Origin of the sequence: Hydrogenophaga sp. YM1 (genome assembly GCF_016903055.1) — a bacterium.
Taxonomy (GTDB): Bacteria; Pseudomonadota; Gammaproteobacteria; order Burkholderiales; family Burkholderiaceae_C; genus Hydrogenophaga; species Hydrogenophaga borbori.
Genome location: NZ_CP070223.1, coordinates 443,647 through 499,365 on the forward strand (window position 1 = coordinate 443,647; position 55,719 = coordinate 499,365).

The window sequence follows — 55,719 nt, forward strand, 5'->3', positions numbered from 1 at the left end:
GTAGCGGGCGTAATCACCGCCCTCGGGATTGACGTAGAGGTAAGGGCGTCCGGGAGCAGTGACCTCGACGCAGAGGTAGCCGTCACCAGTGCCGCCACCCTTGCCACGCAGCCAGTTGCGTGACATCAGCAGGCTGCGCCCAAAGGCGTCGAATTCGGCAGGGGTGAGCTCCTTGGTCTCGGTGACGTAGACCTTGTGCTGGTCGCTCCCGCCCAGTTCGCCGAGGTCGGCAGGTTTGCGTGCAAACGGTAGGCGGATACTCAACTCTTCGACCTGGAGGCTTTGGCCTGCGAACTGCAGAGTGCGTGGGGTGCGTTCGATGGTGATGGTCATGGTGCTCATGGCGGTTTTCCTGGTATGGCGTCGTCAATCACGACATCTGTATGAACGCGCTGGTGGGGAGAGAAGCCAAGCTATTCATGGCTCCTCTCGCCATCTTTTTGGCATCGCCGAAACTCGCTGTGCTCGTTTTCATGCGATGCGGTAGATCCGCTCGCCACCCTGCGGCTTGTCCGAGACGATGGTCAGGCCAAGTTTTTTCTTGAAGGCTCCGGCGAAGGTGCCGCGTACCGTGTGCGCCTGCCAGCCGGTGGCGCTGCAGATCTGGCCGATGGTTGCGCCCTCGGGGCGTTGCAGCATCCGGATCACTTCGGCCTGCTTGCTGCTCTCGCGGGTGCGTGGCTTGACCCACGTTGCTTCGGCGGCGGTTACGACGGCTTCCAGTTCGGGATCGCTCGCGGCCGCAGGCGCGCCTTCAGCGTTGGCGATGATCCGGTCGAGATTGGCTTCGAACTGACCGATGCCCTTCCTGTTCACGTCGGGACGCGGAATGCCCAGGGCGTCGTAGCCCTCCGCAGCGACAAGCCAGTCGGTGCCATCGGTGGTGATCAGTGCGCGGTTGAAAAGTCCGTCGAGCACCTTCTTGCGTGCGCCGCCTTTGATGTTGTCGGGGAACCAGTCGATCTTGCCGCTGCTGTGTTCAACCGCGTGGGCCAGGATCGCGTGCTGGGCAGGGGTCAGTTGGGTGGTGGTCATGTTTTGCTCCTTCGATGTGGTGGACGGTGATGTGATGAACGCGCTGTTCTCAAGTGAAGCCAAGCGCTTTCTGCTTGGCTTCTTCGCTTCGCAATCAGGTGTTGGCCTTGTCTGACGGGTTGGCATTGCGCCCCTGCTCGAGACCCGCGTTGAAGGCAGCTTCAAGCGCATCGCGTAGGCACCAGACCGCTACATCGTGGAAGTCGAGGCTGTCCGAGCGGCGGGTTTCCAGGGTTTCGATGCCCAGCTTGTTTTGCGCGATCTGGGTCAGGAGTTGTTCGAGCTTGCTCATGTCCGTGTCCTTTCATGGTGTTGATGACGAACGTATGAACGCGCTGTTCCAGATGGAAGCCAAGCTCAATCCGCAGGAATGACGAATAAATGATTGAAGGTGCCCCGAAGGGGAAATATGGGTATTTCGATTCGTGCCTACGCACGCCACCGAGGGGTGTCCGATGCAGCGGTGCGCAAGGCCATCGCTGCTGGGCGGATCACGCCAGAGGCAGACGGAACGATTGATGCCGAGCGCGTCGACCGCGAGTGGGCGCGCAATTCCGATGCACCGCGCAATGGCACGGCCACCCGCGCGGTCAAGGTCGCCGTCCCGGAACCCAGCGGTGCCGCAGGAGACGGCACCGCCGCATTACCAGCTGGTGGCACGTCCTTGCTCCAAGCGCGGACGGTCAACGAAGTGGTCAAGGCGCAAACCAACAAAGTGCGCCTGGCCCGCCTCAAGGGCGAGCTGGTAGATCGGCCGCAGGCCATCGCCCATGTTTTCAAGCTAGCGCGCTCCGAACGCGATGCCTGGCTCAACTGGCCCGCACGCATCTCGGCACAGATGGCAGCCAAGCTCGGCGTCGATCCCCACACGATGCACATCGCCTTGGAGGCGGCGGTGCGTGAGCACCTGCAGGAACTGGGCGAGATGCGCCCGAGGGTGGATTGATGGACATGGACTACGAAGGCGCTGCCGAGATCGAACGCGCGTGGCGCGAAGGACTGACACCAGACCCGCTGCTCACCGTGTCCGAATGGTCGGATCGCCACCGGATGCTCTCCAGCAAGGCGTCTGCCGAGCCCGGACGCTGGCGCACCAGCCGCACGCCGTACTTGAAAGCGATCATGGATTGCCTGTCGCCGACCTCGCCGGTCGAACGCGTGGTGTTCATGAAAGCGGCACAGCTTGGCGCGACCGAGATGGGATCGAACTGGATCGGCTATGTGATCCATCACGCACCCGGGCCAATGATGGCGGTGTGGCCGACAGTGGAGATGGCCAAGCGCAACTCCAAGCAGCGGATCGATCCGCTGATCGAGGAGTCGTCCGCACTGGCTGAACTGATTGCACCGGCGCGCAGCCGGGATTCCGGCAACACCATCCTGGCCAAGGAGTTCCGGGGTGGCGTGCTGGTGATGACCGGGGCCAACAGCGCGGTCGGGCTGCGCTCGATGCCGGTGCGGTATCTGTTCCTCGACGAGGTCGACGGCTATCCGTTGGACGTCGAGGGTGAAGGCGATGCGATCTCGCTGGCCGAAGCCCGTACACGCACGTTCGCGCGGCGCAAGATCTTCATCGTCTCGACGCCGACGATCTCAGGGGCATCGGCTATCGAGCGCGAGTACGAGGCCAGTGACCAACGTCGCTACTTTGTGCCGTGTCCGCATTGCTCCCACCGTCAGTGGCTGCGTTTCGAGCAGCTGCGTTGGGACAAAGGGCAACCGGAGACCGCCGCCTACATCTGCGAGTCATGTGACACCGCCATTGCCGAGCACCACAAGACGTGGATGCTGGAGCACGGCGAGTGGCGCGCGATGATCACCGATGGCGCGGGTAAGACGGCAGGCTTCCACCTGTCGTCTCTGTACAGCCCGGTGGGCTGGCGTTCGTGGCGGGAGATCGCCGCTGCGTGGGAAGCCGCCGTCAGTAAAGAGTCGGGATCGGCCGCCGCCATCAAGACCTTCAAGAACACCGAGCTAGGCGAAACCTGGGTCGAGGAAGGCGAAGCGCCGGACTGGCAACGACTGGTCGAACGCCGCGAGGACTACCGAGTCGGTACGGTGCCGCAAGGTGGTCTGCTCTTGGTCGGCGCGGCCGACGTGCAGAAAGATCGCATCGAGGCGTCGGTCTGGGCCTTTGGGCGCGGCAAGGAGTCCTGGCTGGTTGAGCACCGCGTGCTGATGGGTGACACCGCCCGCGACGCGGTGTGGAAGAGCCTCGCTGAAATGCTGGCCGAAACATGGACACATGCCTCGGGCGCGGCGATGCCGCTGGTGCGCTTTGCCTTGGATACCGGGTTTGCCACGCAGGAGGCCTACGCCTTTGTGAGGGCCTGCCGCGATTCGCGTGTGATGGCGGTCAAGGGGGTGCCTCGCGGTGCAGCCTTGATCGGCACGCCGACCGCCATCGATGTCTCGCAGGGTGGCAAGAAGCTGCGCCGGGGCATCAAGGTGTACACGGTGGCGGTCAGCATCGCCAAGCTCGAGTTCTACAACAACCTGCGCAAGAGCGCAGATGTTGGCGAGGACGGATTGACCACGGTGTTCCCGGCCGGGTTCGTCCATCTGCCCAAAATCGACGCTGAGTTCATCCAGCAACTCTGCGCTGAACAACTGATCACCCGCCGCGACCGCAACGGCTTCCCGGTGCGTGAGTGGCAAAAGATGCGTGAGCGCAATGAGGCGCTCGACTGCTACGTCTACGCCCGCGCGGCTGCATCGGCGGCGGGTCTGGATCGCTTCGAGGAACGTCACTGGCGGGAACTGGAGCGACAACTTGGGCTGGCCAGTCCGCCAGCCCTTGAAACACCTACTGAATCGATCAACGAGGCCACCCAACGCGGTGGCCTCGCTGTTTCTGGCAACCGTAACACCGGTCGGCGCGTGATCAAAAGCCGCTGGCTGTCCTGACACCTCAAGGAGAAAACATGAGTCTTGCTACCCGTATCGAAAGCCTGGTCATCCGCGTCGCGCAGGAATTCAACGACGTCCGCGCCAAGGCAGGCAACCTGGCCAACCTCACCACCACCGACAAGTCAAATCTGGTCGCGGCCATCAACGAACTGAAAGCCGTCGTGGTGTCGTCGGCGGTGATCGACGATGCGCACGTCGCGGCCACGACCACGTACTCGTCCAACAAGATCGTCTCGCTGCTCGATGCGCTCAAGACCGAAATCTTGGGCGGTGCCGATGCCGCCTACGACACGCTGGTGGAAATTCAGCAACTGCTGCAAAACGGCACCAGTGGTCTGGATGCGCTGCTCGCCGCCGTGAACAACCGCGTGCGCTTCGATGCGGCGCAGTCGCTGACCGTGGCCGAGCAACTTCAGGCACGCAGCAACATCGGTGCCGTCGCGGCCAGTGATGTCGGCAACACCGACACTGACTTCGTCGCGGTCTTTGTGGGTGCGCTGGTCTGATGAGCCTCGCATCGCGCATCAGTGCGCTGGCCAGTCGTGTCGGACTCGAGGTCAAGACCAAGATCGACGCCACCCACCCCGGCTTGGCCCGGGCGTGGGTGTGCTTCGGCTACGTCGGCACGCAAATCGTCGTGCGGTCGTCGCACAACGTGGCCAGCGTGACCCGGACGGTGGCGGGTCGCTACCGGGTGACCTTCGCCACTGCCATGCCGGATTCCAACTATTGCTGGACGGCGCTTGCCCGCAGCAGCACCAACAGCGGCACGCAGCGCATTGCCATCGTGCGATCCAGTACCGACCAGAAGACCGCTCAGTACGTCGACATCAGTTGCGCCACCACGTCTGCGTCGTTCGACGACTCCTCCGAAATCAACCTTACGGTGTTCCGCTGATGGCTTACACACAAGCACACCTCGACGCACTGGAAGCGGCGCTGGTCAAGGGCGAAAAGCGCGTGACCTTTGGCGACAAGACCGTCGAGTACCGCAGCGTCGATGAACTCCAGACTGCCATTGCGGCGGTCAAGCGCGATCTCTTCGAGCAGGCCGTGGACACCGGACTTTGGCCTGGCGCGCCACGCCAGATCCGGGTCACCACCGGCAAAGGGTTCTGAACATGCAATGGTTTGACCGAATGCGTAGACGCGTCGGCATGAGTCTGCTTGGCGGCACCCCGTTCTATGACGGTATCGGTGGCGGCCGTCGCGCGTTGGCGTGGCAGGTCGGCAATCCAGGCGCAGTCGCAGCACTGGCGTTCACCCAGAACGAATTGCGCGCCAAGAGCCGCGATCTGGTACGCCGCAATGCCTGGGCAGCGGCAGGCGTTGAAGCCTTTGTCTCGAACGCCATCGGCACCGGCATCAAGCCGCAGAGCATGCTGGCCGATCAGCCCCTGCGCGAAGCGATCCACAGCCTGTGGTGGGACTGGTGCGAGGAGGCCGATGCCGCTGGACTGACCGATTTCTACGGACTGCAGGCCTTGGCCTGTCGCGCCATGCTCGAAGGCGGGGAATGTCTTGTGCGGCTGCGCTTTCGCCGCCCGGAGGATGGCCTGCCGGTGGGCCTGCAATTGCAGTTGCTCGAACCCGAACACCTGCCAGCCACGCTGAATCAGGAATTGGCTTCGGGAAATGTGATCCGTGCGGGCATCGAATTCGACAAGCTCGGACGGCGGGTGGCTTACCACCTGTATCGCTCACACCCGGGTGATGGCTCACTGGCTCCGATGTCGGTCACCGGTGGCGTGGTGGGCGGTCTCGACACAGTGCGTGTCCCGGCCAGCGAAATCATTCACCTGTTTCGTCCCTTGCGGCCCGGACAGATCCGGGGCGAACCGTGGCTGGCGCGCGCACTGGTCAAGCTCAACGAACTCGACCAGTACGACGACGCCGAGCTCGTGCGCAAGAAAACCGCCGCGATGTTCGCGGGCTTCATCACGCGCCTGTCACCTGAGGACAACCTGATGGGTGAAGGCTTGCCGGATGCCAGTGGTGCAGCATTGGCCGGGCTGGAGCCGGGCACGATGCAGATCCTGGAGCCCGGCGAGGACGTGAAGTTCAGTCAGCCTGCCGACGTTGGCGCGAGCTACGCCGAATTCCTGCGCATGCAGTTCCGGGCGGTGGCAGCGGCGATGGGCATCACCTACGAGATGCTGACCGGAGACCTGACGCAAGTGAACTACTCGTCGATCCGGGCCGGGCTGCTGGAGTTTCGCCGCCGCTGTGAGGCCATCCAGCACGGCGTGATCGTCCACCAGTTGTGCCGCCCAATCTGGCGTGCCTGGATGGAGCAAGCGCTACTTGAAGGCGCGCTGGCGCTGCCGCAGTTCACCGAGAAGAAGCGCGACTACTTCGCGGCCAAATGGATTCCACAGGGTTGGCAGTGGGTCGATCCCAAGAAGGAATTCGACGCGATGCTGACCGCCATTCGCGCCGGGCTGCTGTCTCGCTCGGAAGCCATCTCGGCCTTCGGCTACGACGCCGAGGACATCGACCGCGAGATCGCCGCCGACAACCAGCGCGCCGATGCGCTCGGTCTGGTCTTTGACTCCGACCCGCGCCACGACAAAGCGCCTCAACCATCGACATTGGGCGCTCCCATGAATGCGGCCGCCACTATGACCGTGCCGCAAGACCAACAGGACAACTGACATGCAACTCGTTCATCTGGCGTCCCGCCTCTACGGGACGCCGCTCCTCATTGCGCGTCCCAAACTCGACGTGATCCTCTCCGTGTTGGGTTCCCGCATCGGCTTGCCCGATCTGGACATGGCAATGCCGCTGCCCATGCCGCGCCAAAGCGCCACATCGGGTCAGGCGGGCATTGCCGTCATCCCGGTGGTCGGCACGCTGGTCAGACGTTCGATGGGTATCGAAGCCGCCTCTGGCCTGATGTCCTACGGCGAGATCGAAGCCCGACTGGACGCCGCGCTGGCCGACCCACAGGTGGCGGGCATCCTGCTCGATCTGGACTCGCCCGGCGGCGAGGCCTCGGGTGTGTTTGAGTTGGCCGAGCGCATCCGCGCTGCCAGCACCATCAAGCCGATCTGGGCGCACGCCAACGATGCCGCGTACTCGGCGGCTTTTGCCATCGCGGCTGCCTGCCAGCGCCTGACGCTGTCGCAGACCGCTGGCGTCGGGTCGATTGGTGTGATCGCGCTGCACGTCGACCAGTCGGTGAAGGACGCCAAGGACGGCCTGAACTACACCGCTGTCTTCGCGGGCAGTCACAAGAACAATTTCTCCCCGCACGAGCCACTCACCCCCCAGGCCACCACCGCGTTGCAGACCGAGGTGGATCGCCTGTACGACATCTTCGTGAATCAGATCGGACAGATGCGCGGAATCGATCCGGATGCCGTGCGCGCCACCGAGGCGGGGCTGTTCTATGGCGAGCAGGCGGTGGCAGCAGGCCTCGCCGACGCGGTGATGCCGTTTGATGCGGTGATGACCGAGTTCACCGACGCGTTGGCTGCCAAGCAGCGGTTGGCGCAGCCTGGCGTGGCCCGCGCCTCGCCGCGAAGCCTGTCCACTCAATCCATTTCAAACCCGCCCCGAAGCAAACCTTTCACCTTGGAGAACACCATGACCGACCCCAAAGACGACCACGAAAACCCGAGCGATCCGGTCGACACCGCCCCACAGGGCGACCAGCCGCAGACCGACAGCGATTCGCAACCGACGCCTGCTGCCCAAGCCGCACTGGCGCAGTCCTTTGCCAGCGGGCGCGGCCAAGCACAGGCCATTGCAGAGATGTGCCTGATCGCGGGCCAGTCCCAACGCACGGCGGAATTCCTCGCAGCAGGCTTCTCGGAAGCGAAGGTGCGTCGCGCCTTGCTCGACGCCCGTGCCGACCAACCCGAAATCGCCTCGCGCATCACCGCCGAGGCAGGAACCAGCCAGCACCCGGAAAACAGTCCGGTGGTCGCTGCCGTCAAGAAACTCACCGCCAAGGAGTAAGCCATGCCCACTGTCTCTCAACCCAAGAATCTCGGCGACCTGTTGAAGTACGAAGCGCCGAATCTCTACTCGCGTGACCAGGACACCGTCGCGGCCGCGCAGAACCTGTCGCTGGGCACCGTGGTGGGCCGCGAAACGGCTACCGCCAAGCTCAAGGCCCTCGACCCGAGCGCCTCGGACGGCACGGAAACCGCCGTTGGCGTGCTCGGCAATGACGTCGATGCGACGCTGATCGACCGTGAGGACGCGATCCTGATCGCCCGTCACGCCATCGTCGCGCGCGGCGCATTGGTCTGGCCGACCGGTCTGACGGTTGCACAGAAGGCAACTGCCGTTGCCCAACTCACCGCCCTTGGGGTGCTGGTGCGCGACAGCGCCTGACTGCGTCCCGACGATCCATTTCACTCCCCCCAAAACCCGCCGCTGGCGGGTTTCGTCATTTCTGGAGATCCCAAATGCAGAACCCTTTTGAAAACCCCGGCTTCTCGATGGCCAGCCTGACGGCCGCCATCAACCTCCTGCCCAACCGCTATGGGCGGCTGGAGCAACTCAACCTGTTCCCGGCCAAGCCGGTGCGCACCCGGCAGATCATCGTCGAGGAGTACGCCGGTCGTCTGAACCTGCTGCCCACCCGCGCGCCCGGTTCGCCCGGCACGGTGGGTGAACGTGGCAAGCGCAACCTGCGCTCCTTCGTGATCCCGCACATCCCCCACGACGACGTGGTGCTGCCAGAGGAAGTGCAAGGACTGCGCGCCTTCGGTTCCGAAACCGAAATGGAAGCCATCGGCGGTGTCATGGCCCGCCATCTGGAGACCATGCGCAACAAGCACGCGATCACTCTGGAGCATCTGCGCATGGGGGCGCTCAAGGGCAAGATTCTCGACGCTGATGGCAGTGAGCTCGTCGATCTATTCGACGAGTTCGACATCACTGCGCAATCGGTGTCCTTCGAGTTTTCGACGGCGGCCGACAACGGGCAAATCAAGACTGCCTGCCTGGAACTGCTGGGGCTCATGGAAGATGGACTCACCGGCGAGTTCTCGACCGGTGTGCATGTGCTGTGCTCGACCGAGTTCTTCCGGGCGCTGACCACCCACAAGGAGGTCAAGACCGCCTACCAGAACTGGCAGCAGGGTGCAGTGCTGATCAACGACATGCGCTCGGGCTTCAGCTACAGCGGCATCACCTTCGAGGAATACCGTGGCCAGGCGTCCTTTGTGCAGGCCGACGGCACGCTGGGGTCGCGCCGCTTCATTGCCGCAGGGGAAGCCCATGCCTTCCCGGTCGGCACGGTGGATACCTTCGCCACGTACTTCGCGCCTGCGGACTTCAACGAGACCGTGAACACCATCGGCCAGCCGTTGTATGCCAAGCAGGAGCCGCGCAAGTTCGACCGGGGCACCGATCTGCACACGCAGTCGAACCCGCTGCCGATGTGCCACCGCCCGGGCGTGCTGATCAAGCTCGTTGCAGCCTGATGGATGTCGCGACGTTGTACGAGGCGGCCCGCAGCGCAGGACTGCTGACCGCCGTCACGGTGGCAGGCAGCACCGTGCACTGCGCCTTCCGTGCCCCGGACGAAACCGTGCTGGATGGTTTTGCGCTATCGCGGGACTACCAGATCGACTACCCGGCGTTCTGGCTGACGCTGGCTGCCGGGGACACGGTCGAGGTGGCAGGCAACACCTATCAGGTGCGCGACGTGCGCGCCATCGGCGACGGCACCGAGCGTCGCGCCTCGCTCTCCCAACTCTGAGGAACACCCCATGAACTCCGTCCGCGAGCGCGTCTTGCGGGAGATCGTCACGCGCCTGGCATCTGCGATTGCCCCGATACCGGTGCTGCGCATGCCTGCCGTGCCGGTCACCCGCGAGGCCAGTCCAGCGCTGCTGCTGTTCGTCGATGGCGACAGCATCACCGCCCACGCCAACCACCTGGTCGACCGATTGCTGATCGTCCGGCTTGCCGTGGTGGCACGCGGTGCGGATGCCTTCGACGTCGCCGACCAGGCGCTGGTCGCGGCCCACGCGGCAATGCTCGCCGACCCGAATCTGGGCGGTCTGGCCATCGCCGTGCGCGAGATCGACTGCGAATGGGAGTTCGACGACGCCGACGCCGGGGCCGTCGCGCTCCCCGCCCGCTACGAGATCCGCTACCGCACCCATGCCATCGACCTCACCCAAACAGGATGAACCCATGCACATCGAACTACTGAAACCCCATACCCACGCAGGCAAGCGCCTCGCCGTGGGTGATCGCCTTGATCTGAATGACGCCAGCGCCCGTTGGCTGATCACACAAGGCACGGCCAAAGCGGCCACCCCAGCCACCGATTCCAAACCCACCCGCCGTGATGCCACGTCTGGTGTTTCCACAACTGCAGCCACCCAAGGAGACTGAACATGGCTTATTTTTCCGGACAAGGCCGCGTCTACATCGGCGCACGCGATGACCTCGGCAATCCAGCAGGACTGACCTTCGTCGGCAACGTGCCCGAGCTGAAGGTGTCGCTGTCGGTGGACACCATCGAGCACCAGGAAGCGCAGTCGGGTCAGCGCCTGACTGACCTCCAGCTCATCAAGACCAAGAAAGGCGAGTTCGCCTGCACGTTGGAAGAGCTGATCGCTACCAACTTGGCGCTCGCGCTCTACGGCACCACAACCACGATCACCCCCGGCACGGTAACTGGCGAACTACTGCCCAACCCTGTCACCCCGGGCAGTCTGTATCCGTTGACCATGCAAAACGTGTCGGCGGTGCAGATCCAGGACTCAGATGCCACGCCAAAGACGCTCCCGGCCAGCCAGTACAGCGTCAATGCCAAGCACGGTTCACTGGTGGTGCTCGATGCCACGTCGGGCGGCCCGTACACCGAGCCGTTCACCGTCGATTACGCCTATGGCGCGGCGCAGAGCACGGCGATGTTCACCCAGCCCTTGCCCGAGCGATGGATTCGCTTCGAGGGGCTCAACACCGCCGACGGCAACCGCGAGGTGGTGATCGACCTCTACCGCGTGGCCATCAACCCGGCCAAGGAACTCTCGATCATCACGGACGAACTGCTGAAGTTCGAGCTTTCGGGCCAAGTGCTGGCGGATCTGACCAAGCCAGTCGGCGGTGATCTCGGTCAGTTCGGCCGTCTGGTGCTGCTGTGATGGACGGCTTCAAGACATTCCCCCCTGAGCCTGTGGTCGTGACGCTATCCGGCACCGCGCTGGAACTGACGCCGATCCGTCTGGGTGAGTTGCCACGGCTGCTGGCCGTGGTGCGCCCGTTGGCCGAGGAAATCACCAGCGATCCGGACTGGATGGCGCTGCTGGGACGGCACGGCGATGCCGTGCTGGATTTGCTGGCGATCACCACCCGGCGTGAACGCGCGTGGATCAACGACCTGTCGCTGGAGGACGCCGTGCAACTGGCCGCCGCCGTGTTCGAGGTGAACGCGGATTTTTTCGTGGCGCACGTCGTCCCGGCGATTCAGGGCGCGGCCCAGCGACTCGCGCCGACGCTGCGCTCACTGACGAACTCGGCTGGCAATGTGGGTGGGATGGTGCCGTCGCCCGCCTGATCCGCGCCGGGCACCGGCTTGGCGATGTGATGGCCTACACGCTCACGCAGGCGCAAGCCTTTCTGAATGCCGACGGACAGATCGAACGGCAGCAACTTGCCCAGCTGCTCGGCATTCATGCCGTGGCAGCACAGGGCGAGAAGCGAGGCATTGAACAACTGCAATGCGATCTGCTCAAGGACTGACCCATGCGTCTCTCACTCACTACCACCGGTCTGCTGGACCCGCGCCAGTTGGCGGCGTGGAGTACCGAGCGGCGTCGTGCCATCCACACCGCTGTCGCCAAGGGCATGCAATCGGGCGGGCGTGAAGTGCGTGAAGCGGCGCGATCTGAGATGCGCAGTGCCTTCACCGTCAAGCGCAACAGCTTCATCTCCTCGATGGGCGTGAAGGTGTTCGACAAGAAGCCCGAACTGCTGCCCGCCTTGCTGGTGGGCAGCAAGATTCCTTGGCTCGGTCTGCATGAGAAAGGCGGCACGGTGAGCGGCAATTTGCTGATACCTCTGCTGCCCGGGCGCATCGGCCCCAAGCGCTTCAAGGCGGTCATTGACGGCCTGATGCGCTCGGGCAATGCCTTCTTCATCGAGAAGAACGGTCGCGTGCTGCTCATGGCCGAGAACATCAAAGAGAGCGCCGGGCAGCTGGGCCGCTTCAAACGTGCCGAGCGTGGTCGTACCGGGGCCAAGCAGATCAAGTGTGGCCAGGAGATTCCCATCGCCGTGCTGGTCAAGCGCGTCGATCTCAAACGACGACTGAATCTGGCGGGTGGCGTGCAACGCGCACTGACTGCCTTGGCGCGGGCGATTCAACAAGAACTGGACAAAGTCTGATGGCAAGCAATCGTGCCCAAATCCTGATCAGTGCCGTCGACCAGACCAAGACCGCTTTCGACTCGATCAAGCGCGGGCTGGGCGGCCTCACCGACACCGCCAAGGGCGTCAACGGCGTGCTGGCCAACCTCGGGGTGGCTGTCTCCGTGGCCGGTCTGACCGCGATGGTCAAATCGGCCATCGACACTGGTGATGCGCTGGATGAGATGTCGCAACGTGTCGGTGTCAGCGTCGAGACCCTGTCGGTATGGAAACCGGCAGCCGAGCAGTCCGGTGTGTCCGGCGAATCGTTCGAGAAGGGGCTGCGCAAGCTGTCCACCACGATGCTGGAGGCCGCGACCGGATCGGAAGATGCCGCGCGCGGATTCTCCGCCGTAGGTGTCGAGTTCAAGAACCAGGACGGCACCCTGCGCGCCACCGATCAGGTGCTACTCGATCTGGCCGAGCGCTTCAAGGCCATGCCCGATGGCGCGGAAAAAACCGCGCTGGCAGTGCAACTGTTCGGCAAGTCGGGAGCCGAGCTGATCCCGTTCCTGAATCAGGGGCGCGACGGCATCAACGAGTTGGCTGCCGAGATGCACGCGCTCGGCGTGCAGATGAGCAGCGAAACGGCGGCGCAGGCGGGCAACTTCAACGATGCCCTCGACAAGCTGAAACTGGCCACCACCAGCATCGGCAACCAGATCATCGCGTCCTTGCTGCCCGCCCTGAACGATATGGCCGGTGGCATGGTCGAGTCGGCCAAGCAAGGCGGCACACTGCGCGCGATCCTGGACGGCGTGGTGCTGGTGCTCAAGACCCTGGCACTGGGTGCCGCCACCGTTGGCAAGGCCTTCGTCGCCTTGGGCGAGGCCATTGGTGCCGGTGTGGCGGCGGCGGTCGAGGCGCTCAAGGGCAACACCGATGGGGCCAAGGCCATCATTGCCGACCTCAAGGGCAATCTGGTCAAACGGCTGGATGAACTGGCGTCCTTTCGTGACAGCCTGTTCGACCCTAAGCCCATCGAGGTCAAGGCACCCGAGATCCAGGCCGATCCGGAACTGCTTCAGCGTCTGACCAAGCCCAAAGGCGTCAAGCCAGCGCAGGACACGACCGGCGCGCAGACCACGCTGATGAAAGCGCAGCTGGACGCCGAGTTCGCGCTGCTCAAGGACGGTCTGAACCGGCAACAAACTGCACTGGATGCTGCGCTCGAAGACCGTCTGGTATCGGTGCGCGATTACTACACGCAGAAAACTGCCCTCGAACAGCGCGAGGTCGATGCCGAGATTGCCCGCAAGCAGCAGGAGCTGGCCCGCAGTCAGCAAGTCGCCGCCACGGGCAAATCGGAAAACGACCGACTGAAAGCCAAGGCCGAGGTCGCCAAGGCGGAAGCCGACCTGATCACGCTCAACAACCGGCGCACGGACATCGAGCAGGCCAATGCGCGCAAGGCAGCGCAAGCCGAGCGTGAGCTGGCCGATGCCTTGGCGCAGGCACGTGAGGAACTGGCCCAGATCACCGGCACCGCCACGGATGCCGACCGGCAAGCAGCCATTGAGCGCAGCTACCGCGATCTACGGGCGCGACTGGCGGCAGAAAGCGATGCCGACGGCGTGTCGCTCGTTGATCGGCTGATCAATGTGAAGGCTGCACAGGCCAATCTGGCTGCGCTTGAAGCTCAGTGGCGGCAAGTCACTGAGCGTCTGCGTAATGCGCAGGAGGCCATTCAGACCCAGCAGCAGGCTGGGCTGCTAACCGAAGCACAGGCGCGTCAGCAGATCGTGGCCTTGCAACAGCAATCAGCCACCGAGATGGAGCGCCTGTTGCCGACCATGCAGCAAGCTGCGCAGGCCATCGGGCCGGATGCGGTGAATCGCGTGCAGGCGTGGCGCAACGAGCTGGATCGTACCAAGCTCACGGTCGATGAAATGGCCCCGCTGTGGAATCGCATCGGCGAGAGCTTTGGTGGTGCGCTCAACGGGATGATCACCGGCGCGCAGACCTGGCGCAGTGCCTTGGCGAGCATCTTTCAGCAGGTGGCCGATGCCTTCCTGCAGCAGATCGTGATCCAGCCGTTTCAGCAGTGGATCGCCATGCAGGCTCGGATGCTGGCGCTCAAGCTCGGTTTCATCCAGCAGGAGCAGACCGTCGATGCGGCGGCCAGCGCCGCCAAGGTCGCCCAAAAGACCACCGAAACCACCGCCGTGGTGTCGATGGATGCGGCCAAGGCGGGAGCTGGGGCGGCGGCGTCGCAGGCTTCCATTCCCTACGTTGGCCCGGCACTCGCGGTGGCCGCGATGGTAGCCATGGTCGCCGCTGTGATGGCGCTCTTGGGTGGAATCAAGAAGTTCGCGGGAGGCGGCCTGGTCTCCGGGCCGGGCAGCGCCACCTCGGATTCGATCCCGGCGCGTCTGTCCGCAGGCGAGTACGTGGTGCGGGCGGCCGCCGTGCGCCAAGTCGGCGTGGCCTTCCTCGACTCGCTCAACGGCTTGTCGGCCGGCCCACGTTTCAAGGGTGGCGAACTGGCCTTCGCAGCGGGCGGGCTGGTACCGGAGGTGAAAGTGCCGCCCGCGCAGCCGCAGATGAATCAGGCCGTGCGCATCGTCAACGCGGTCGATCCGGGTGTGACCCACGACCACCTGCAGTCGCCTGCCGGAGAGAAAGTCATCGTCAACATCATCGGGCGCAATGCACGGGCCATCCGTGCGGCGCTGCAAGGGTAAATCCAATGGCACTTCTGTTCATCGACGGTTTCGATCACTACGACCCGCAGGCCGTGGACAGCTTTGGCGATCCGTGGCTCGCACGTGGCAAGGCGGCGTATCTGTCACCGCAGGCCACCCGGATCAATGGCCGTCGTCCGTCCTCCTATGCCCTGCGTTTGCCGGAAGGTTCGGGTGGCGGCTATGTCAAGAACCTCGACGCCACCAAGACCAGCCTGATCGTCGGGGCAGCCGTTCGCGTGGTGCCGTACCAGAACACCTACACCGAGCCGCTGCTGCTGGGCGTGCGCGATGCCAACTCGCAGGTCGCGCATCTCGTGAAAATCGGCGAGGACGGTCGGCTCAAGCTCTACCGCTGGCAATACGGCTATGACCAGTTGATCTCTGTCTCAGTCGCCAGCGCTCCGGCGCGCGGCTGGCACTACATCGAGTTGCAGGTCACGCAGGGCACCAGCAACGGCATTCTGTCCGTGCGCATCAACGGCATCCTGGCCATCCAGATGACAGCGCAGAACACCATCCAGGGCGGTGGCCAACTGCTCACGGCATTCGTGGGTGCAGTGCCTGGCCAAAACTGCCCGCTCACCATCGACGTCGACGACTTCTACATCGCCGATACCAGCGGCACGATCAACAACACCTTTCTCGGTGATGTGCGCGTCGATGCCTTGCAGGCACAGGCCGATGGCAGCCTGAACCAGTGGACCGTCAGTCCGGTCGCGAATTTAGGTAACTTGGCCGCATGGGAAGCCGTGAGCGACGAGGACGAAGCTACGGCGATCAATGCGCCGAACGTGGGGTTGCGCCAGTCCTTCGATGTCGAGCCGCTGCCGGTGATGGCCACGCCCGCCATCTACGGCGTGCAATTGACCATGCTGGCGCGCAAGACCGATGCCGGTCTGGGCAAGCTCAAAGGCCTCGTGGTCAGTGGTGCGCAAAGCGCCGTCAGCACCGACATCATTCTGCAGGAGCAACTGGCCTGGCAGAGCACGCTGTTTGAGCGTAATCCGAACGGCAACGTGCAGTGGACGGAGGCCGCCTTCAATACCGCTGAGTTCGGCGTGGAGTCGGCATGACGGATCGCGTCGTCGTTCAAGACCTCGCGGAGGTTTCCAGCAAACCAACGCCGGGAAGCGAACTGCCCGCTTTCCAGAGTGAAGTGCTCTCGCGTGCCACTTTTGGGGCGACCGCAGCCAGCTTCACGCCGGAAACAGCTGTCGCTCCGCTGCCTCCCAATCTGGCGGCCAGCATGCTGGCGGAATCCTTGGCGGGCCCCTGGCCACCCATCGATGCACCGACCTTTCTGGTCGAAGTGTTGCGCCGTGATACGGCCTCAAGCGCCATCGTCGCCACCGGTATGGATGCCTTCGGCGACCAGCCTTGGCCGGATGCGCAACGCGGCGTGTTTGCCTTCCGTCATGATTGGATGGAGCCCCTTGTGGAACGGCTGGAGTGGCAGACCAGCGTCACACGGCTGGCCAGTGGCAACGAATCCCGTCAAGCACGCCGACGTGTTCCTCGGCGCTGGCTCACCTACAAGGTGGGCAGCGCCCGACAGACCGATGCCCTGGTGGCCGACTGGCTGGCCGATCATCTCGGTCAAATGGCGCTGTGGCCGCTGCCGCAGTACGCGGTGCACCTGACCGAGTCCTGCGAACGTGGCGCACTGGCACTCAATGTGACCGAAGCTGACGGGCGCCGGTTCGGGCCACTCTCGGCCAATGTGCATCTGACCTACGACGGGGTGCAGGGCTGGCAGGAAACTGAGAACAATGGCCGCTGGATTTTGATCATCGCCGCCGATGGCTGGCAGATCGCCCAACTCAGCGATGTGGAAAGCGATCTGCTGTGGCTGACGGAGCCCTTGGCACGCGCCGCAGCCGTGGGCAGCACCATCATGCCCTTGGTGTGGGGCAAGACCATCGATCCGGCGGATCTCACGCAGTGGGTACCCGGTATGGTCGGCGGCAACATTCCCACTCAGATCCAGCCTGCGCCATTGCCCGACCAGGATGTCCTCGATGACCCGTGGCTCGACGAGATCCCGGTCTGGCCAGATGGCAACTGGCGTGACGATCCGACGGCTGCCGCGCAAGCCACGATCACCCGCCAAGACTTCTCGCCTGCAGATCCATGGGTGCGCCGGGACGATCCGTGGGCGACGACAACTTTGCAGCGGCGCTATCTGGCCAGCTCACTCGATGAAATCGAGATCTGGCGGGCGCGGTTGTGGCGCACCCAAGGCCGTCTGGAAGCCTTCTGGCTGCCCGATGGCTTGGCTCCGATCCTGTGGGTGACCGTCGAAGCCGATCCCGAAGATGGCTTCCTGCGCGTGGATGGCAAAGACATCTCCGCGCGAGTTTCAGAATTTTGGCATCGCCCCGCCGCCTGCTTGATCGTGCACCCAGACGGCTATCGGCAGTACGCCCTGACGGCGACCTGCCATCTGGATCAAGGCGGTGTGCTGGTGCTGCGCTCGGGTCTCGACGACTGGGTGCCCGCAGGCAGCCGCGTCATTCGCCTCGTGCGCTGCCGCCTCGACCACGATGCCATCGATCTGTACTGGCACAGCCCGACGCTGCTGGAGATCACCTTGACCGCGCGCCAGTTGCCCGAACCACGCGGAAATGACCGTCAAACCTACGAGGGAGAGTAAGCACGATGAGCCAGAACCCATTGCTGGAAGTCGAGCTATACGCCTTCGCCAGCAACAGCGCGCAGTTCTATCTAACGCCGCACGAATTCGATGTTGATCTGGATGGCAACCTCTACAAGAGCCTGGCCTTGGAACGCAACGAACTGGCGCTGGGTGCTGAAGCTGCGAAGGCTGGCTTGGATCTGAAACTGCCGCCGAACTGTGATTTGGTGCGCCACCTGCTCGCCAACTCGCTGACCGGCGACACCACCTCGATCACCCTGCGCATCGGACGGCGCGATACCTGGGGCGACTACTGGTGGATCTCCGGCACGCGCTGGATGGGCCGGGTGCTGGGCGTCGAAGTCGCTGACGATGTGGCTCGCATTCGCTGCGAGTCCGCGCAGGTCAGTCTCAAGCGCATCGGGTTGCGGCGGCTCTACAGCCGCAAGTGTTCCCACGTGCTGTATTCGGCTGCCTGTGGTGCCTCACCGATTTCTGCCAGCGCCTTGGTGAGCAACAGCAATGGCCGTAACGTCGATCTCGACGGTGGCACGCCCGGCAGCGTCAGTGGTGGCTTGGCCGGTGGCTGGCTGCAAACCGCGGAAGGTGCGCGCCACATGATCGTCAATGACTACGGTGGTGGCGTCGAGTTGCTCTATCCGGTGGCCATTGAAGTCGGCACAGAGGTGCTGCTGACGGTCGGCTGCGATCACAGCACGGCCACGTGCGAGTCGCGCTTCGGCAACCTCGACAACTACGGCGGCTTTCCCGCCATCCCGAGCAAAAACCCGTTCTCGACGGGCGTGTTCTGAACCCCTGGAGAAATCGCCATGTGGTACCTCGTCGTCATCGTGGTGGCGGCGCTGGTTTCGGTCGCGCTCGCACCGAAACCGCCCGAACCCAAACCGGCATCCTTATCTGACGTCGATGCCCCCACCGCAGAAGAAGGCCGACCGATCCCGGTCGTGTTCGGCACAGTGCTGCTGCGCGGCTCCAACGTCGTCTGGTATGGCGATCTCGAAGCCGATCCGATCAAGAAGAAAGGTGGCAAGAAATGACCACGCAGACCGTCATCACCATCGATCACGTGCGCGCCGTGGGCCTGTGCGCGAACGGCACGCGTACGTGGTTTGCGCGTCACGACCTGGATTTCCGCGCTTTCCTGCGGGAAGGCTGTGACGCCGACACCTTGCTGGCCACCGGCGATGCAATGGCCCAACGTGTGGTCGAGCACGCCCGCAATCAATCCAGCCAGCGGGAGCAAGGCTGATGGGTGGCAGCAGCAAATCGCAAACCGTTGGCTACCGCTACCGGATGGGGCTGCATCTGGCCTTGTGCCAAGGTCCCGTCGATGCCGTGCAGGAAATCCAGATGGGAGACCGTACCGCGTGGGGGGATGCCGACCGTGCGCCGCTGTCCAGCGGGCATGGGCTGAGCAGCCTCTCGATCAACAAGCCCACTCTTTTTGGCGGCGACGAGCGCGAAGGCGGCGTGGTCGGCACCATCGATGTGCTTTCTGGTCATGCCGGACAAGGACGCAACGACTACCTGATGAGCCGCCTCGGCGGTTCCATTCCGGCATTTCGGGGCGTGCTGTCCTTGGTGGCACGCAAGATCCTGTTCGCGGCCAACAACCCCTACATCAAACCGTGGGCAGTGCGCGTCCGGCGCTTCACAGCGGGTTGGTTCGATGCGCCGTGGATGGAATGGAATGCCGAAGTCCGCACCTGGGATGAGGACGAAGGCCGGGAAATCAGCGTCGGCATGAACCCGGCGCACATCCTGGTGCAGTGCCTCACCGATCCGCATTGGGGTATGGGCTATCCGCAGAGCACCATCGGCTGGAGCTTCTGGAACGCGGCATGGGCTTTGTCGAGTGAGGGCTTCGGCCTCAATCTGATCTGGACACGGCAGCAGCCCATCGAGAGCTTCATCGGCCAGGTCATCGACCACATTGGCGGCATCCTCTACACCGACCCGGAGCAAGGCACGTTTGAGCTCAAGCTGCTGCGCGACGACTATTGGATCGACAGCCTGCCGCAGTTGGGGCCTGACGAAATCGTGCGGTTGGAACGCTTCGAGCGCGCCCAGTGGGGCGAGTTGCCCAACGAGTTAACGGTGGTCTACACCGACTGGCAGACCGGCGGTGATGCTGCCGTTACGGTCGAGAACCTGGCCGCCATCCAGTTGCAAGGCGGCGTGATCAATCAGCGCCGCGACTACCCTGGCGTCAACTACGGGCCGCTGGCTGCCCGGCTGGCCTTGCGTGACCTGCGCGCCTTGGGTTCGCCCTTGGCCCGGATGAGTCTGACGGTGGCACGCGACACGCTGGAGCGTGCGCCGCTGCCGGGTGATGTATTTCTGCTGAACTGGCCGCGCTTGGGTGTGGATCAGATGGTGGTGCGCGTCACCGGCATCGACACCGGCACCTTGGGCGCGGCCGAGTGGCGCATCGAAGCCATGGAGGATGTGTTCGGGATGAGCAACACCGTGCTGTCGCCCCCGCCACCGCACGTCGAGGAGCCGACCATCGAACCTTTGCCGCCCGCCTTGGCGCTGGCCGTCGAGGTGCCGTATTGGGAACTGGCCCGGCGCTTGTCGCGCGCAGATCTGGCCTACCTGACCGATACGGACACCTATCTCGGTGCGCTGGCTGCCGCCGGTGGCACTGGGCAACTGAATTGGCAACTGGCTACCGGCGCGTCGGGCGGAGACCTCACTGCCGTGGTGGGCGAAGACTACGCACCACTGCTGACGCTCGATGTGGCTTTGCCTGCCAGCGAGTTCGATGCCATCGGTGTGCCGGTGACGGCCATCAGCCAGCCGGAGAGACTGGCCGTGGGCGACTACGCCTATCTGGTGGCTGCCAATGGGGCAATTGCAGAGGCCCTTGCCGTCCTGGCCTTCGATGCTGCCAACGCGACCATCGATCTCGCACGCGGCGTGCTCGACACCACACCCCAAGCACATGCCTCGGGGACTCAACTGATCGGTGTTGGTGAATGGCTGGCCTCGGAAGGTGCCGAACGCGCCCCGGGCGAGTCGGTGTTCGTGGGCGCGATTCCTCGCACATCTACCGATCAGGGCGATCCTGTGCTGGCCGCCAATGGGCAGCCGATGGTGCTGACCGGTCGGCAGGCTTTGCCGTATCCACCCGGTCGTATCCGCCTCAATGGCCAGACTGAGCCTGCCGTTGTGGCCGGTGATCTCAACGTCGCGTGGGCACATCGCGACCGCACTCAGCAGACAGCCTACCTCGTGCAGCAAGACGAAGGCGATATCGGGCCAGAACTGGGCGTGACCTACACGGTGCAAATCCGCAATCGCAACAACGTGCTGGTTCGCACTGAGACGGGGCTGCTCGGCTCCGCCTACATCTGGACGGCAGCAGTGGCCGCGCTGGATGCCGGTGCGCTGGGCGACCGCATCACAGTCGAAATCAGTGCCGAACGCGATGGTTTGAGCAGCTGGCAGCCGCAGGTGCGAGTCCTGGATCGCGCGGGCTACGGCCTGCGCTGGGGAAAGTATTGGGGAGGTGTGTGATGGAAGCACGCATTGATGTTCATCTGCTCACCCTGAACGAGCCTGCGGAATGGCGGGATGCCTGCATCGCCAGCCTCGAGGACGCACCGATCCAGTTGCACGTTTTGCCCGGCATTCCGGGCCGTATTGGTGAGGCACGCGCGGCAGGCTACGCACAAGGCACGCTGCCGCTGGTGTCCTTTGTCGATCCCGACGACTTGTACGAAGCCAGTGCCTTCACACAACTGGCTGATGCGCTGGATGCCTGCCCGCAGGCCGTGATGGCCTACACCGACGAAGCGCTGACCGACGAAGACGGCCAGGACATCGCGGTACGGCGTCTGGCCTACAGCCGTTGGCAACACGCCAACAGCGCCAGCCACGTGCACGGCCTGATCGTGATGCGACGCTCCGTCGTCGAAGCCGTGCTCAAGGAAACCACCGACCTCAACAACTTCGCCGACTGGCTGCTGACCCTGCTCGTAGCCAAGCGCGGCGGCGTGCTCTACCTGCCCATCGTTGGGCGTCATTGGCGACAGCACCCGCAGCAAAGCCACCGAACCGGCGATCCGGAAGCTGTCCGGCGTATTCGCCAAGCATCGAATCTCTGGAGATAAACCATGTCATCGACCGACCCGAACCTTGGACTCAACTACGGCTGGACGCTCGGCGAAAGCGGCTGGGACACCGGCATGGACGCCAACCTCAAGCGCCTCGGCGCGGTGGTCGGCCTGTCCGTGAAAGACCGCGACCTGACCACACCACCGGCCAGCCCCGCCAACGGCGACCGCTACCTCATTCCTGCCGCTGCCACGGGCGTGTGGGCAGGCAAAACCAACCAGATCGCGGTGCGCATTGCCGATGCCTGGGAGTACCACTCGCCCAAGATCGGCTGGCTTTGCTACATCGAGGACGAGGCCAAGCTCTCGGCCTACAAGTCCACCGGCTGGAGCGCAGGCCTCGCCATCTGATTTCCCATCTTCGTACCCACCCGAAGCCCGCCCAGATGTTCACGCACTGGGCGGGTTTCGCATTTCTGGAGACTGCTATGACCGAACCCGAACAACAACAGCCCGCGCTCGTCGAGAACATGCTTCTTCTGCGCCGCGAGGACTTCGACGAACTGCTGGACCGTGCCGCTGAACGCGGAGCCGAGCGTGTCCTGACCCACCTTGGCCTGGAAAACGGCCACGCCGCCCGCGACATCCGTGAACTGCGCGACCTGCTGGAAGCCTGGCGCGATGCCCGTCGCACGGCGTGGCAGACCACCGTCAAGGTCATCACCACCGGCATCCTGGCCGCTCTGCTGGTCGGTGCCGCCATCAAGCTCAAACTGATGGGGGGCCCGCAATGATCGAGACCTTGCTCGGTGGTCTCCTCGGAGGGGCCTTCCGTCTCGCACCTGAAATCCTCAAATGGCTCGACCGTAAAGGCGAGCGTGGCCACGAACTCGCGATGCAGGACAAGGCGCTGGAGTTCGAGAAGCTGCGTGGCGCGCAGCGAATGTCGGAAATCGGCGCGGGTGCCGATGCCGCGTGGAACGTCGGAGCCATTGAGACCCTGCGCGAAGCCGTTCGGACTCAGGGCGAGAAAACCGGGGTTCGCTGGGCCGACGCCTTGTCGATCAGCGTGCGCCCCGTGATCACCTACTGGTTCATGGCCCTTTACTGCGCCGCCAAGACGGCGGCATTCGCAGCAGCCGTGACTGCAGGCGCTGATTGGAGCACAGCCATCGTGCACGCATGGACGGAAGCAGATCAGGCTCTGTGGGCCGGGGTGCTCAACTTCTGGTTCCTCGGGCGGGTGTTCGACCGGGTGCGGCCGTGATCGAGGTACCGAAGGCGGCCATCGAATTGGCCAAGCGCTTTGAGGGATTCGAGCGCAAGGTGAAGCGCGGAGTCGAGATCGCTGCCGTTCCCTATATCTGCCCAGCGGGGTTCTGGACGATTGGGTACGGTCATCTCTGCGATCCCAAGCACCTGCCGATCACGGAGGCAGAGGCTGAGGTCTATCTGGCGCGCGATCTGCAGACTGCACTGGCGGCGACGCTGCGCTTCTGCCCAGTGCTGGCCACTGAGCCGGAGGGGCGGCTAGCGGCCATTGTCGACTTCACGTTCAACCTTGGCGCGGGGCGGCTGCAGACATCAACGTTGCGTCGGCGCGTCAATCAGCGTGACTGGGCTGCTGCTTGCCAGGAGCTGCGCCGGTGGGTCTATGGGGGCGGGAAGGTGCTGCCGGGGCTCGTTACTCGGCGCGAGGCTGAAGCCGCTTGGCTGCTTCGCTGCTCCTGATGTCCAATCAGCGTCCTGCAAGCACTCGATCCGCCGACTCGCCAGCTGCGACGAAGCTTCTCAGAATGTTTCCACCAGATTCACCGACCAACAAATATGCCAGCCTGTACTGATCCTCCGATGTGGCCAGCGTCTCCAGCCTGCGGACTTGATCCTGAAGCTTGACCACGTCCTCGCCAAGCCAGCTCATGATGCGGCGAATTCGATCGTCGATATTTGAGCTTTCCTTCAATTCGTCGAGCTCGTGGATGACATCGTGTTTGGTTCCGATCCAGTCCGCGCAGAGAGACTCAATTGAAGCGCGCACATCAACAGGCAACTCGACCGACGGAAGTTCTTTTTGTACGTAGGCGGCGTTGCTCATCAGGCTCATTGCGCACGCGTATGCTGCCGAGCAGAACGCCTCAAGTGTGCCGCTCGTCAGTTTCCCGGACTGAGGATGGTCGGGCGACTTGGCTCGTAAATATTCCTGACTAAATGGCTTCCACTCATCCTCGGTGAATAGGCGGGAGACGTACTCACGGGCCGAGCCTGGCTCCCATTGGTACTTTTCCGAGAACAGGTCAAGGAATCCGAGCAGGTGAAAGAAAGCTCGGTTACTGATATCCCAATGGAGCTGCTCGCCGATGTAGTCCCCGTTTAACCCTTTGTATTCGTCCAGTCCCCTACGCAGGCCAAGGCAAAACTCTTCGATGACTCGCTTGACCACCGCCGGTTCTTCTCCGGAGTTGGCTGCAATCTGTTGAATGAATGAGTGGTCCTTGCTCACAATTAGTCACCTTCCTCATCAGACATCAATAGGCGTCGTCTTCCAGACATCCTGCGCCAAGGCGATGAGCATGGTGTGCCGCTTTTCGATGGCTGCCGCATTCCACGAGGGGAATGCCTCCAGCTTCGCGTTGATCCGCGAGATGGACGTGTTGTGTCCAACGTCGGTCAGCGCTACCAAGCTGCGGGTCAGGTAGTTGCCGCTCTTGCTGTATTCGGCCTGCTTGTCCGTGTAAAAGTCATTGCCAGCGACGATGTTGATGGGTTTCTCCAGCAAGGTCAGGTTGCCCAGCCGGTTCTTGTAGTCGTCGTAGACCATCCCTGGATTGTCCGTGGTCCACTTGGCTCGCAGATCATCCTCCGGCTTGTTGGGCAGGATGTGCTCTATCTCCAGATTGGTGAACGGCTCCAGACTGCCCGGCACCTTCAGACCGCTGAAGGCCATCTCGACGTGCTGGGTCAGCCGAGCCAGCAGGTAACGTGTCCTGTACTGCTGCATCGAATACAAAGTGAAGCGTTTGAGGGCATCCGCCAGTTCCTGTGACTTGCCCGCCATGTTCTTCTCAAAGCGCTCGGCAACGAAGGCGTTCAGCTGAACCTTCTGTTTCACCGGGTCAGTCGTCTCTGCAATCGCACGCAGTTCGTCCGCCCATTGCGAAAAGCTGCGTTCCAGATCCTTGGTCGGCGTCTTGGTGAAGATGTAATAGAAGAGAAAGCTCTCGAGCTGCGCCACGAAGTGATCAAACAGCGGCTTCGGAAAGTTCGCCGCTGCGAGCAGCAAGACGTAGTGCAAGCTGAAAGCCCCACCGGCCAGCCGCTTGAGGCTGTCCATTGCCAGGCTCGGTTTGCCGTCATTTCCCAGACCGTTGGCAAAAGCCAGGTAGTGCTCGACGTTGCGTATCACTTTGCGTACGAACTCGAAAGGCTTGTTCGCGTAGTCACACAAGGCAGCGTTGTCCTTGGCCACGAACCAGTCATAAATTTCATCCTCCCGCACCACCGAGTCACCGCGCTCATTTTTTATGACGTAGTTGGCCATCAGAAAATATCGCAAGAAGCGCAGCGGTTTTTCCTTTTCCTTCTCCAGTGGCTTGGTGATCTTCTTCCACTCGTCCTTGAGCTGGGTGAACTGCGTTTGCTTGACCTGCGTGAACAGCAGGTTTTTCAGCAAATCCATCGGATTCAGGCCCACGCCGCGCTCGTTGATGGTCTCGAAAATCTTCAGTGCGCTGCTGACGTCAGTGGAGATTTGAATGAACACCACGTTGTTGGCCAGATAGCCCCAGTATTTCTTCAGCTTGGCGACATCGTCGTAGTTGTCCTTCAGGTAGCGATACAGCGTGCTGTAGGCATTGACCAGGTTTTCCAGAGACCCGAAGCTGGCAATGCCTGAGGCCTGAATGCCCGTGCGCACGGCCTGTGGGTCTGCATCCAGCTCCACCAGTTTGGCCATCACTTCGCCAGCGTTCTCGTAACGCGGCTCCAACTTTAGGTTGATACGAACCTCGCCATCACTGTCCACGTAGCTGGTCGAGATCAGGCCGGAGATCATTTGTCTTTGCGGCTCGCCATGGAACAGATGCTTGAGCGCACATAGCAGTAGAAAGAATGTGGTCAGACGTTGCTGGCCGTCAATGACCTCGTAATGGTTTTTCTGGTCGGTTGGAGACACCAGTACTGTGCCAATGAAATACTCCCGCGTCGTACCCACATCAATCTGCTCGCCGATGTCCTCCAGCAGCTGATGCACCTCCTTATCAGTCCACACGTACTCGCGCTGGTAGTCAGGGACGATATAGAAGCATTCCCTGAACGCCTCCTCAATGCTGTATTTGTGGTTTTCTATGCGGGCCATATTTCCTTCCTCTTCATTCTTGTCTATCGTGCCGACCAATTAATCGGGCTTTCACTTTGATGCCTTAGCTTTATCAGTGGCACGTTGTGAGGCTTCCAGATCGGCGATACGCACTCCCTGAGACTTCACTTGTTCCAAAAGCGATTGATTTTCTCGTTCAAGAGCGGAGCGTTGCTGATTTCCCTGTTCGATGGCGGCCAATACTTTCGCCTGCCACTGATCACCGGCGGTGTTGTTGTCACGGTCCTGGAAGTATGAGAAGCCAGCAAGAATTGCTGCGACCAGGGCCAAGACTGCCGATGACGCGACAGACCACAGCGCAATTGTGATTTGCGTGCGCGTCGACTGATCAGTTTTCTGGTCGCGCGCTTCCATCTGCTCCATCATGGTCGTCGCTGCGTCCACCAAATCTTTGAGGGCTTTGGCGGACTCGGCGGTCATTTGACCAGTGAGACGCGTCAATTCCATTTCTTCAGCACGCTCTTCCGCTCGCTCGCGTGCTTGCTCAGCCATCAAATTGTTCACCCTATTGAAGTGATCAGTGTGGATGGGATGGATTTCCAGAGTCGATTCGCGCGACGGTTTAGTGAGCTTTTCGAATGCGCTCAAAGTTGAGCCCAACGCAGAAGTGCTTTTTCGCACCTGATCGAATAGGCTACTACTGGAGCCAAGCATCTTCTCGCGAAGACGCTTCGATGCCTGTAACTGCTGTTCGACTTCATACTGAATCAGCCGAATCAGGTAAGCCGAGCCCGCTTCACCTTTCTCTCTGGACGGCGGCTTTTCATCCTGGCCATCTTCCCTGACTGTCTGCCACTCAGAAGATTGCACGTATGCTTCGGCTAACTGCTCGACTTCATCTTCCGAAAGCGTCTTCGCAATCTCAGGATCGAGAGGAATACGCTCCGGAGCCTCATCCGATTCCACGTTCAGACTGGCAATACTGCTGAGGAAGTTCCTGAGCTGAGTGAGAGCATCCCCAGGCTCCAGGTTTCCAAAATCGGTCATATCCCGTACCCGCAGCGGGTACAGGTAGATGCGGCCGACCGACGTGTCAACCTCGCCGACAGGCTTCAAGCGAAGCAGCAACTTCAACGATTTCTTCTTTGGCTCATCGCCAGGATTTGGATTCGCCTCTGTCATTGTCCAAGTACCTTGCTCATATTGCGCTGCGCAGAGCCACGAACTGGTTATTCGGCCCCTCAGACCGGATGTCGAGGTGTGGGCAATTCGACACCAAGTAGGCCAAGGGCCTCATCAAGCTGAACGGGAAGAGGACCGGCAACGATTGCAGGCTATTCACCGAGACGGGCTTGCCGACGTAGCGCACAGCCGCCTCGATCAGCCAAACGGTGAGTTCGTCACTGTGGATGGGCGTCGGTGCAAGGCGGATGACGCGCTTGCCTTTCTCGACGCGCTCAACTGCGCCCCAGCTTGCTTGTGTCTGGATGACCATATTGGTCATGCGGCGCGTACCTTCGCGTTCGCCATAGATCTCGCTCATACGGCGATGCACTTCAGCAGCAGCGCAGTCGTCCTGGATGGCTGACAAGCGACCGACCAACTCGGCCACTTTCCCGAAAAACGGGTAGCAGGCCACGGCCACACCCCAACATAGCGCTGGAATTGGCGTGTCTGGCTGGCTTTTGTAGAGGGCCGCCGCCCGGTCGGCGAAATCCACCAACTCGGCGCGTGGCTCCAGCCAGAGCCTGTTCAAGACGGTTCGTGTTTTCTTCTTGGCTTCCACGCCAAGCTCGGCAGCGTCGAGCAGTCCATTCAGATCATCTAGCCCAGCTGTACCCGCACGAACCCGCAGTGCCGCAGCTGCCCAATCAAGCTGAATGAACCGATCGAACCCGATTTGAGGGGCTGATGTATTCATTCGTTTCCAATCACATATTTAACTTTCACAAACGGCACGATCAGCTCTTCAACCGAGATGCCACCGTGGACGACCACCTGCTCGCCATCGGGAACAAAAGCCGTTCGGCCACCTGCGAATAGGGGCATATAGCCCGCCGGTAGTCCAGCGATGTCCAACTGCACTGAGTTGGTATTCGCCGCTGCAGATTTCGCCAACAAAGATTCACTGCGATACACGCGCACCCGTTCGCCACGGGCTTCTGGAACATCGCCTTCGGACGGACGTCCCATGCCAACGGCTTCAACGTTGCCGTGATCCGCTGTCAGATAGATGTGAAAGCCCCTGTCCAGCAGCAGCGCAAACAAACGATCGACGAAGCCGGTTTTCAGCCAGTTCGCGATCCACAGGGCCACATCTTGTTTGGATCGCTCCTTGTGTAGCCGGTCATCCACCTCGTCGACGACCAAGCCGACCACCTTGGGCCTACGATCGTCCAACGTCGCTTGCAAGGCATCCAGTTGTTCAACCTGCCGCAAAGATCGTTGGTAGAAGATCTCGCCCGGTTTGATGCCTTGCTCCTGCCAATAGGCCTTCCACAAGTACTCTTCTTTGTTGGTATGGCCGATCGACTCTTCGAATTCGCGCGGTTTGCGGCCAGAGAACATGGCCTGTCGTGACACCGACGTCACAGTGGGGAGCCACGCGAAGGAAGTACCCTCATCGAACGCAAAGCGCTTCGTTGCCTCGACCAAGCGCTCCCGAATCTGCACCCACTGATCCAAGGCCAGACCGTCAAAAACCAATAGAGCGATCTTGTCGGCTCCGATCGCTTTCCGCCGAGAACTCAAGTAGTCGGGGATGCGATGCACCATCACTGGCCCGTTGTGGAACGACAGCGTGCTCAGATCCGCATAGTGCTTGTCCGCCACCCAAGCCTGTATCTGGTCGTCAGACCGTTCCTGCAGTGTCTTCACGAGCGCATGAACGTCCTCCATGGCTTCCGCGCCATGGGTATTTCCCAGATCGTGCACGCGCGCGAGGATTTCGCCGTACTGCTTGGCGAATTCGCTCCAGGCTTTGTGTGTGGCTGTCGCGATCGGGATCGCCTCAATCAGCTTGGCAATCCCTTTCTTCACGAAAGCGTTACGTGCCTGCGGGTCCTGAACAATCCCGGCCTTGATCCAGCCTGGTGCGCCTGCTGGCACAAGCTCAACAGCCAGCGGGTGCAAGGAGCCATTCAAGAACATCGAATCAACGATGGACTGCACATCGGAGTGCGCAAAGGGAATGTCGACCTCGGCCACGTAATCGGGTGGCGGTGGTTCGCCAATGCGCGAGCCTTCCATGCCCAGATTCGCCAAGTAGCGATGCCATGCATCTTGGACCACTCGCAACAACGCACTCTTCGAGGACAGCCACGTCGCCACAGGAAGGCCTGTGAGCAGCCCCTTGCTCTGGATGATGCTGGCAGCGTGCTCGGCGAAGACCAGGGGCAGCGCGCGATTGGCAAAGTGCATGCGCAACACATCACGCCAGAAATCGCTCTCCGTGCGGATGCTGGAGCGGGGTGCCAGCTGGTAGATCCGCTCCAAGATGAAATCTTTAGACTCGTTTTCACCGCGCACACCTTGCAACTCGCTGTCATGCGCCTCCAGCAAGGCGGCGAAGTGCTCAGGCTCAAGCTGCTTGACCACGTTGTAGGCCAAGCGTGGAAACAACTGCGCCAAGCCCAGACTCACGACACGCCCATAGTGCCCAATGTCCCAAGGCAGTTCATTGTGGTCTGCGCCGCGCCAGTGCACGACCACAGCAGGTGTCGAGCCCGGTTCGCCACGATCCCATGCCGTGCGATAACGCTCTTCAAACTCGGCGCGAAACACGAACGGGTCTTCGTACAGCATGACCTCGAAGCCACGACTGCGTAGCTCGGCCAGCAAACGTTCGTCCAGCAAGACGTCGTCCGGATCGCAGGCCACCCACAGCCGATCGAGATCAGCGGTAAAGCGGCTGAGAATTCGTTCAATCCACTGGCTCATGTACTTTGTGTCTCCCTCACGCTCTCACCGGGTTGAACCTCGGCGGAGACGCGCACCATCATGACCGCATTCAGATCCGGCACGCTGGCCGCAGCTTCGGCCAACGCAGCCAATCTGGCGTCGTGTTCTTGTTGCAGGCGTTTGCGGCGATGCTCGCGCACAGCAGGCAGTCCGATGCGGCCGATCGCCTGTTGCCTTGCTTCAAAGGCATAGTCAGCACGCTCCCGCTCTTCTTGTAGTCGGGTCCGATGCGCATCCAGCAACTCGGTAAAGATCCGTTCCCCTTGGGCTTTTGCCGCCGTCAGTGCTGCGCCAAACCACTTCACCGCATCTTTTGTGCCGCTAACCCCATGCACAACCACTGTTTCAGTCAGCAGCAAATCCCACACGCGTTTGGCCGTTGGCACAAAGGCGCGTCCCTCTTCGTTGGTGAAAACGGGCAAGTAGCGTTTGCGGTTCAAGCCTTCTGCGGACAGGCTGATCTCCCACAGTGACCAGACGCCACTCACAGAGTCAGGCAGGCCCGTTACCCGAATCACTGGCAGGGGTTGGCCCGCCACAAAGCGGGGTAATTCGCTGATCACTGCGCGGGCGCGCGGGTCTTCCAGCGTCACCCACTCGATCTCTGGGTTCTCATCAGCGGTGCGCGCGTCAAAGCACACCTGCGCGGCTTCGCTGCCATCCGCCCACGTCACATGCCACGCCTTGCCCACTTTGGTCGCCGCGCCGCCGCGTGCGGCCAAGCCCGAGGTGATGGCGCGCTCCAGCCAAAACTGCGCGGGGTGGTCGCGCCACTTGCGGGCATCGTCCGCCTCAAGCGCGTGTGCGTCCGACAACAACTCACTGCTCTTTTTCGACTCGGCCAAGGTCTCGCGCAACTGCGAAACCACCGCATCGCATTCCTGCTCGATCGAAGCCGGGTTCTGCAAGCCGTGCACGAACAGTTCTTCGAACATGGGCTCTGCTTCCGCAGAGTCCATAACATCAGAAGCCTTGTCCACACCGAACTGCTGGGCGATCACTTCCAGCTTTTCTTCCAGCACCTGGCGAACCCGGTGCTCCACTGTGCCTTCCAGTACAAAGTTGATGGCGCGCACCACATGCCGCTGACCAATACGGTCGACACGGCCAATGCGCTGCTCAATGCGCATCGGGTTCCACGGCATATCGAAGTTGATGATGATGTGGCAGAACTGCAGGTTCAAACCTTCGCCGCCAGCGTCCGTGGAGATCAGCACGCGCACATCCTGTGAGAACGCCTTTTGTGCCTTGGTGCGGGCATCCAGATCCATGCCGCCGTTGAGGGTGGCCACCGAGAAACCACGGCTCTCCAGGTAATTGGCCAGCATCGCCTGGGTTGGCACAAACTCCGTGAAGATCAAGACCTTCAGTGCCGGGTCGTTTTCTTCCTGCTGCAGCTTGTAGATCAGCTCCAGCAAGGCTTCTGCCTTGGCATCGGTGCCCGAAGCCTCGGTCTCGCGGGCCAGGTCGAGCAGCGTTTCCACCTCAGACTTTTCCAGCTCCCAGCCAGTAGCCTGCATGGCCAAGTCCACTTGCGACTGGCCGTCCAGATCGGCCCAGTCTTCCTCGCTGGTGTTTTCGAACAACGAGGGTTGAGCCTGCGGCTCCTCCAGCAGCGCCATGCGCTTTTCGAGTGTGGTGCGTATGGCAGCCGTGCTGGACGTCACCAAGCGCTGCATCAGAATCATTAGGAACCCGATGTGGCGCTGCTTGGCGACCATTGCCTGGTTGTAGCCGTGGCGCACGTAGTCGGTCACGGCCTCATATAAGCGCTGCTGTGAGTTGTGCCGCGCCTGCCAAGCCACCGCTTGCAACCGCGTGACACGCGGTTTGAACAGGGGCTGGCCATCGGCATTGATCGATAAGCGCTTTTCTGTGCGAATCACAAACGGACGCACGCGATCGCGATTCACGCTGCTCTCGTCCGGGAAGGCTTCGCGATCCAGCAGCTGCATCAAACGCAGGAACTGGTCGGTCTTGCCCTGATGCGGGGTGGCTGACAACAGCAGAAGATAGGGCGACGCCTCGGCCAGCGCTGCGCCCAGCTTGTAGCGCGCCACCTGTTCGGTGCTGCCACCCATGCGGTGGGCTTCATCGATGATGACCAGATCCCAGGAGGCCGAGATCAGATCTTCAAAGCGCTCGCGGTTGTAGTTGTTGAGTTGCTCCAGACTCCAGCCGCGCCGACTCTCCATCGGCTTGACCGAATCGAGAGAGCAGATCACCTGGTCGTGCATGCGCCACAGGTTGTCTTCGTCCCCCTGGTTGCCACTGCGCCATTGGCGAAATGCCGCTAACTCAGAAGGCTCGATGAACTGCAGATGCTCACCGAAGTGCAAACGCATTTCAGCCTGCCACTGGCGCACCAGCCCTTTGGGCGCGACCACCAGCACGCGCTTTACCCGGCCCCGCAGCTTCAATTCGCGTAGCACCAGCCCGGCTTCGATGGTCTTGCCCAAGCCCACCTCGTCAGCAAACAAATAGCGAATGCGGTCGCGGCTGATGGCGCGATTCAATGCGTACAACTGGTGCGGTAGCGGCACCACGCTGGACTGGATGGGCGCGAGCAACAGGTTGTCTTCCAGCGCATCCAGCAGCTTGGCCGCCGCCGTGGTGTGGAGGATTTCCTCCACCGTGGGGCGGACGCTTTCCAGTGGCGCAAGGTCTGCGGCACGCGCCCGCACCACCGCGTCTTTGGCTGGCAGCCAAACGCGGTAGGTACTCTCGCCCCACACCTCTTGTCGATCGATGACGCGGCACGACGCAGCCTGCCGCGTCAGCCAGCACCAATCGCCAACATTGAAGCCGCCGCCCGCCACGCTCAGAGCCCGTCCTCGGTACGGGTCAATGCCATGTCATACAGGGTGAGCAGCTTTTCGTCTTCCTGCAGCGTTTCCTCTGGCAGTTTGTTGGCGATGTTGATGATGGTCTGGTATTCCTTGGCTGCCCACGCCGCTCGGAAACCAGCACGCAGCACCTCCAGACGCGACTCCTTGATCTTGCGTCCGGAAAAGGTCTTGTAGGTTTCGAACTCTTTGAGCAACGCTTTCTCGCGCTTCTTCTCCAAGTCTTGCGCCTTGTTCGGATCTGGCACGTACCAGCGGTCCTTGGCCTTAGCAACCAGGGCAGGGTCGTCTTTGTCGAGGCCACGCTGATCTTTATGGTTGGAGGACAGATAGCTGTGGATCTGGCTGGGCACTTCACCGGTGCCGTCGTACTTCAAGAAGTTGTCTTCGAGCAGCTGATCGAGTTCCGGAATGATCTCGCCCTTGCGCTTAGCTGAGCCAATCTGCGGGATGTATTCCGGGTGAATTTCCGACCGAATCGAGGGGCGCTTGAGCAGGAAGTTGGTTAGCCAATCGATAGCACTGCGCTCATCGGAGACAAACAGTTCCGCCTGTTTGACTTGCGGAATACGCGACCGAGCTTTTTCGTATTCAACCAGTTGTTCAGGCAGGAACACCATGCCATCCATTTCACGGAAACGAACAGGCAACTCAGCAAGAAATTCAGGCGTCGAAATCGGCACCATCGCGCCGTGACGGATGAACCAGGACGCCATGCGGTCATAGATTCGACGTGGATCGCGCTCCACGATGCTCATTAGCTCTGGGAAATCGCCCTTGGTCACCTTCACCGCAGGCAGCTGCTTCAAATGCGTCTGCACAAAATCCCAGGCTGAATCCACGGTCGGACCATCACGATTGAATCGGTCCTCCAAGCCTCCATTTGGCTTGTATGCGGAGATCACCAAGTCCTGTTTGACTGCTGTAGCGGAAGTGACCTGGCGGTAGCTGCCTTGAACTTTGTCGAGTGCGGTCACCTCGGCGACCACAAATCCAGCCTGCTGCAGTGCCACCTGGATGGCATTCCACACGGAAGCCTTGCTGTTGGAGAAGACGACGGTCATCCAACGACCAGGCTTCAAGACACGGTAGTACTCGGTGAAGCAACGCTGCATCAGATGCTGATACTCGGGGAGCCCCTTCTTCTTAAAGCGATCGACGATTGCCTCGGGCCGTGCATCAGTGGTCACACGATGCCAAGACTCCACCAAGAAGTTTAGATCCGCGTAGTAGATGTTTTCGCCGAAAGGTGGATCGGTAAATATGTAGTCGATCGATCCAGATGCCAATGGCAGACAAGCCACGGAACCGGTAGTGATGCCTGCGCCTGCTTGACGTGCGCCGAAGGCTTGGAATGTCTTCGCGAGTCTCCCGAGTTTTCCTTCAAGGATGTACCACGGGCTGCATTCTGCGTGCTGTGAGGCAACGTAATAAACGCCCGTCATGTACTGATTGACCTGAGAAAACCCTGTTGGCCTGTACCTATTCAGCAGGGAAGCCGTCCAAAGCGCCTGTTCAACGAAAAACAGGAGCATCTCCCTGACTCGCGCATCAGGTTGAGATGACGCTTTACTCCACAGCGCCGCCATCGCGTGGAGAGCACGTGGCAGAAAGAAATGATGAATATGCGTGATGCCGGAGTAGTCCATCCGCGCGCGCTCATGCGTCATGTGCATCGGCGGAATTTCCATTTTTGGCACATCAGCTGGCAACGCCATCGCACTGATCCGATTGAGCACCTGAAGGTCAGTCTCGTCAGGTGATTTTTGGTGCCGACTGCCTTCGACCGAATAAATGATTAGCGACGGTTGCCGCTTAGGTGTTTGAAGGGTTCTTCCTGTCGCGGAATCGACCGTTGACGCAAACAGTCTCTCCATTTTTTGCTTCGTGAGCTCTGCGCCACAGTGTGGACAAGGGAAAGAGTCCTTGACCCGCTTACTATCCTCATCAAGCGCCTCATCAATGAAATTGACTTCGCCGGCACACTCTGGGCAGCTATATATCTGGCTCCAGACGGTGTATTCGATACGTCCTTTTGTCTTGCCATCCTTGTGAAGTGTTTCGTACATCCAGCCGAGTTCCTGCTCAACTTCGTTGAGCAGCTTCTTTCCTTCCTTGGCAAATGTCTCGACATCAAACGGCAAGTTGTAATTGGCCGCAATGAAGGTGGCGGCTGGCGATAGGTCGTTGAGGATGACGCGACGCGCTCCCCACTTTGGCGCGGCTTTGCCTTGCTTCTTCCATTCTGTTTCCAGTTCATGTCGATAGGCTGAGGGCGCCGCTCCGCACCACTGAGCCGCAACACCGGTCATGCCTGAGCCACCAAAGCCATCGAGCACGATGTCGCCCGGCTCGGTGTAATGCAGAATGGACGGCACGATTGCAAGGTGAGGCACCTTGGTGTGATAGGAGTGCGCTTTGTAGAGCGGGTCAGTCTTGCCGACCGAGACGTCGATCGTCTGCGGCTCGCGGCTGTACTTCACGCTCGGGTCATATGGCTTTCCGTGGTGCCGCACGAAGTCTTCGAGGAAAGGGTTCGGGCAGGCGGTGTAGTACGGTGGATCTGACATTGCCAGAATGGCTTCATCCGTACCCTGCGGGAAGCCTTCGATCTTGCGGAACGCCGGATCTTTCAGCTTCTCGGCCAGCAGCTTCAAAAAATGCTCTCGGCGCGCATGCTCGCTAGCAAACGTCTGGCCAAGGCACTCTACTGGCCCATTTGCGCCGGTGCGCTGACCATGCAGTAAATCGTTCATCAACTCATTCCTCAAATTCTTCAGTTCATCGCCATGCGATCGGAGGTTCATCACTCGATGATGAAGCGCAGTTTTTCTGGATCTTCCTTGCCCTTGCAGCGCTCTTTCAGGAAGGCCTCAAAACGCTCGCGCACATCCTTGATCGTGGCCGGTGAACCACCCAGCAGCAGCGCCTGCTTGATCTCGTCGGCCTTGACCACCACTTTCTCCAGGCCGACCAGCGCCATCTGTACGGCGTTGGCAAACTCGCTGGTGACCGGGTCTGGCAGCGTGCGTGACGACAGGAAGGCGTTGATCAGCTTCTTGCTGGCGTCTGGCAGTAGGCCGAGGCTTTCCTGCGTGAAGGGGTCTTCTAGGTTTTCCAGTAGGGTTTGCTGCCAGTTGGCGACGAGTTGGTCTAGATCGTCATCCAGCTTGTGCAGCGCTTTGGCGGCAGGGATGCTCAGCTCCAACTGTTCGGCAGAGGGGCGGTACTGGCAGTGCGGGCACACGGCGACCGTGTTGAGGGTGGGCTCGTCCAGCGCGGAGCAGCTCTTGAGGCCATTGAGCGCCTCTTCAAACGTAGTGAGCTGGCTGACGTTCATCATCTCCACACCGGCCAGGACACGCAGGCCTTGCAGACGCGGGTCGTTGCGCAGGGTGTTGCGGCTCTTTTCTTCCGACACGCCGAGCCGCGCCTTGGTGTGGCTGGCGATGTAGGCCTTTTTGTAGTCTTCCTTGAGCAAGTTGAGCGTTTGGCGGTACTCGCTGGCGTATTCGGCTGTGCGGTCTTTGCTCAGCTTTTCTTGCATCGCCTTGCGCGCGGCTTCGGCCTGCTTGACCCATTCGTGCCCGGCAGGCAGCACCATTTCGGCCTGGGACAAGTAGGCTGCTGTGCTGCCCAGCTCCACCACCAGATCGAGCATGCGCTCAACGGCGGCAAGGATTTCCAGATTCTTCTTCTGCGCTTCGATGTCCTCTTGGGTGACGCGCAGATTCTTCAGTTTGCCGACGGTGTTGTACGGCGATAGGTCTTCGGTGAACTTCTTGAGCGAATCCAGCCGGGCATGCCAGTCTTTGGCTTCTTCTTCACGCAGCAGGTTCTGGCCCCAAAAGCCAAGCTTGCCTTGTTGCAGGTCGGAACCCGCCTTGAGCACCCGTGGCGTCATGGCGCTGATGCGGTCTTGCAGCTCGCGCACTGCCTCAGGGTCGCCCTGCGTTGCCTTTTGCGCCCAGCCGGAAGCCAAGCCAAAGAACTCGAACAAGGCCTTCAGGACGGCGACATTGATTTCCTTGGGCGCTTCGATGTGTTTGAACTGCTTGAGGTCCTCAAGCGAGCGTTCAGCCAGTTGCACCAGCTTGCCGGAATCGATCTTGTCGCCGGTGATGGACAGCACCAAGTCACCGGAGTACACCAAGCCGCTCAACACCGTGACCAGCAGGTCGGGTTCCAAGCGGTATTTGATGGGCGCAAAGTATTCGACATCCGCATTGCCCGAGAGAAGTTCGCTGCGGTTGAGTACCTGGCCGTGGCCTTTTTCCTTCAAGCGCTTCAGCACTTCTTGGGCATAGCGGGAGTTAGCTGGCTCGATGCGATCGCCGTCCAGCAATTCCAGTGCATCCAGAACGGCAATGGCATCTTTAGTGCGGTTGCCACCGGCCAGGGCGCGCAGTGCGTTGCCGACCAGTTGCTTGCGGTTGCCTTCGGTGAACAGAACCGAGAACGTGGGGTACTCCGGGGCCAGATCGACAAAGTGCTGGCTCAGGGCCAGACCGGATGTGATGTTGACCACGTCGCGGAAGTTGATGCGCTCATCAGGCCCAAGGCGCGCACGGTCACGCAGGGAGATGCCTTTGGACCAGTCTTGCAGGGTCTTGGTTTTGCCCTGGTAGGTCACTTCGAAGGCAGTCATCTGCTTTTCCTGTAGCCATTTGCCCATGGCTTTGAGGAAGTCCTGGGCCTTGGACATGTAGATGGCCTTGGCTCCGCCACTGGCGGTGGAAGCCAGTTCCAGCGCCGCAGCGTAGGAGGACAGATGGCGCTTGATGTCTTCGTCCAGGCCTTTCAGGCGGAAGAAGACTTCATCGGCCAGGTTGTTGTCCGTGAACTTGCGCTTCTCGAACGGCGGGATGAAGTAGATGTAGAAGTCCCGCTCGGGCTGGGCCGTGGGGCGGTCGTTCGGTGCGCCAAAGAACAGGTAGCCGATGCGATCGGCACGGCGTTCCTGCCATTCGATCTGGTACTGCCAGATCTGGAAACCCGAGACGTAGCTCGGGTCGTTCGGGTTTTCTCGAACCAATTGCAGCAGTGCCGCGTAATAGGCGCGGTCAAGCTGGTCATCATCGAGGCTGCCTGTGCGGTTTTCGATTTGCGCGTCGTAGTCGATGTCTTTCTTCAGGTCGAGGTAGTACTGCTCGGTGTCAGCAGCCTTGGAAATGAACTGGCCGTTGACGGTTTTGAGCACTTCCCGCAGGACCGTGACGACCTTGGAGAGCAGGTTTTCCGCAGCATCACCCGGCAGATCAGCAATCGTTGGGTCGAACAAGCAAAGCGCGTCACGCAACTCTGCTGCCGTGGGGCCGATCGGCACATGGATGTCGCCGCCGGTGGTCAAGCGGTGTACGGCCAGCGCGTTGATGACGCGCAGCGCCATCCCTTTGTAGGCCGGGCGCGTGAACGACTGCTGCACGCGAGACTCCAGCACGTCGGAGACGCGCAGAACCTCCTTGATGTTGGCATCCGGACGCAGCGCGGAATTTTTCTTGATGGTTTGCCAATAGCTCTCATAGCTGATGAGATCTGGCTTGTCGGTAGGCACTTCCTGATTGAGGAGCGCCTTCATCGCAGCTTCGATGGTGGTCAGTGCGCCACGCTTTTCAGCGAAGTGGATCTGCTCAAAGGTTTTGAGATAGTCCGGGTGAACGGGGAACAGGCGGACGTACTCATCCATGCGTTCGTTCATCGAGCCGTAGAACTTGGTGAACGGCGTCAGGTACTCGCGGATCTTGTTTTGCTGATCGACGCTCTTCTTCAGCAAGCGCGCGGCGACCACAAAGCTGACGTCATTCCGATCGATCAGAATTTGCGTGAAGCGCTCGTGCACGCGGCGCATGCTGCTGGCGACGTGTTCGAAGCGGGCGCTGTCGAAAATGGCTTCCTGCACACCCGCCACAAAGCGGAATTTGAGGTGCTTGGTGACTTCGCCAATCTGGCGCAGGATGGCCAGGTCCAGTGCCAGTTCGTGGCCACGACGCGAATCGAGGTATTCAAGGAATTCGTCCACCACCAGCAGGATGCCTTGGCCCGGGTAGACGTCTTCAAACGCCCCCATCATTTCTTCAAAGGAGTGCTTGTTGTCCAGCTCCTGATCGGCAGTGGGGAACGTGTAGGAGACGCCAAGGCTGGCCAGGAACTCTTGCAGCCTGCGGGTGATGATCTGGCGCAGCGGCATTTCCAAACCGCCAACTTCGATGCGCAGCACCTTGAACTTGCCCGCGATCGAGGCAGCGGCTTCGGCCACCTTGGGATGGCGGATCATCGGCGCATACGCTGCATCCTCGGCAACCAGCGACAACACCGACATCAGGTGCGACTTACCCGTACCGTAGTTACCGACGATCAGCACACCTTTGTGGTCAACGGTGTCGTCGAAGCTGAGTTGGGGAATCATGAGCTTGGCGATCCGCTCTGCCATGTCATCGGAAATGACATAGGTGGTGACGAGCTTCTTGGCCTCATCGGGCCGCCCGGCATCGAGCAATTGAATGACCGATTCGATTTGTTCGAACTGGACCAGATCACCGTATTTCATCTTGTTAGCCATGTTTTCCTCGTTCCCCTATGCTTCAAATCTCGACTGCGACCACGCCATCAGCGTCGTAGTCGCGATATTCCGGATGGGTCATTTCGGCGTAATACAACCGATTCCCGCGTAGTTCGCCGGGCCAAACCGCCACGACACGCTTTGCGTGGGCCAGCCGCTTGATCAGATCCAGCGGATTGATCTCCAGGCCGCGCTCAAACAACAACTCGATGTTGTCGAGCAGCAGCACCTCATCTTTGCGCTGCTTGTCAGCGATTTCCCGCAGCAGCTGGCCCGCAGAAAAACCACGGGCTGCGTGCGGCGTGGCCGACAAGCGACGCCCCAACTCCAGATTGATGTTCAGCGGCTGAACACCCAGCTTGGCTCCCAACTCCTGCAGCAACTTGGTTTTGCCACTGCCACGCGGCCCTGCCAGCACGATGAGTTTTGTGTGCAACTCACCAAGCTGGTCTACGTACCGTTCAAGTTTCGTTAGCATCAGCAGCCCCTCATTCCGCTTCGGCTTCTGGCCGACGGTGGTCAGGCGAGCGGTAGCCGGGTGCCAACAGCGCGTTCTTGACGCCATAGAGTGCCAAATGGTCTTTCAGCCAAAGTCTGTACTCGTGACCTTGCAAGCTGTGGTCTGGCGAGGCATCGACGCTCCAACGCTGGAGCATGTAGCCAGCCACTGCCGCACGGACGCGCATCCGGATCGAACCATCTTTCATCCCGTAGTCCATTCGAATGATCTCGGGACGGTTCAGGCGCGGGTGGGGTACCAAGTCCAATTCGACGATCCGAGTCCACTGGATGTCGTTGTCCGGGCGCTCGTTGGCCTTGGGCTCCTCATCGAGCAATGTCGGTGTTTCGATGCGGGTGACGACAAAGTCCCGGAACTCGCCGCTCTTGCGATCAAAGGCCCGGACGTGCCAGCGCAGGCCGGTATCGACCAAGGCGAAGGGAACGATCACCCGTTCCGACTCACCACTGCTCATCGAGTGGTAGCGTATGGCCACCGGGCGCTTGGCGTGGATCGCGCGACAGATAGGTGCCAGTACATCCATGCGGGGATTACTCAGCGCCGCTGGTGACTCGCAGGGAAGCATTGGCAGCGACTCGCCATTCACCCCATCGCCGAACCCAAGCGACAGCGCTGACAAAACTCGCTGCGGGGCATGATCGAACAAAGGCGCGAACGCTTTGCCAATTCTGTAGATCTTGTTGCTGCCATCGAACTCGATGTTTTGCGGCGCAACCTCGCGGTACAGAGCCAGATCGCGAGTGGCTGCTGCGGGTGCCACGCCAAAGCGGCTGGCCAAATCAGGACGGCCAACTTCCCCCATGAAGTACAGGCGGAAGTCGATGTAGGCCAAGCGCTCGCGCTGGGTATGACTCAAACTTTCGACACGCTGAGGGTGCATCGTCAAAGACTCCTCATCCATGCGAGACGACAGGAAGACCGCGAAAATTGGATTGACTGCTCATCATGGCGCCATTTATATCATCATTTTGATTACATTATGCGCCATCACTTGTGTCTGAGCAAGCAAGATTAGGTGCCGCTGTTCGCCCAGGCGCAGGCCCCGATGCGCGTGGGCAGGCCAGCGGCAAGCCTGTCGGTCACCGCCCTTGATCACGGAGGGGGGCAGAAACTCCGTTTTGGGGGCTATGACCCTGATGCTTCCAGATTGTTAAAGAACCGTGGCCGCCTGCGTGGACGCCATCACGACCTTCCGGTGGGAAGGGTTTCGCTCACTGGGCCGATAGCGCGCCGCTTATTTGTCCAGCGCCACCATACGGACGATGCTGTCGAACTCGTTCAGCACGTCGGGGTGGTTCCTGGTCAGGTGACGCAAGATGGCTTCGTTCGCCATCAACTTGGCGAGATAGCCCTTGGCTAGCACCAGGTTGAGGATGTCCTGACCGTAGGTTTGCTCGGCAAGCTTGAACTGCTCTTGGAGGTTGCCCATTTCCCTCTCCATCTTGGCCATCTGGTCGGCGCTAACTCCGGTCATCTTCTTGGGCTTGGCCTCGCCGACGAGCAAGTTGCTGGGTGTCGCCGCAACCAAGGCCTGGGCATAGGCGACCGTGATGTTGTTGGCACTGACCATCAGTTCGACGCACTCAACCTGACGCGTCGGCTTGAGCTTACGCAGGACCGCACCAAGGTTTGCCGAAAACGTCTGGTCGCGCAGCAATTCGGCGGCCTCCGGGCAGATGCCTTCCAGCAGGTTTAGCTTCTTGATGATGTGGCTGATGTCCACGTCCAAGGCCTTCGCCAGCTTTTCCGGGGTGACACCCCGTTCGACAGCGCGACGGATCATGAGGTGCTCCTGAATACTGGAGAGGCGATTGATCCGGTTGTTGTAGGTGTAGCTTTCGTCATCGGTGGCTACCAGGCAGGGAGCCTTGTCGAAGCCCAGCTGTTTCAGCGCGACCAGTCGTGTGTGCCCGTCCAGCAAGATGTGCTGCCCCTCGCGGTTGGGCTTTCCCACCGACAGGGGTTCGATCAGCCCGACCGCCTCGATAGATGCGGTGATCTGCTTGAATTTCCGTGAGGCAAGCAAGCCTTCTGGCGTCTTACGCGAGGGCAGGACGGACGAGAGGGGCAGAACCAATGGCTCCGGAACGAAGCCCAAGGGCGGTTTGCTCATGCGCCGCTCCCTCGAGACCAGACCCGCTCCGCCAGATACTGGGGCAGTGTGTCCAGCCCCTCCGCGCGCAGCAGCGTGGTGAAATTCTCGTCGGCCAGCAGTTGGCGCAGGGCCCCGACAATGAACAGCAAGTTGCGTTGAGCCGTCTCTGCTTTCCTGACCAGCAGCTTCTGTCGCTCGACTTCCCGCTGGTAGTTCCGCACCAGACTGGACGTGGTGACATCCTCATTGGTCTTGCGGGAGGTCATCCTGCCGCCGATGGACTTGCCTTGGGTGCGGCGACGTTCGATCACACGACGGGCTTGGATCAACTGGCTGCCACGCAGCTTTCCGGTTTCGTAGGCATCTTGCAATGCGGCTTGAATGGCTTTTTCGTCGCTGCCCGCGCCAGCAATGGTGATCGCCGCATTGAGAGGGATGCGCCCGCTGCCGACGGCCATCAGCAGTCGCTGTTCACCGTTCTGCAGCAACTGCAGGATGCCCTGCACGTACTCCGGACTCAGGCCTGTCTTTTGGGCAATCGATTTCTTGTCGTAGCCCTGATCCCGCAGCTGCTCGATGCCGGACAGCAATTCCAACGGGCTGAACTTTCGCCGGGCGATGTTCTCGGTGAGGCTCATGATGAAGGCCGATTCGTCATCGACGTTCATCACCATTGCCGGGATCTCTTGATGCCCGAGCGTCTTGAAGGCCTTGAACCGCCCCTCGCCGCAGATGAGGAGATAGTGCTCGCCGTTGCTCCCTGGACGCGGCGTCACGATGATGGGCTTTTTCAGGCCGATGCTCTGGATGTTGCCGACGATCTGCTCGAAGACCCGGCTGTTGCGCTCGCGGGGGTTGAGAACCTCAATCCGGTTGAGCGGAATCATCCGCAACTCCGAATGCCGATGCTCTTTGTCTTGACTCATGCGGCCCTCCGTATGCGGATGCGCCGCGCCATGCCGTAGAGGTAGTCCAGGCTGTCGAAGCGATAGCACTCAAACTCGATGCCGTTGTGGTCGGCCAGATGGATGCGTGCCTGGCCGAAGTCCAGTCGCGGCAGCAGGTAGTAGTCCAAGGCAGCCTGGTTGCTGTCGTCCAGCCGCACGGCCACCGTGATATCGGGTGCGAGGCTGGTGTCGAAGCGCACCTTCCAGCGCCGTCGCCCGTTGTCGAGCAATTGGCACCGCGCCAGCACCAGTGAAACGGTGAACTCGCGATTCACGGTGAGAAGGTCGGTGGCCGGGTCACGTTCGACGTTGCCGCCGACCTCGGCAATCGTGCGTTCGGTCTGGCTGACGATCTCTGGATGCAGTCTGCGCAGAAACTGATTCACCTCCAGATACTGGTAGTCGCGATCCGGAGTGAAGCCCACCGCCTGGTAGGCGCGAACCAAACTGCCGAATCGATGTGCATAGGCCGCCGCAGACGGCATGCCATCTGCCTCATCGATGATCAGGCCGGAGAGGTACCCGTGGCGCTGGTACAGATTGCGCAGCTTCTCGATCAACTCCTCGTCGCTGTAGCGATGTGCCCTTGCGCGCAAGATGCCCTGCGCCGTGTAGAAGAGCTCTGGTGGCACGATGCCCTCGAACGCACCTTCCTTCTTGATCCACATGTCGGGGCTGTTAACCACTCGGTGCTTCTTGAGCTTGAAAGATCGACGGTTGTAGATGTTGTTGCCGATGTATTTCTCGTTGGACAGTACCTCGCGGACGGTCGCTCGCGTCCAATCCCGCCCAAGGTCAGTCCGCGTACCTTGTGCGTTCAGCCGTTCGGCGATGTCCAGCTCCGTCAGGTTGTCGGTGACAAACCAGCGGTAGATCTGGTTGACCACGGCGACCTCATCATCCGGCCCCGGCTGAAGAATGACGCGGTCGGTTTGCAGGCTCTTGTGCTCGCCGCGAGCCAATTCACCTTTGAGCGTGCCGGACTGATCGACCAGCACGCGTCGCAGGCCGTAGCCAGCGGGTCCGCCTTGCCGAAAGCCCAACTCAATCAGGCGGCACTGCCCGGCGAACACCTTGGCCGACAACTCCCGGCTGTATTCGCCAGCCATCGCACGCTTGACGCCCTTGACGATGGTCGACACTGGTGAGCCGTCGTTTTCGAACTGCTCTGCGCAGTACGCGACCTGGATTCCGGCGCGGCGGCAAATGTATTCGTAATAGGCGCTCTCATCGGCATCCTGAAACCGGCCCCAGCGGCTGACGTCGTAGACGAGAATGATCTGGAAGTCCGCGATGCCTGCCTCGACGTCCTTGATCAGTTGCTGCAGCGCTCGCCGCCCATCGATGCGCAAGCCGCTCTTGCCCTCGTCGGCATAGGTGCGAACGATTTCGATGTTGCGCCGAGCCGCGTACTCGCGGATCTTGTCGGCTTGGTTTTCCGTCGAATACTGCTGGTGCTCGGTCGACATCCGCACGTACTCGGCGGCCCGAAATGTCGGTGGCTGATCCGCCCCCGGAATGGAGAACTCTTCTGCCTGCATAGACCCGATCACTTTATGTTGTGTGAACTTGCTCTCGGGCCTGCCTTTCACCTCATTGGCATACACATGACCTGCGATACGCGGCCGGAATGCACATGGTTGAAATTGTTGCCATCCAGGATGATCGAGAGCCCATTTGGGCTTGAAGTTAAGGCTGGACTCCCTGCGTGTCGATCAAGTCATCTCTTGACGCATCCATCTTGCATTCACAGGTTTCGCACAGCAGCGTGATTTCAACTACCCAAGAACCCGGTGTTCCATTGGGAAATTCCGGACGTCTTGTGATCCGGTAGATGCCGGAAGGCAGCGCTGACACGTCCATCTTTACAGGATCGATGACTGCCTGCCGATGGGCGGCGGTAGGTTGTTCCCCTTGATCGCCATTGGCCTGTTGTTCGTCTCGGTGATTGCGCCAATAGTCGTGATTGCGCTGTGACCACGCGCGTTGGGCCGCCTGCTGATTGATGCGGTAGTCAGGATCGGATTGGAGTTTTGCCCGCTGCCAGTCGCGCTTGCGAGCCCGCTGGCATTCAGGGGCGGAGCAGAACGCTTGGTCGGGAACCTGTGGGCGGGGTTCGAAGGGGTGGCCGCAGTGTGCGCAAAGTCGAGTAGTCATCGTGGTCTCCATGCAAAGTCCGTATGGAGACCGCCACTGACCGTGGCGAAGGGCGCGAAGCGGCTGCCCTATGAAGGGATATTCAACGAGCGACGGTGTTCAACGCGGGTGCCAATGCCACGCTCAAGCGGCCAACGATGGCGGCCAAGGGTTCTGGCGGAAGTTCGTTCTTCTTGAGAAATGCCAGCCACAGCGCCTGGCGCGAAGCGTCGTGCGCAAACTCGTCCGTCAGGCCGACTGGCAGCGCATCAGGAAGCGCCATGCCCCGTCTTTCGAACGTGGCCTTGATCGCCTGGGCCAGCAGATCAGTGTCCAGAGTTTCTCGTTCCAACAGCACAGACAGATCGAAGTAGTCCTTCAAGCGGCTGTTGGTCATGCCCAGCAACGCGATGGCGTGGAGCTTTTCCGCGATGACGGTGTACGTTGGGTAGGCCCGCAGCCGTGGGGCGGGCATTTCCTCCAGCAGTACTGGGTAGACCGAATCAACAGGCGCAGGGGTGACGGCGTCGCCGAAGCCGACATCGATTTGGGTCTTGCAGCGTGCTCTGGCCAGGTCGCCTGCAATCATCACGCGAACGCCACCGTAGCCAGCTTCCTTGCGGATCTCCTCGACCGTGACGGAGGCTGGGTCGAACACAATGCCGTCGTCGACTGGTACAGCTGCGATGTCCCGGAATACTTGGGCCACTGACTCCAGATCACTGGCACCGAAACCCAAGAGGTCGGCATCGCGTGTGGCCCGGTGTGGCATGTCGTACCAGAGCGTGAACAGCAGCGCACCTTTGAGCAGAAAGCGGTCCGCGTGCTGCGACTGGGTCAGCCGGTAGAGGATGCGCTCCAAGGCGAAGCGCACCAGCACCTGATTGAAATCGACGCCTTGCGCCTTGGCGACATTGAGCAGACGCGCACGGACGGATGCCGCGACAGCTGGGGTAGCCGCACTCATCCAACGCTCTCCAGATAGGGGCGCATCACATTGGCCACGCGGCATATCTTGGCGAATCGCCAGATGTCGTCGACGGAGGCCTTGCTGCGCGCCCGAGCGTCCTTCAGCGCCTCCAGCGCCACATCCAGCCCGATCTTGTTGCGGTGCTTGAAGCAGTCCGCCACGGTCTTGGCCACGCCGTACACCCGGAGCCTGACACCGTCGCGTTCGACTTCCTCAATCCCTGCCGAGTAGGCATCGCCCGTGAACTGCACCATCTTGACGGGCGGGTAGTCGACCCGGGGTGGGTGGCTGCCCCGAGGCATGGCGATCCAGATCTGACGCGGCAGCTGGGTGGTCAGCTCATGAAACTGCAGCGCCGTAAGCAGGCAGAACACCGCTTGAGGTACCTTGGTGGCGATGGTGCCAAGGCTCTCGAATTCCGAAACCTGTGCATCCGGCAGACGGTACAGGCCACGCCCCACCTTCTCTAGTAGGCCCGCAGCGGTCAGGCGCGTCAGAACGACCCGAGGCGCACTGATGGCGTCCAGATCGCTGGCGCGCAGTAGCCCCTTCTGGCTGGCCAGATCGAGGACGCGTTGATTGTGGGTACTGGAGAGCATGGGTGGAGTATGTTCCGTTATTTCGTCGAATGCAACTTCTGGAAGACAAAACGAAACATTTATCCCACGTTCTCCCGTTATCGCTGTTGGCATACGATCCGCTGGGCGCGCTACAAATCGGGGGTGTGGCCGCTTCAATCGCAGCATCCCCTACACGAAAACCTTTTAAGCGAAATTATTTGATGATAGAATCCGCCTGAACGAAATCCGATGACGGAGTTGCCAATGGCCCAGCCGAACCAAGAAACGATCCATGACTTGCTTGTGAGGAATATCCCGCGTGAGCTTGTCATGGGCCTCGAAGAAGCCAAGCTGGTCGGCGCTCAACGTGCCTATGCTGCGGCGCGAGGGATGGATGACGGGCACTTGCCCAGCGTGGTGGGGCAGTTGCGCCACTTCCATATGAACGAGTCCTTCCATCGCGCACTTGCCGTTGCAGACGCATCTCCTTCACCGCTACGTGGCAATCAGATCGTCACGGGCCGCTCTGGGATCTTCACCTTGGCACGGTTCAACACCAAGTATGGGGTCTGGAACAGCGGGCGGCGCAGCGAAACCCGAAAACAGATGTCCCTGGCGAACGCAGCCATCGAGCCACTGGTTCAACCCGGACTCTTTTCAGGCTACGTGGAGCCATCCCAAGCGGTTGTGTTCGTCGTGGCCTGCTTTGCAGGATCGCTGCACAGCCAGCCGGACACACCCGTCTCCATCGAAATCGCGGTCCCAGATCGCCACATGCAAGGCTGGCTTTTCCGGGAACCCATTGACGCATTCATCAAGCGCTACGACCTGCAGCCGACCGCAGGCCAGGACGATTTGGCTGTGCCGAAGCTGAAGAAGAACATTGGCAAACAACAAGACAAAGACGGAACAGGATCATGAGCAGGGGTGGTGTACAAGGATTTCAGAAAGATCGACTTAGCCAAATTCTTGCGGCCCGTCGTCTGACTCAAGTCCAGCTGGCCTCAATGGTCGACGTGTCTCCGGCGACCGTCAGTAAGTGGCGCGCAGGAACGCAAGCGCCCGAGCGTGACGCGCTTGAACGCCTTGCTGGCGTGGTCAACGTCACGCCGGAATGGTTTACGCGTGCGCCCGGGGCGAAGTTGTCGTTGCCGCTTTTTCGCAGCAACGCGTCAGCGCACGTCGCTGCACGCGCCATGCTGGAGGCCCGCCTTGAGTGGGCCCAAGACGTGGCGGCTGCCCTGATGGAGTACGTTGACTACCCCGATGTCAATTTGCCCTCTCGGGATTACACCGAACCGGAGCAGATCACTAACGAGGACATCGAGAAGGCTGCCTGCGAATGCCGGGATCTGTGGCGGCTGGGCCGCTCGGCGATTCAAGACTTGGCACTGGCCGTGGAAGGCGCTGGGGTCATCCTCGTTCGGGAAGAAACCGGCGTTGCCCAGATTGAAGGGCTGTCGGCTTGGAGCGAGGTATTGGGCCGACCGTTGATCCTCCTGTCCGCCGACAAGGACAACGGTTACCGCAGTCGCTTCGACCTTGCCCACGAAATCGGGCATCTTGTTCTGCATCGTCACATTCAGCGCACGACTGACAGCGCACGCCACAAACTGATGGAGCAGCAGGCGCACCGCTTCGCAGGCGCTTTTTTGCTGCCCGCCGAAACGTTCGCCAGCGAAGTTCGTGTGCCACCGACTCTGGATGACTTGTTGCTGCTGAAGCGCCGTTGGGGCGTGTCGGCAGCTGCGATCATCATGCGGCTCAAGGCACTTGAGATGTTGGATGAAGATGGTGCTCTGATGCTTTTCAAGCGTCGCTCTGCTCGGTGGGGTGCGAAATCGGAACCCGGAGACGAGGATCGTCGCCCAGAGCAGCCACGTCTGCTTCGTCGCACCATCGATCTGTTGGTCGAAGAGAAGGTCATGCCTTTGGACGCCATCCCGAGACACATCGGACTGGCTGCGGGCGACGTGGAAGCACTCGCCGGATTGCCTGAAGGCTACTTCCAGGGCAAAACTAATGTCGTGGAGTTTGCACGGCTGAAAGCAACCCAGAAGCAGGTTGATGACCAACCAGCCCAAGGCAATAAGGTGGTGCCATTCCGGCCCGTCTCCAAATCCTGATGTGAAAGGAACAGCGATGTCCAAGAACACAAAGCAGACGTCCTCACGAATTGGTCGGCTGGCGTCGGAAACGCTGCAAAGCAGTAGTTCGTCGCAAGTGGCCAAGAGTCTGGCCGCCTCGGCACTGTCTCAGCGCAGCGGCGACAAACAGACCGGTGCCCAGATGGAGGACAAGGCCGCACGCGTTTTGGCCAGCGACCGATACGCCAAAGAGACGAAAGAACTGGCGGCTTCGGTTCTGTCCCAGGCCAACAAGCAGCGCTGAGCCAGGGAGTCGAGTCCCTCATGTCACAGGATCTGAGCGACTCGCAACTGAAGGATCTTTGGCGTCAGGGAAAAATCCCGGTCATCTTCAAGCGCAATAAGCCACTCCCGGTCTTGGCACGCATTCCGTTTGCCGAAGGGAACATGGAGTGGCTGCGGGATGGCCGACGCATGAAGCCCGATTGGTGTGCGCAGTTCAAGGCCTGGGAAATTCCGACTGCGTGGTTCGACAGCGTGATCAAACTTGCGCTGAGGCGACACCAAGAGGTCTACGTGATCCAGTTGTACCGGGAGCACCAGAAATGCGCTCCAGCATGCTGGAACGCTGAGGGCTTTCACTGCGAATGCTCCTGCATGGGGGAGAACCACGGCGGTGGTCATCCAGGCGGCAACTGGTACGAGGTTTCCGAAACCTTTGCCGTGTCCTGGGGGCAGCAGCGCTATTCATGCCGCCATCTGAAGGTCAAGAACCCCGGGCGCTGACCGTGGCAGCGCAAGCTATCGAAGGTCGGAAATGCGCGGAGACAGCCAAAGTCCACCCGGACCTCCGCATCGTATATAATCTCGCCTACGGTGTCCTCGCCGGTGAGGCAGGAAGGTTCTCTCTAGTAGGGGACTACACCACCAAGATTCGACGCCCAACCCTTCCGGTTGGGCGTTTTGCTTTCCAGGGCCCTCCCGCAGCACGCAGCCACATGAACCGCTCCGCGTTGATCGACGGCATCAAGGCCCTGGCCTCGCAGCTCATCGTGCTGCACCACCTCTCGCTCTACGCGCCCATGACCGACTGGATCGCGGACGCCTGGCCGCGGTTGGTCGCTTTCCTGTACGACGACGGCCGCTACGCGGTGCAGCCCTTCCTCGTGATCGGCGGCTTCCTCACGGCGCAGTCGCTCGGCAAGCGGCGCGGCCTCGCCCCGGTGCCCTTGATCTGGCAACGCTACCTGCGCCTGGTGCCCCAGTTCCTCGTCGCCCTGGCGCTGGTGGTGGCCGCCACGCGGTGGCTGGGCCAGGAGCTGGCGCAGCAGGACTGGGTCTCGCCGCTGCCCTCGGTGGGCCAGTTCCTCGCGCACCTGTTCTTCCTGCAGGACGTGCTGGGCGTGCCGTCGCTGTCGGCCGGCGCCTGGTACGTGGCCATCGATCTGCAGCTGTTCGGGCTGTTCGCCGTGCTGGCCTGTTTCGCTGCGCGCTCGGCCAAGCCCTTGGCCGATTCCTTCGTGCCCCTGGTGGTGGCCATCGCCACGGTGGCGTCCATCGAGGTGTTCAGCCGCCAGCCGGCGCTCGACGTCTGGGCCATCTACTTCCTCTCGGCCTACGGCCTGGGCGCGCTGGCGGCCTGGTCGCGCGGCAGCGCGCGGGCGGCCCTGTGCTGGTGGCTGACGGCCGCGCTGCTGGCGCTGGACTGGCTGCAGGACCCCCGGGCCCGGCCCATCCTGGCCCTGACCACCGCGCTGGCCCTGTACGCCGGCTCGCACCTCACCTGGCGTTCCGTGCTGAGTCCTCTGCGCCGCGCGGTGGAGCACCTCAGCGACGTGTCCTACAGCGTTTTCGTCTGCCACTTCGCCGTGATCATCGTGGCCAGCGGCCTGTGGGAGCGGCTGGACCTCGGCGGCCTCGGCCAGGCCTGGCTGTGGACGGCCCTGGCCTGGGCCGCGGTGCTGCTGCTGGGCACGGCGGTGCAGCGGTTGTGCGACCGCTGGGTGCCGGTGTTGGTGCGCACGCTGCCCCTGGCGCGGGGCGCTTAGGGCGAACGGGCGTTCACCGCGCGGTTCGTGAACGCCCGCCGCGCTCAGCGTGGCAGGTACATCGTGGCCTCCACTTCCACCAGCACCTCGTCGCCCGGCAGGAAGCGCGAGACCTCCACCACGGTGCTCACCGGCGGCTCGTCCGGGTAGAACAGGCCGCGCACGCGGTTGTAGGGCGCGTAGTCGCGCAGGTGGCGGAAGTACTGCACCAGCTTGACCACGTCGGCCATGCGCCCGCCGTGCTCCTCGGCGAGCTGGCGGATGCGGTCGAGCACCAGCCAGCTCTGCGCCACGATGGGCGCCTCGAAGAGGTCCACCGACATCTGCCCGGTGTCGTAGCCCAGCGCGCGCAGCGCCGCGCGCGCGGCCTCGGGCAGGTCCTCGTAGCGCCGCACGGCTTCGCGCGTCGCGGGGTTCACGGCGACCACGCCGCTCATGAAGACGAAGTCGCCCACGCGCCGCGCGGCGGCGTAGCGGGCCATGGGTTGACCGGTGCTCATGTCGCCTCTTTCCTTCAGTTGGGCAAACCCCAGGCGCGCATCTTCCCGGGGTTCAGCAGGCCCGCGGGGTCGAAGCGCTTCTTCATGTCGATCACGCTCTGCGGCAGGTCACCGCCCACCTTGCCCTCTTCGATGATGTAGGTGTGCGGGTTGTTCACGCGGATGCCGTTGTCGCGGAAGGTCTGGATGATCTGGTTCAGGCGCTCCTCGGTGCTGAAGCGCACCAGCGGCAGCGAGGTGCAGGTGGTGAAGCCGTCCATGCTGCGCAGGAACTCCACGTGCATCAGCACCTCGTCGCCGAACAGCGATTGGATGGTGCGCACCTGGTCCAGGTGCTGGCCGGGCGTGAAGGTGGTCTGCAGGTAGGTCAGGCCCTTGTCGGCCTTCAGCGCGTTCAGCGTGGTGTGGTTCCAGCAGTACTCCAGCAGCGTGTGGTGCTGGGCCTGCACCTCATCGGCGGTGCGGCGGTAGGTGATGCGCCCGCCGTGCGCGGCCACCAGCTGCAGCGCCGCGGCCTCCGAGAACTCGGCCACCAGCAGCAGCGCGGCGTGGCAGCCCTGGGGCAGGTGCTCGGCCAGCGGCGCCATGTAGCCCGGGATCGGGTCGGCCAGCAGGGCGATGTTCTTCTTCACGATGCCCGGCGCGTGCGCGAGCGCGTTGCCGAAATTCAGCGCGCGGTCCATGTCGTCGAAGGCGACGATCATCTCCAGCCAGGGATGCGCCGGCGCCAGGGCCATTTCCACTTCCAGCACCAGGCCGTTGGTGCCCCACAGGTGGTGCAGCAGCAGGGCCTCGGGGCCGCGCAGCTCCACCACCTGGGGCTCGGCCTCGACGCTCATGGCGCGCACGCCGAGGATGTTGCCGGGCGCGCCGATGGGGCCGTAGTTGATGGAGCCCGCGCCGCCAAAGCCGCCGCTGAACAGGCCGCCGAGCGAGGCCGTGCGGAAGGTGGAGGGGATGCAGCGCAGCTCCCAGCCGCTCGGGCGCGCGGCGGCGTCGAAGTCGCCGATGCGGATGCCGGCCTGCGCGCGGCCCACGCCGGGGCGCGCCCACAGGAACTGGCTGTAGCCGCTCATGTCGAGCAGCACGCCCCCGTGCAGCGGCACGCACTGGCCGTAGTTGCCAGTGCCGCTGCCGCGCGGCGTGAGCGGCACGCCCAGGCGCGCGCAGGCCGAGGCCAGGCGGCGCAGCTCGTCCTCGGTGCGCGGGCGCACGGCGATGTCGCCGCGCTTGCCCAGCAGCTGGCGCTTGAGCACGGGGCTGAACCAGGAGAAGTCCTGCGACAGCCGGCCGACCTTGATGGGGTCGGTGATCCAGTCGAGATCGGGCAGCTCCTGCTGGAGCGATTGGATGGAAGCGTTCATTCAGATTCCTTGCGTCAGCCGTGCCTCGTCGAGGGCACCGCGGAACCGGCTCTGCCGGGCCGCAGGTGCCGCCCCCTTGAGGGGGTCGCGCGAAGCGCGGCGGGGGTGTTCAATCCTGCGCGATCTCGCTGGCGTGCCAGGAGCCGAGCGCGAGCTTGGTGAGCCAGGCCATGAGCACGAACAGGAACACGCCCGCCAGCGAGATGAGCAGCAGGGCGGCGAACATGCGCGGGATGTCGAGCTGGTAGCCGGCCATCAGGATCTGGTAGGCCAGGCCGGTGTTGGTGCCGCCGGTGCCGGCGACGAACTCGGCCACCACGGCCCCGATCAGCGCCAGGCCCGAGGAGATGCGCAGTCCGCCGAAGAAATAGGGCAGGGCACTGGGGATGCGCAGGCGCCAGAGCATCTGCATGCGCGAGGCGCGGTTCATCTTGAAGTAGGCCTGCAGGTCGGGGTCGACGCTGCGCAGGCCCAGGGTGGTGTTCGAGATGATGGGGAACAGCGCGACCAGCGTGGCGCAGACCACCAGCGAGGCCGTCGGCTGCTTGACCCAGATGATGATCAGGGGGGCGATGGCCACGATGGGCGTGACCTGCAGCAGCACCGCGTAGGGGAACAGCGCGGTCTCGATCAGCCGGCTCTGCACGAACAGGAAGGAGATCAGCACGCCGACCACCACCGCGACGATGAAGGACAGCACCGTGATCTTCATGGTGATCATCAGCGAGTCGAACAGCGTGCCCCAGTCGCCGATCAGGGTCTGCATCATCAGCAGCGGCGAAGGGATCAGGTAGGGCGGCAACTCCAGGCCGACCACCAGCGCCTGCCACAGCGCGATCAGCACCACAGCGACCAGCGAGGGGTAGAGCACGCGCTGCACGCGCGGCTGGGAGAGCAGGGGGGGCTGGACCGCGTTCATGCGCGCACCTCTTCGGCGGTTTCCTGGGTGTCGCGGCTGGCGCGGTGCAGGCTGTCCTGCAGGTTCTTGGCGTGGTGGCTGAAGTCGGTGCTGACCATGAACTCGGGGCGGCGGGGATAGGGTTCGTCGATGCGGAATTCCTCCACGATGCGGCCCGGGCGCGCGGCCATCATCACCACGCGGCTGGAGAGGAACACCGATTCGTGGATGGAGTGGGTGACGAAGACGACGGTGAGGTTCTTCTTCTGCCAGAGCTCCAGCAGGTCGGCGTCGAGCTTGTGGCGCGTGATCTCGTCGAGCGCGCCGAAGGGCTCGTCCATGAGCAGCAGCGTGGGCTCCACCACCAGGCCGCGCGCGATGGACACGCGCATCTGCATGCCGCCCGAGAGCGAGCGCGGCAGCACCTTGGCGAACTTGGACAGGCCCACCAGCGCGAGCGCGTCGGCCACGCGCGCGTCGGCCTCGGCGCGCGGCACGCCGGCCAGGTCCAGCGGCAGGCGCACGTTGGTCTGCACGTTGGCCCAGGGCATGAGCGTGGGCGCCTGGAAGACGAAGGACAGGCGGTGGCCCGAGCGTTCGAGCTGGTTCACGCCCTCGCCCCAGAGCTTGAGGCTGCCGCTGCTGGGCTCCAGCAGGCCCGCGATCATCTTGAGCAGCGTGCTCTTGCCGCAGCCCGAGGGGCCGAGCAGGGTGACGAACTCACCCTCGCGCACGCTCAGGTCCACCGGCTGCAGGGCCACGGTGCCGTTGGGGTAGGTTTTCTGGACTTGTCGGATGTCGATGGCCACGGGGGGCGCAGCGGCAGGCGAGGGCGGGCTGGTCATCGTGAGGTGGGGGTTGTGTTGGCGGGGGAAAAAAACAAGGCCCGCGCCGGGGCGCGGCGCGGGCCGGGGGCGGTTCAGGGCAGGACCTTGATGTCGCGGACCAGGTCGAAGTCGTAGGCCTGGTCGAGGTTGACCTTGGCCGGGTCGATGAGCTGGTTCTCCACCAGGAAGGCGTGGGTCTTGAGCAGGCGCTCGCGGGTGATGGTGCCGATGCCCTGCTTCTGCGCGTCGCCGCTGGTGATGATCCCCATTTCCTTGAGCTTGCCGATGCCGTAGGCGAGCTGCTCGTCGGTCATGTTGGGGTTGTCCTTCTTGATGAGCGCGTTGCCGGCGCTGGGGTCGGCGAGGTAGGCCTTCCAGCCCTCGGCGCTGGCGCGCACGAAGGCGGTCACGGCCTGGCGGCGCTCCTTCACGGTCTTGTCCATGCAGGAGATGGTGTTGGCGTACGGGGGGTAGCCGTGGTCGGCGAGCAGGAAGGTGTTGGCCTTGATGCCCTGCTTCTGGATGGCGAAGGGCTCGGACGAGAGATAGCCCATCTGCACGATGTTCTTGTCGGCCACGAAGGGCTGGATGTTGTAGGTGTAGGGCCGCACCTGCGAATCCTTGAAGCCGTACTTGCCCTTGAGCCAGGACCAGTAGCCGCGCATGGCGGTGGGCGCGATCAGGATGGTCTTGTCCTTCATGTCCTCGAAGGACTTCACCTGCTCGTGCGCGATCAGCACCTGCGGGTCCTTCTGGAAGACCGCGGCCACGGTGACGATGGGCAGGCCGTTGTTGCGCGCGACCATCATCTGCGTGTCGGTGGCGCCCATGATGCAGTCGGTCTGGCCCGCGCCCATGATCTGCAGGATGTTCACCTGCGGGCCGCCCATGCGCAGGCTCACGTCCAGGCCGTGCTTCTTGTAGAGCCCGGTGGCCAGGGCCTGGTAGAAGCCGCCGTGCTCGGCCTGCGCGTACCAGTTGGTCATGAAGGTGAACTTCTCCTGGGCCTGCGCGCTGGCGGCGAGGCCCAGCAGGCCGAGGGCGGTGGCGCCGAGCGCGCGGCGCAGGCGGAACAGGGGGCGAGAGGTCATGGCGGGCCTTTCTGGCTGGGGGGTGGTGGGGACGGGATCGGTGGGTGGCCTCAGTCGGCCAGGGTCTGCTGGATGTGGCCCGTGTGGTGGCCGCGCTCCCAGGTGGTTTGTTCGCGCACGACCCATTGCATGGCGTGCAGCTCGGTGATGGCCTGGACCCAGCTGTTGGCCAGGCTGTCGAGGATGGCCTCGCCCTGCTCGCGCGTGGCCGTGGTGGGATCGCCGATCACGCCGCTGGGGCCGAAGTCGCGCGCCACCCAGGCGC

58 protein-coding genes (2 of these 58 cut by a window edge) are annotated in these 55,719 nt (G+C 62.0%); 33 read left to right on the forward strand and 25 right to left on the reverse strand.

Annotated features, from left to right (window positions below; all coding sequences use genetic code 11):
* From JNX00_RS02210 to JNX00_RS02220, 3 genes are all read right to left on the reverse strand, one after another.
* A protein-coding gene (locus JNX00_RS02210) for a hypothetical protein (protein ID WP_204743953.1) crosses the window boundary here: on the reverse strand, positions 1–342 show its 5' portion. Its footprint begins 18 nt before the window's first position; 342 of the gene's 360 nt are visible here — the first part of the coding sequence; the start codon lies at positions 340–342; the stop codon falls past the left edge of the window.
* Positions 343–471: 129 nt separating this feature from the next.
* Positions 472–1,035 (reverse strand): DUF3489 domain-containing protein, encoded by a 564-nt coding sequence (locus JNX00_RS02215; RefSeq protein ID WP_204743954.1) that lies wholly within the window; start codon positions 1,033–1,035, stop codon positions 472–474.
* Between the two features lie 94 nt (positions 1,036–1,129).
* Entirely contained in the window at positions 1,130–1,327 is a 198-nt protein-coding gene (locus JNX00_RS02220; protein ID WP_055451284.1) for a hypothetical protein, read from the reverse strand.
* Positions 1,328–1,444: 117 nt separating this feature from the next.
* Between JNX00_RS02220 and JNX00_RS02225 the strand changes: the two genes are divergently transcribed.
* From JNX00_RS02225 to JNX00_RS02360, 28 genes are all read left to right on the forward strand, one after another.
* Positions 1,445–1,981: an elements of external origin gene (locus JNX00_RS02225; RefSeq protein WP_123237500.1), complete on the forward strand. Its 537-nt coding sequence runs from the start codon at positions 1,445–1,447 to the stop codon at positions 1,979–1,981.
* Entirely contained in the window at positions 1,981–3,942 is a 1,962-nt protein-coding gene (locus JNX00_RS02230) for a phage terminase large subunit family protein (protein WP_204743955.1), read from the forward strand. The genes JNX00_RS02225 and JNX00_RS02230 overlap by 1 nt, the downstream gene beginning before the upstream one ends.
* Positions 3,943–3,959: 17 nt before the next feature.
* A complete protein-coding gene (locus JNX00_RS02235; RefSeq protein ID WP_204743956.1) occupies positions 3,960–4,451 on the forward strand; it encodes a hypothetical protein in 492 nt (163 codons plus the stop codon).
* Positions 4,451–4,843 carry a hypothetical protein gene (locus JNX00_RS02240; RefSeq protein WP_204743957.1) on the forward strand — a complete coding sequence of 131 codons (393 nt, stop codon included), beginning with the start codon at positions 4,451–4,453 and terminating at the stop codon, positions 4,841–4,843. The genes JNX00_RS02235 and JNX00_RS02240 overlap by 1 nt, the downstream gene beginning before the upstream one ends.
* Positions 4,843–5,064, forward strand: coding sequence for a hypothetical protein (locus JNX00_RS02245; RefSeq protein WP_204743958.1), 222 nt, complete (start codon positions 4,843–4,845; stop codon positions 5,062–5,064). Before JNX00_RS02240 ends, JNX00_RS02245 begins: the two co-directional genes overlap by 1 nt.
* Positions 5,065–5,066: 2 nt before the next feature.
* Complete coding sequence (locus JNX00_RS02250) at positions 5,067–6,599, forward strand: phage portal protein (RefSeq protein WP_204743959.1); 1,533 nt, start codon at positions 5,067–5,069, stop codon at positions 6,597–6,599.
* Between the two features lies 1 nt (position 6,600).
* Positions 6,601–7,908: a S49 family peptidase gene (locus tag JNX00_RS02255; RefSeq protein ID WP_204743960.1), complete on the forward strand. Its 1,308-nt coding sequence runs from the start codon at positions 6,601–6,603 to the stop codon at positions 7,906–7,908.
* A gap of 3 nt (positions 7,909–7,911) precedes the next feature.
* Positions 7,912–8,289, forward strand: coding sequence for a head decoration protein (locus tag JNX00_RS02260; protein ID WP_009521717.1), 378 nt, complete (start codon positions 7,912–7,914; stop codon positions 8,287–8,289).
* Between the two features lie 74 nt (positions 8,290–8,363).
* On the forward strand, positions 8,364–9,386 hold the full coding sequence (locus tag JNX00_RS02265) for a major capsid protein (protein WP_020200538.1): 1,023 nt from the start codon (positions 8,364–8,366) through the stop codon (positions 9,384–9,386).
* A complete protein-coding gene (locus JNX00_RS02270) occupies positions 9,386–9,664 on the forward strand; it encodes a hypothetical protein (protein WP_204743961.1) in 279 nt (92 codons plus the stop codon). The genes JNX00_RS02265 and JNX00_RS02270 overlap by 1 nt, the downstream gene beginning before the upstream one ends.
* Before the next feature lie 10 nt (positions 9,665–9,674).
* Positions 9,675–10,100, forward strand: coding sequence for a hypothetical protein (locus JNX00_RS02275; RefSeq protein WP_024958046.1), 426 nt, complete (start codon positions 9,675–9,677; stop codon positions 10,098–10,100).
* 4 nt (positions 10,101–10,104) lie between these two features.
* Positions 10,105–10,308 carry a hypothetical protein gene (locus JNX00_RS02280; RefSeq protein ID WP_082306638.1) on the forward strand — a complete coding sequence of 68 codons (204 nt, stop codon included), beginning with the start codon at positions 10,105–10,107 and terminating at the stop codon, positions 10,306–10,308.
* A gap of 2 nt (positions 10,309–10,310) precedes the next feature.
* On the forward strand, positions 10,311–11,063 hold the full coding sequence (locus tag JNX00_RS02285) for a hypothetical protein (protein WP_056931665.1): 753 nt from the start codon (positions 10,311–10,313) through the stop codon (positions 11,061–11,063).
* Entirely contained in the window at positions 11,063–11,476 is a 414-nt protein-coding gene (locus JNX00_RS02290) for a hypothetical protein (protein ID WP_204743962.1), read from the forward strand. Before JNX00_RS02285 ends, JNX00_RS02290 begins: the two co-directional genes overlap by 1 nt.
* Before the next feature lie 29 nt (positions 11,477–11,505).
* Positions 11,506–11,661 carry a hypothetical protein gene (locus tag JNX00_RS02295; protein WP_204743963.1) on the forward strand — a complete coding sequence of 52 codons (156 nt, stop codon included), beginning with the start codon at positions 11,506–11,508 and terminating at the stop codon, positions 11,659–11,661.
* Between the two features lie 3 nt (positions 11,662–11,664).
* Positions 11,665–12,306: a DUF6441 family protein gene (locus JNX00_RS02300; RefSeq protein ID WP_204743964.1), complete on the forward strand. Its 642-nt coding sequence runs from the start codon at positions 11,665–11,667 to the stop codon at positions 12,304–12,306.
* A complete protein-coding gene (locus JNX00_RS02305) occupies positions 12,306–15,011 on the forward strand; it encodes a phage tail protein (protein WP_204743965.1) in 2,706 nt (901 codons plus the stop codon). The genes JNX00_RS02300 and JNX00_RS02305 overlap by 1 nt, the downstream gene beginning before the upstream one ends.
* Positions 15,012–15,016: 5 nt before the next feature.
* On the forward strand, positions 15,017–16,087 hold the full coding sequence (locus JNX00_RS02310; RefSeq protein ID WP_204743966.1) for a hypothetical protein: 1,071 nt from the start codon (positions 15,017–15,019) through the stop codon (positions 16,085–16,087).
* A complete protein-coding gene (locus JNX00_RS02315) occupies positions 16,084–17,667 on the forward strand; it encodes a hypothetical protein (protein ID WP_204743967.1) in 1,584 nt (527 codons plus the stop codon). Before JNX00_RS02310 ends, JNX00_RS02315 begins: the two co-directional genes overlap by 4 nt.
* A 5-nt stretch (positions 17,668–17,672) precedes the next feature.
* The gene (locus JNX00_RS02320; RefSeq protein ID WP_204743968.1) at positions 17,673–18,461 is read left to right on the forward strand and encodes a DUF2163 domain-containing protein; all 789 of its coding nucleotides are present in this window, start codon (positions 17,673–17,675) and stop codon (positions 18,459–18,461) included.
* A gap of 18 nt (positions 18,462–18,479) precedes the next feature.
* Positions 18,480–18,707 carry a hypothetical protein gene (locus JNX00_RS02325; protein ID WP_009521704.1) on the forward strand — a complete coding sequence of 76 codons (228 nt, stop codon included), beginning with the start codon at positions 18,480–18,482 and terminating at the stop codon, positions 18,705–18,707.
* The gene (locus tag JNX00_RS02330; RefSeq protein WP_204743969.1) at positions 18,704–18,919 is read left to right on the forward strand and encodes a hypothetical protein; all 216 of its coding nucleotides are present in this window, start codon (positions 18,704–18,706) and stop codon (positions 18,917–18,919) included. The genes JNX00_RS02325 and JNX00_RS02330 overlap by 4 nt, the downstream gene beginning before the upstream one ends.
* Complete coding sequence (locus JNX00_RS02335) at positions 18,919–21,192, forward strand: phage tail protein (RefSeq protein WP_204743970.1); 2,274 nt, start codon at positions 18,919–18,921, stop codon at positions 21,190–21,192. Before JNX00_RS02330 ends, JNX00_RS02335 begins: the two co-directional genes overlap by 1 nt.
* Positions 21,192–21,788: a hypothetical protein gene (locus JNX00_RS02340; protein WP_204743971.1), complete on the forward strand. Its 597-nt coding sequence runs from the start codon at positions 21,192–21,194 to the stop codon at positions 21,786–21,788. Before JNX00_RS02335 ends, JNX00_RS02340 begins: the two co-directional genes overlap by 1 nt.
* A 3-nt stretch (positions 21,789–21,791) precedes the next feature.
* On the forward strand, positions 21,792–22,142 hold the full coding sequence (locus tag JNX00_RS02345; protein ID WP_204743972.1) for a DUF2793 domain-containing protein: 351 nt from the start codon (positions 21,792–21,794) through the stop codon (positions 22,140–22,142).
* 77 nt (positions 22,143–22,219) lie between these two features.
* On the forward strand, positions 22,220–22,525 hold the full coding sequence (locus tag JNX00_RS02350) for a DUF6127 family protein (RefSeq protein WP_020200523.1): 306 nt from the start codon (positions 22,220–22,222) through the stop codon (positions 22,523–22,525).
* Complete coding sequence (locus JNX00_RS02355) at positions 22,522–22,998, forward strand: hypothetical protein (RefSeq protein WP_204743973.1); 477 nt, start codon at positions 22,522–22,524, stop codon at positions 22,996–22,998. Before JNX00_RS02350 ends, JNX00_RS02355 begins: the two co-directional genes overlap by 4 nt.
* Positions 22,995–23,462, forward strand: a complete 468-nt coding sequence (locus JNX00_RS02360) for a lysozyme (protein ID WP_204743974.1) — start codon at positions 22,995–22,997, stop codon at positions 23,460–23,462. The genes JNX00_RS02355 and JNX00_RS02360 overlap by 4 nt, the downstream gene beginning before the upstream one ends.
* Positions 23,463–23,469: 7 nt before the next feature.
* On the opposite strand, the gene JNX00_RS02365 is transcribed toward JNX00_RS02360, so the two are convergent.
* From JNX00_RS02365 to JNX00_RS02440, 16 genes are all read right to left on the reverse strand, one after another.
* Positions 23,470–24,231, reverse strand: a complete 762-nt coding sequence (locus JNX00_RS02365) for a hypothetical protein (RefSeq protein ID WP_204743975.1) — start codon at positions 24,229–24,231, stop codon at positions 23,470–23,472.
* Between the two features lie 18 nt (positions 24,232–24,249).
* Positions 24,250–26,124, reverse strand: a complete 1,875-nt coding sequence (locus JNX00_RS02370) for a DUF262 domain-containing protein (RefSeq protein WP_239478239.1) — start codon at positions 26,122–26,124, stop codon at positions 24,250–24,252.
* 12 nt (positions 26,125–26,136) lie between these two features.
* A complete protein-coding gene (locus tag JNX00_RS02375) occupies positions 26,137–27,180 on the reverse strand; it encodes a hypothetical protein (RefSeq protein ID WP_204743976.1) in 1,044 nt (347 codons plus the stop codon).
* Between the two features lie 64 nt (positions 27,181–27,244).
* On the reverse strand, positions 27,245–27,967 hold the full coding sequence (locus JNX00_RS02380) for a hypothetical protein (RefSeq protein WP_204743977.1): 723 nt from the start codon (positions 27,965–27,967) through the stop codon (positions 27,245–27,247).
* The gene (pglZ, locus tag JNX00_RS02385; RefSeq protein WP_204743978.1) at positions 27,964–29,985 is read right to left on the reverse strand and encodes a BREX-3 system phosphatase PglZ; all 2,022 of its coding nucleotides are present in this window, start codon (positions 29,983–29,985) and stop codon (positions 27,964–27,966) included. Before pglZ ends, JNX00_RS02380 begins: the two co-directional genes overlap by 4 nt.
* On the reverse strand, positions 29,982–32,825 hold the full coding sequence (locus JNX00_RS02390) for a helicase-related protein (RefSeq protein WP_204743979.1): 2,844 nt from the start codon (positions 32,823–32,825) through the stop codon (positions 29,982–29,984). Before JNX00_RS02390 ends, pglZ begins: the two co-directional genes overlap by 4 nt.
* Positions 32,826–32,827: 2 nt before the next feature.
* A complete protein-coding gene (locus tag JNX00_RS02395; protein WP_239478240.1) occupies positions 32,828–35,659 on the reverse strand; it encodes a DNA methyltransferase in 2,832 nt (943 codons plus the stop codon).
* The gene (locus tag JNX00_RS02400; RefSeq protein ID WP_239478241.1) at positions 35,659–39,411 is read right to left on the reverse strand and encodes a DUF6079 family protein; all 3,753 of its coding nucleotides are present in this window, start codon (positions 39,409–39,411) and stop codon (positions 35,659–35,661) included. The genes JNX00_RS02395 and JNX00_RS02400 overlap by 1 nt, the downstream gene beginning before the upstream one ends.
* A 22-nt stretch (positions 39,412–39,433) precedes the next feature.
* Positions 39,434–39,889 carry a BREX-3 system P-loop-containing protein BrxF gene (gene brxF / locus JNX00_RS02405; protein ID WP_239478242.1) on the reverse strand — a complete coding sequence of 152 codons (456 nt, stop codon included), beginning with the start codon at positions 39,887–39,889 and terminating at the stop codon, positions 39,434–39,436.
* Positions 39,890–39,899: 10 nt separating this feature from the next.
* Complete coding sequence (locus tag JNX00_RS02410; protein ID WP_204743980.1) at positions 39,900–40,811, reverse strand: WYL domain-containing protein; 912 nt, start codon at positions 40,809–40,811, stop codon at positions 39,900–39,902.
* A 354-nt stretch (positions 40,812–41,165) separates the two neighbouring features.
* Entirely contained in the window at positions 41,166–42,044 is an 879-nt protein-coding gene (locus JNX00_RS02415; protein ID WP_204743981.1) for a plasmid partitioning protein RepB C-terminal domain-containing protein, read from the reverse strand.
* Positions 42,041–42,952, reverse strand: a complete 912-nt coding sequence (locus tag JNX00_RS02420; protein WP_204743982.1) for a ParB/RepB/Spo0J family partition protein — start codon at positions 42,950–42,952, stop codon at positions 42,041–42,043. Before JNX00_RS02420 ends, JNX00_RS02415 begins: the two co-directional genes overlap by 4 nt.
* The gene (locus JNX00_RS02425; RefSeq protein ID WP_204743983.1) at positions 42,949–44,514 is read right to left on the reverse strand and encodes a recombinase family protein; all 1,566 of its coding nucleotides are present in this window, start codon (positions 44,512–44,514) and stop codon (positions 42,949–42,951) included. The genes JNX00_RS02420 and JNX00_RS02425 overlap by 4 nt, the downstream gene beginning before the upstream one ends.
* Before the next feature lie 148 nt (positions 44,515–44,662).
* Complete coding sequence (locus tag JNX00_RS02430; protein WP_239478243.1) at positions 44,663–45,142, reverse strand: hypothetical protein; 480 nt, start codon at positions 45,140–45,142, stop codon at positions 44,663–44,665.
* A 70-nt stretch (positions 45,143–45,212) separates the two neighbouring features.
* Positions 45,213–46,076, reverse strand: a complete 864-nt coding sequence (locus tag JNX00_RS02435) for a nucleotidyl transferase AbiEii/AbiGii toxin family protein (RefSeq protein WP_204743984.1) — start codon at positions 46,074–46,076, stop codon at positions 45,213–45,215.
* The gene (locus JNX00_RS02440) at positions 46,073–46,678 is read right to left on the reverse strand and encodes a type IV toxin-antitoxin system AbiEi family antitoxin domain-containing protein (protein WP_062794306.1); all 606 of its coding nucleotides are present in this window, start codon (positions 46,676–46,678) and stop codon (positions 46,073–46,075) included. Before JNX00_RS02440 ends, JNX00_RS02435 begins: the two co-directional genes overlap by 4 nt.
* 225 nt (positions 46,679–46,903) lie before the next feature.
* Here JNX00_RS02440 and JNX00_RS02445 point away from each other — a divergent pair, with 225 nt between their 5' ends.
* The 5 genes from JNX00_RS02445 (at position 46,904) to JNX00_RS02465 (ending at position 50,774) form a co-directional block, all read left to right on the forward strand.
* On the forward strand, positions 46,904–47,560 hold the full coding sequence (locus JNX00_RS02445) for an alpha/beta hydrolase (RefSeq protein WP_204743985.1): 657 nt from the start codon (positions 46,904–46,906) through the stop codon (positions 47,558–47,560).
* Positions 47,557–48,765 (forward strand): XRE family transcriptional regulator, encoded by a 1,209-nt coding sequence (locus JNX00_RS02450; protein ID WP_153169291.1) that lies wholly within the window; start codon positions 47,557–47,559, stop codon positions 48,763–48,765. The genes JNX00_RS02445 and JNX00_RS02450 overlap by 4 nt, the downstream gene beginning before the upstream one ends.
* Before the next feature lie 16 nt (positions 48,766–48,781).
* Positions 48,782–49,030: a hypothetical protein gene (locus JNX00_RS02455; protein WP_020200504.1), complete on the forward strand. Its 249-nt coding sequence runs from the start codon at positions 48,782–48,784 to the stop codon at positions 49,028–49,030.
* 20 nt (positions 49,031–49,050) lie between these two features.
* Positions 49,051–49,512, forward strand: coding sequence for a hypothetical protein (locus tag JNX00_RS02460; RefSeq protein ID WP_204743986.1), 462 nt, complete (start codon positions 49,051–49,053; stop codon positions 49,510–49,512).
* A 212-nt stretch (positions 49,513–49,724) separates the two neighbouring features.
* Complete coding sequence (locus tag JNX00_RS02465; RefSeq protein ID WP_204743987.1) at positions 49,725–50,774, forward strand: acyltransferase; 1,050 nt, start codon at positions 49,725–49,727, stop codon at positions 50,772–50,774.
* A gap of 44 nt (positions 50,775–50,818) precedes the next feature.
* On the opposite strand, the gene JNX00_RS02470 is transcribed toward JNX00_RS02465, so the two are convergent.
* From JNX00_RS02470 to JNX00_RS02495, 6 genes are all read right to left on the reverse strand, one after another.
* A complete protein-coding gene (locus JNX00_RS02470) occupies positions 50,819–51,274 on the reverse strand; it encodes a RidA family protein (RefSeq protein ID WP_070400486.1) in 456 nt (151 codons plus the stop codon).
* A gap of 14 nt (positions 51,275–51,288) precedes the next feature.
* Complete coding sequence (locus tag JNX00_RS02475; RefSeq protein WP_070400485.1) at positions 51,289–52,638, reverse strand: FAD-binding oxidoreductase; 1,350 nt, start codon at positions 52,636–52,638, stop codon at positions 51,289–51,291.
* A 109-nt stretch (positions 52,639–52,747) separates the two neighbouring features.
* Positions 52,748–53,557: an ABC transporter permease gene (locus JNX00_RS02480; RefSeq protein WP_204743988.1), complete on the reverse strand. Its 810-nt coding sequence runs from the start codon at positions 53,555–53,557 to the stop codon at positions 52,748–52,750.
* Complete coding sequence (locus JNX00_RS02485; RefSeq protein ID WP_070400483.1) at positions 53,554–54,381, reverse strand: ABC transporter ATP-binding protein; 828 nt, start codon at positions 54,379–54,381, stop codon at positions 53,554–53,556. Before JNX00_RS02485 ends, JNX00_RS02480 begins: the two co-directional genes overlap by 4 nt.
* A 74-nt stretch (positions 54,382–54,455) precedes the next feature.
* The gene (locus JNX00_RS02490) at positions 54,456–55,454 is read right to left on the reverse strand and encodes an ABC transporter substrate-binding protein (protein WP_070400482.1); all 999 of its coding nucleotides are present in this window, start codon (positions 55,452–55,454) and stop codon (positions 54,456–54,458) included.
* 50 nt (positions 55,455–55,504) lie between these two features.
* Positions 55,505–55,719 carry the final stretch of a creatininase family protein gene (locus JNX00_RS02495; protein WP_070400481.1) on the reverse strand. 646 nt of this gene lie beyond the right edge of the window, so 215 of the gene's 861 nt are visible here — the last part of the coding sequence; the start codon falls outside the window, past its right edge — the gene reads right to left on this strand; the stop codon is at positions 55,505–55,507.

What these genes read in the sequence shown, in the direction of transcription:
- JNX00_RS02485 (WP_070400483.1), bottom strand. Translation starts at nt 54,381, where the DNA reads ATGACCAGCCCGCCCTCGCCTGCCGCTGCGCCCCCCGTGGCCATCGAC.
- JNX00_RS02465 (WP_204743987.1), top strand. Translation starts at nt 49,725, where the DNA reads ATGAACCGCTCCGCGTTGATCGACGGCATCAAGGCCCTGGCCTCGCAG.
- JNX00_RS02445 (WP_204743985.1), top strand. Translation starts at nt 46,904, where the DNA reads ATGGCCCAGCCGAACCAAGAAACGATCCATGACTTGCTTGTGAGGAAT.
- JNX00_RS02250 (WP_204743959.1), top strand. Translation starts at nt 5,067, where the DNA reads ATGCAATGGTTTGACCGAATGCGTAGACGCGTCGGCATGAGTCTGCTT.
- JNX00_RS02215 (WP_204743954.1), bottom strand. Translation starts at nt 1,035, where the DNA reads ATGACCACCACCCAACTGACCCCTGCCCAGCACGCGATCCTGGCCCAC.
- JNX00_RS02380 (WP_204743977.1), bottom strand. Translation starts at nt 27,967, where the DNA reads ATGAATACATCAGCCCCTCAAATCGGGTTCGATCGGTTCATTCAGCTT.
- JNX00_RS02430 (WP_239478243.1), bottom strand. Translation starts at nt 45,142, where the DNA reads ATGGAGACCACGATGACTACTCGACTTTGCGCACACTGCGGCCACCCC.
- JNX00_RS02230 (WP_204743955.1), top strand. Translation starts at nt 1,981, where the DNA reads ATGGACATGGACTACGAAGGCGCTGCCGAGATCGAACGCGCGTGGCGC.
- JNX00_RS02280 (WP_082306638.1), top strand. Translation starts at nt 10,105, where the DNA reads ATGCACATCGAACTACTGAAACCCCATACCCACGCAGGCAAGCGCCTC.
- JNX00_RS02255 (WP_204743960.1), top strand. Translation starts at nt 6,601, where the DNA reads ATGCAACTCGTTCATCTGGCGTCCCGCCTCTACGGGACGCCGCTCCTC.
- pglZ (WP_204743978.1), bottom strand. Translation starts at nt 29,985, where the DNA reads ATGAGCCAGTGGATTGAACGAATTCTCAGCCGCTTTACCGCTGATCTC.
- JNX00_RS02310 (WP_204743966.1), top strand. Translation starts at nt 15,017, where the DNA reads ATGGCACTTCTGTTCATCGACGGTTTCGATCACTACGACCCGCAGGCC.
- JNX00_RS02325 (WP_009521704.1), top strand. Translation starts at nt 18,480, where the DNA reads ATGTGGTACCTCGTCGTCATCGTGGTGGCGGCGCTGGTTTCGGTCGCG.
- JNX00_RS02225 (WP_123237500.1), top strand. Translation starts at nt 1,445, where the DNA reads ATGGGTATTTCGATTCGTGCCTACGCACGCCACCGAGGGGTGTCCGAT.
- JNX00_RS02350 (WP_020200523.1), top strand. Translation starts at nt 22,220, where the DNA reads ATGACCGAACCCGAACAACAACAGCCCGCGCTCGTCGAGAACATGCTT.
- JNX00_RS02490 (WP_070400482.1), bottom strand. Translation starts at nt 55,454, where the DNA reads ATGACCTCTCGCCCCCTGTTCCGCCTGCGCCGCGCGCTCGGCGCCACC.
- JNX00_RS02475 (WP_070400485.1), bottom strand. Translation starts at nt 52,638, where the DNA reads ATGAACGCTTCCATCCAATCGCTCCAGCAGGAGCTGCCCGATCTCGAC.
- JNX00_RS02270 (WP_204743961.1), top strand. Translation starts at nt 9,386, where the DNA reads ATGGATGTCGCGACGTTGTACGAGGCGGCCCGCAGCGCAGGACTGCTG.
- JNX00_RS02395 (WP_239478240.1), bottom strand. Translation starts at nt 35,659, where the DNA reads ATGAACCTCCGATCGCATGGCGATGAACTGAAGAATTTGAGGAATGAG.
- JNX00_RS02420 (WP_204743982.1), bottom strand. Translation starts at nt 42,952, where the DNA reads ATGAGTCAAGACAAAGAGCATCGGCATTCGGAGTTGCGGATGATTCCG.
- JNX00_RS02435 (WP_204743984.1), bottom strand. Translation starts at nt 46,076, where the DNA reads ATGAGTGCGGCTACCCCAGCTGTCGCGGCATCCGTCCGTGCGCGTCTG.
- JNX00_RS02275 (WP_024958046.1), top strand. Translation starts at nt 9,675, where the DNA reads ATGAACTCCGTCCGCGAGCGCGTCTTGCGGGAGATCGTCACGCGCCTG.
- JNX00_RS02320 (WP_204743968.1), top strand. Translation starts at nt 17,673, where the DNA reads ATGAGCCAGAACCCATTGCTGGAAGTCGAGCTATACGCCTTCGCCAGC.
- JNX00_RS02345 (WP_204743972.1), top strand. Translation starts at nt 21,792, where the DNA reads ATGTCATCGACCGACCCGAACCTTGGACTCAACTACGGCTGGACGCTC.
- JNX00_RS02410 (WP_204743980.1), bottom strand. Translation starts at nt 40,811, where the DNA reads ATGCACCCTCAGCGTGTCGAAAGTTTGAGTCATACCCAGCGCGAGCGC.
- JNX00_RS02240 (WP_204743957.1), top strand. Translation starts at nt 4,451, where the DNA reads ATGAGCCTCGCATCGCGCATCAGTGCGCTGGCCAGTCGTGTCGGACTC.
- JNX00_RS02450 (WP_153169291.1), top strand. Translation starts at nt 47,557, where the DNA reads ATGAGCAGGGGTGGTGTACAAGGATTTCAGAAAGATCGACTTAGCCAA.
- JNX00_RS02335 (WP_204743970.1), top strand. Translation starts at nt 18,919, where the DNA reads ATGGGTGGCAGCAGCAAATCGCAAACCGTTGGCTACCGCTACCGGATG.
- JNX00_RS02295 (WP_204743963.1), top strand. Translation starts at nt 11,506, where the DNA reads ATGGCCTACACGCTCACGCAGGCGCAAGCCTTTCTGAATGCCGACGGA.
- JNX00_RS02480 (WP_204743988.1), bottom strand. Translation starts at nt 53,557, where the DNA reads ATGAACGCGGTCCAGCCCCCCCTGCTCTCCCAGCCGCGCGTGCAGCGC.
- JNX00_RS02265 (WP_020200538.1), top strand. Translation starts at nt 8,364, where the DNA reads ATGCAGAACCCTTTTGAAAACCCCGGCTTCTCGATGGCCAGCCTGACG.
- JNX00_RS02330 (WP_204743969.1), top strand. Translation starts at nt 18,704, where the DNA reads ATGACCACGCAGACCGTCATCACCATCGATCACGTGCGCGCCGTGGGC.
- brxF (WP_239478242.1), bottom strand. Translation starts at nt 39,889, where the DNA reads ATGCTAACGAAACTTGAACGGTACGTAGACCAGCTTGGTGAGTTGCAC.
- JNX00_RS02235 (WP_204743956.1), top strand. Translation starts at nt 3,960, where the DNA reads ATGAGTCTTGCTACCCGTATCGAAAGCCTGGTCATCCGCGTCGCGCAG.
- JNX00_RS02355 (WP_204743973.1), top strand. Translation starts at nt 22,522, where the DNA reads ATGATCGAGACCTTGCTCGGTGGTCTCCTCGGAGGGGCCTTCCGTCTC.
- JNX00_RS02285 (WP_056931665.1), top strand. Translation starts at nt 10,311, where the DNA reads ATGGCTTATTTTTCCGGACAAGGCCGCGTCTACATCGGCGCACGCGAT.
- JNX00_RS02220 (WP_055451284.1), bottom strand. Translation starts at nt 1,327, where the DNA reads ATGAGCAAGCTCGAACAACTCCTGACCCAGATCGCGCAAAACAAGCTG.
- JNX00_RS02290 (WP_204743962.1), top strand. Translation starts at nt 11,063, where the DNA reads ATGGACGGCTTCAAGACATTCCCCCCTGAGCCTGTGGTCGTGACGCTA.
- JNX00_RS02315 (WP_204743967.1), top strand. Translation starts at nt 16,084, where the DNA reads ATGACGGATCGCGTCGTCGTTCAAGACCTCGCGGAGGTTTCCAGCAAA.
- JNX00_RS02245 (WP_204743958.1), top strand. Translation starts at nt 4,843, where the DNA reads ATGGCTTACACACAAGCACACCTCGACGCACTGGAAGCGGCGCTGGTC.
- JNX00_RS02415 (WP_204743981.1), bottom strand. Translation starts at nt 42,044, where the DNA reads ATGAGCAAACCGCCCTTGGGCTTCGTTCCGGAGCCATTGGTTCTGCCC.
- JNX00_RS02425 (WP_204743983.1), bottom strand. Translation starts at nt 44,514, where the DNA reads ATGCAGGCAGAAGAGTTCTCCATTCCGGGGGCGGATCAGCCACCGACA.
- JNX00_RS02455 (WP_020200504.1), top strand. Translation starts at nt 48,782, where the DNA reads ATGTCCAAGAACACAAAGCAGACGTCCTCACGAATTGGTCGGCTGGCG.
- JNX00_RS02300 (WP_204743964.1), top strand. Translation starts at nt 11,665, where the DNA reads ATGCGTCTCTCACTCACTACCACCGGTCTGCTGGACCCGCGCCAGTTG.
- JNX00_RS02460 (WP_204743986.1), top strand. Translation starts at nt 49,051, where the DNA reads ATGTCACAGGATCTGAGCGACTCGCAACTGAAGGATCTTTGGCGTCAG.
- JNX00_RS02470 (WP_070400486.1), bottom strand. Translation starts at nt 51,274, where the DNA reads ATGAGCACCGGTCAACCCATGGCCCGCTACGCCGCCGCGCGGCGCGTG.
- JNX00_RS02440 (WP_062794306.1), bottom strand. Translation starts at nt 46,678, where the DNA reads ATGCTCTCCAGTACCCACAATCAACGCGTCCTCGATCTGGCCAGCCAG.
- JNX00_RS02400 (WP_239478241.1), bottom strand. Translation starts at nt 39,411, where the DNA reads ATGGCTAACAAGATGAAATACGGTGATCTGGTCCAGTTCGAACAAATC.
- JNX00_RS02340 (WP_204743971.1), top strand. Translation starts at nt 21,192, where the DNA reads ATGGAAGCACGCATTGATGTTCATCTGCTCACCCTGAACGAGCCTGCG.
- JNX00_RS02305 (WP_204743965.1), top strand. Translation starts at nt 12,306, where the DNA reads ATGGCAAGCAATCGTGCCCAAATCCTGATCAGTGCCGTCGACCAGACC.
- JNX00_RS02260 (WP_009521717.1), top strand. Translation starts at nt 7,912, where the DNA reads ATGCCCACTGTCTCTCAACCCAAGAATCTCGGCGACCTGTTGAAGTAC.